Here is a 56510-nt window from a genome sequence, read left to right on the forward strand (position 1 = left end):
GAGCTTGCGCTTGAACTGAAAGCGCCTGCGGCGGATGTGCCCGCCCGCGTGAAAGCCCTGATGGATGAGCGTAAGGCTCTGGCCAACGAAGTGGCGCAGCTGCGCCGCGAGTTGGCGATGTCTGGTGGTTCCAAGGGTGGTGATGCGGCAGAAGCGATTGAGATCAATGGGATAAAGCTCATTGCTCAGGTGCTTTCGGGCGTGTCGGGCAAGGATTTGCCCGCGCTTATTGACGAGTATAAGAGCCGTCTTGGGTCTGGTGCTGTATTGCTGATTGCCGATACGGGCGGCAAGGCCGCTGTGGCAGCTGGTGTGACTGCTGATTTGACAGACAGTCTCTCGGCGGTTGATTTGGTGAAGGCGGCCGTGCCCGAGCTTGGCGGTAAAGGTGGCGGTGGCCGCCCGGATATGGCGCAGGGTGGCGGCGCGGATGTGAACAACGCCGAGGCGGCTATCGCGGCGGTAAAATCAGTATTGGAGGGCTAGATGCCAGCACTTTGGATTGCACATGTGACAGTAACAGACGCGGATGCTTACGCGAAATATGCGGAGCTTGCGGGACCGGCTATTGCTGCTCATGGCGGTGAATTTATTGCCCGTGGCGGACGGTTTGTTCAGCTGGAGGGCAAGGAGCGTCCGCGCAATGTTGTGGCGAAGTTTGCAAGCGTTGATGCGGCTGTGGAGTGTTATCACTCGGCGGCCTATCAGGAAGCTTTGAGCCATGCGAAAGGTGCATCGGAGCGTGAATTGATGGTTGTTGAAACCAGCGAGTGATTCCGAAATACAGAACATAAAAAAAGCCCCGCTCGACTGAGCGGGGCTTTTGTTTTACGAGAGCTGCTTTGACGCGCGTTTGCGCTCATGCGGGTCAAGGTGACGCTTGCGCATACGGATCGAGCTTGGCGTGACTTCGACCAGTTCGTCATCGTTGATGTATGCGATGGCTTCTTCGAGGCTGAGTGTGATCGGCGTTGTCAGGCGCACGGCTTCATCTGTGCCAGAGGCGCGCACGTTGGTGAGCTTTTTGCCTTTGAGCGGGTTGACCTCAAGGTCGTTCTCGCGGCTGTGCTCGCCGATGATCATGCCTTGATAGATCTTGGTTTGCGCACCGATGAACATTTTGCCACGGTCTTCAAGGTTCCAGAGTGCATAGGCCACGGCCTCGCCATCTTCCATCGAGATCAGAACACCTGCGCGGCGACCCGGCATTGCGCCTTTGTGGGGCGCCCAGCCGTGGAATACGCGGTTGAGAACGCCTGTGCCGCGGGTGTCGGTGAGGAACTCGCCGTGATAGCCGATGAGGCCACGTGACGGCACATGTGCGATGATGCGGGTTTTGCCTGCGCCTGCGGGGCGCATTTCAACCAGCTCGCCTTTGCGGCCACCTGTGAGCTTTTCGATGACGACACCCGAGTATTCGTCATCCACGTCGATTGTGGCTTCCTCGATTGGCTCAAGGGTCTTGCCATCTTCTTCGCGCAAAAGAACTTTGGGGCGGGAGATACCCAGCTCAAAACCTTCGCGGCGCATGTTCTCGATAAGAACGCCCATCTGAAGCTCGCCGCGGCCAGCCACTTCAAAGGCTTCGCCGCCTGGAGTGTCTGTCACTTTGATGGCGACGTTGCTTTCGGCTTCTTTCATCAGGCGATCACGGATGACGCGGCTCTGGACTTTCTTGCCTTCGCGGCCAGCCAGCGGGCTGTCGTTGATCCCGAATGTCACGGTGATTGTGGGCGGGTCGATCGGCTGTGCGGGGAGGGCCGTATCAACGGCCAGCGCGCAGATTGTGTCGGCCACTGTGGCTTTGGACATGCCTGCGATGGAGACGATATCGCCGGCTTGGGCTTCTTCGATGTCTTGCTGGGCAAGGCCACGGAAGGCCTGAATTTTGGTGACGCGGAACTGTTCGATCTTCTGGCCGATGCGGCTGAGGGCCTGCACGGTTGCGCCGACTTTGAGCTTGCCGCTTTCAACGCGGCCTGTAAGCACGCGACCGACGAAGGGATCTGCGCCCAGCGTTGTGGCCAGCATGCTGAAATCTTCGTTCTGACGGGCGACCTGTTTGGGCGCTGGCACGTGATTGACGATGAGATCAAAGAGCGCAGAGAGGTCTTTGCGCGGGCCGTCAAGCTCGTGATCGGCCCAGCCGGAGCGGCCTGAGGCATACATATGCGGGAAGTCGAGCTGGTCATCATCGGCATCAAGCGAGGCGAAGAGATCAAAGCACTCGTCAAGCGCGCGGTCCGGCTCGGCATCGGTTTTGTCGACTTTATTGAGAACCACGATGGGGCGAAGGCCGAGGGCGAGCGCCTTGGAGGTTACGAATTTGGTTTGTGGCATCGGGCCTTCTGCGGCGTCCACGAGGAGCACGACACCGTCTACCATCGACAGGATGCGCTCGACCTCGCCGCCGAAGTCGGCGTGGCCGGGGGTGTCAACGATGTTGATGCGTTTGCCTTTCCACTCGACAGAGGTCGGCTTGGCAAAAATGGTGATGCCGCGTTCGCGTTCGATATCGTTGCTGTCCATGGCGCGCTCGGCCACGTCCTGATTGGCCCGAAACGCGCCGGACTGTTTCAGAAGCTCGTCCACGAGAGTTGTTTTGCCGTGGTCAACGTGCGCGATGATTGCGATATTTCGCAGGTCCATGATAATTCCTTGGGTTGTTTGTTGAGGGCCGATATACCGCGCGCAAACGAAATACCAGTAAGAATAAGGGACAGGGAGCATTTATGTCGCGCATTGGGCTATATGAGCAAGTTGATGCCGCAGTTGCGGCAGCTTTGCCGCAAATTTCGGGCGGAGCGGACGGGTCGGCTCCGGCGAAGGATGCACTGCATGGCGATGTCACGGTGACAGCCGCGATGGTGCAGGCGCGCGCCGTGGGTGTTGCGCCGCGTTTGCTTGCACAGGGGCTGGCCGAGGCGCTTGGCGCATTGGCAGGCGTGCGCAGCGCGTGCGTTGCGGGTGGCGGGTTTGTGAACCTGATTTTTGAAGATCGTTTCATTGCCTCTGCATTGACTGTGGATGCCTTGCAGCCCGAGGCGCAGAGCGGACGGGTTGCTGTGTGCACAGGGCTTCGGGCGGGCTTGCGCGCGCGCTGGACAGCTGAAGCCGCGAGCCGTTTGGCGCACGCGTTAGGCTATGAGGTCGAAAGCGGGCGGTTTGCCTCCGTTGGTAAAAGCGCGGGCCTTCAGGCGCTTGTCGGGTCGGAGCGGCGCTTTGGCGATGCGAGCGCGGGGGAGCTTGCTGATCTCGAAGCAGAGTTTGCGATGCTGACGGGGGCGGCCGAGGCGCATGAACAGGTGTTGTTTTTCACCCGTCAAGGCGCGAGGTTTCGCCCCGGGTTATACGAGGCTGCGTTTGAGGCATTGCCTGCTGGGCTGGCATCCACGGCGCTTGGCGCGGCAGATATTCCCTCGGGGCTTACAGAGGGGGCCGAGCAACTGGCGCGGCTTTTTGTGCTGTCGCACCGTGCCGAGCGGGTGCTTGACTTGGGCGACAAGCTGTTTTTGCAGCCCGAACAGGAGAACCCCGCATTTTTGCTTCAATATGCGGCCTCAAAGCTTGGCGGGTTGCGGGCCGCGCATGATGTGTCTGACTGGAGCCCCGAGACCCGCAGGCTGGCGCTGCATCTGGCGTATTTCCCGAGGCTTCTGACGCTCGCGCATGAACTCGCTGCGCCTCAGAGGCTCGGGCTTTTTCTGGTTGAGGCAAGCCGGCTTTTGCTTGAGGCGCAACGGGCGGCGCAAAAGCGTGACGAAAAAACCATTTGTGCGCGGGTTATCGACGCTTGCGAAGTTGTGTTTTCACGCGGATTCGCTATTGTCGGGGCAACGCCGCTGGATGAAATCACCTGAAGAGTGTGCCAGACGGGCCGGACAATAAATTGAGCAGAGACAAGCGCAGCAGATGATTGCGCATAAAAAACGAGGCAAATGATGGCGGAAATCCCATATGGCGGGGCAGGGCAGACGCAGCCTGCTCAGAACTCATACTCAACAATGACGAATTATGCCGGCGCGGTGGTGTCGCTTGGGCTGATCATAGGGATCGGCGTTTGGGGGTACGGTGTTTTGTCACGCGATGTAAGCGGTGTGCCTGTTGTGCGCGCCGCTTCGAGCGAGCCGATGCGCGTGGCGCCTGAAAAGCCGGGTGGGTCAACTGCGGCGCATCAGGGCCTTTCGGTGAACGAGGTTATGGCACAGGGCGGAGCTGAAAAGCCCGCTGACCGGCTTGTTCTTGCGCCTGCTCCGGTAAACCTGATGGAAGAAGACAAACCTTCAACGAGCACGGCGGCGCCGCGCACAGTGCCTGTTGCGGCGCTGGCTGCCGAGGAGGTTGAAGCCGAACCGCTGACGCCGCAGATGGCTTCGATCCGCGCTTTGGCCGAGCAATTGGCCGATGGTGTTGCGCCTTTGTCGGGGCAGAACATGCCACGTGAAGAGGCAACACCTGTTGCAGCAATAACGCCCGAAATGCCCAAAGCATCGGTGAGCACTGCTGCACAATCTGTAGAAACGGCTGAAGAATCTGTTGTTTCTGATGAAGAACCTGCAAAGGTTGTAGAACCAGTGGTTGACGCTGCTGTTGTGCGCTCGTTGCGCCCTAAGCTACGCCCACGGGTTATTAAGGCCAGCGCAACTGTGCCTGTGGCTGTGGCCGCGGCGGTTGCCGAGGCGGCCAGCGTGCCAGCGGGCACACGGCTCGTGCAGCTTGGCGCGTTTGATAGCGCCGAGGTTGCCAACCGCGAATGGACGCGCCTGAGCGGGCGTTTTGAAGAGTATTTCGAGGGCAAAAGCCCTGTTGTGCAGCGCGCCGAAAGTGGCGGTCGGGTGTTTTATCGCCTGCGCGCGCAGGGCTTTGCCGACCTGTCAGATTCGCGCCGTTTCTGTGCCGCGCTTCTGGCCGAGCGGGCTGACTGTATTCCTGTGGTGAGCAAATGAGCCGCTTTGGCGCGACGATCCTTGACGCAGACGGCTTTGAGCTGAGCCGCGAGGAGCGCGCCTTTTTCCGTGATGCGAACCCCTTCGGGTTTATCCTGTTTGCGCGCAATGTGCAGAGCGAGACGCAGCTTGCGCGGCTCTGTGAGCAGATGCGCGATGCGGTGGGGCGTGAAGCGCCTATCACGATTGATCAGGAAGGCGGGCGGGTGCAGCGCTTGCGTGCACCGCTTTGGCGCGAGTGGCTGGCCCCGCTGGAACAGGCTGAACTGGCTGGCGAGAAGGCTGCGCGCAGCTTTTATCTGCGCTTTCGTATGATTGCTGACGAGCTTAAGCGCTGCGGGATTGATAGCAACTGCGCGCCAATGCTGGATATTGCCTTTGAGGAAACTCATCCGTTCTTGAGAAACCGCTGCTATGGAACTGATATTGAATGTATTTCCGAGATTGGCCGTGCAGCTACCCAAGGCATGCTCGATGGCGGCGTGCTGCCTGTGGCCAAGCACATTCCGGGCCACGGCCGCGCACAGGCGGACAGCCATTTCGAGCTTCCAAGTGTTGATATCAGCCGTGAAGAGCTGATTGCCACAGATGGTGCGCCGTTTAAGGCGCTCAACGATGTGCCGATGGGTATGACCGCACATATTCGCTATCCACAGATTGATAGCGAGCCCGCAACGCTGAGCAAGGATGTGATGTCTCTGATCCGTGATGACCTGGGATTTGACGGGCTGATCATGACCGATGACATCTCGATGAAGGCTTTGCAGGGCGACTTGGGTGACTTGAGCCGTAGAGCCATTGCAGCGGGCTGCGATGTGATTTTGCATTGCAACGGCACGTTGGACGAGCGCCGCGCTGTGGCGGAGGCGGCAGGTGAGATGACGGATGCAGCGCAAGCGCGCGCGGAAACGGCGCTGACGATGCGCAAAAGACCAACAGATATTGACATTCTGGCGCTGGAAGCCGAGCTTGAAGCGCTTTTGAATGGGCGCCTGAATGCCAGCTGACGAATTTGAAGAAGACCAGAAGACCCTGAGTGTTGCGGAGCGGCTTGATGCCGAGGCGCTGATTATTGATGTTGACGGTTTTGAGGGGCCGCTTGATGTGTTGCTCACACTCGGGCGCACCCAGAAGGTGGACCTTACCAAAATCAGTATTTTGCAGCTTGCGCGGCAATATCTGGCCTTTGTCGAACGGGCGAAATCGCTTCGGATCGAGCTTGCGGCAGATTATCTGGTGATGGCGGCTTGGCTGGCGTTTCTCAAATCACGGCTGTTGCTGCCTCCTGATCCGACGGAGGACGGGCCGAGCGGTGAGGAACTGGCGGCGCATCTGGCGTTTCAACTTGAGCGGTTGCAGGCGATGCGCGATGTGGCCGCGAGGCTTATGGGACGTGACCGTTTGGGGCGCGACTTTTTCGCGCGCGGTGTGCCTGAGGATGTCACGCGCGTGAAGCGGGTGACTTATACCGCGACGCTTCTGGACCTGATGCAGGGCTATTCACGCCTGCGCACGCGCGACGAGTTTCGCCCGTTTGTTATGGACCGTGATGCGCTTTATACGCTGGAGAATGCGCTGGAGCGGATGCGCGGGCTGATCGGATTTGCGGGGACATGGACCGATATTTCAAGCTATATTCCCGAGGGCTGGAACAAGGACAAGGGGCGTATCCGCTCTGCTACGGCCTCGACATTTGCCGCCTCTCTGGAGCTGGCCAAAGAGGGGCGCGTGGAGCTGCGCCAATCAGAGACATTTGCGCCGATTGAGCTGCGCCGCAGAGATGAAAGCCGTGACGAAACATGAATGACGACATAGAACCTATTGAAGAAAAAGAGGAAAGTCTGTTTGAAGCTCCGCCTATTGCCGAGCAGGAGCGCATGGTTGAGGCGATTTTGTTTGCTTCGGCTGAGACGGTGACTGTAGCCGAACTCAACGCGCGGATGCCGCACGGGAGTGACGCTGCCGAGGCTTTGGTCTATTTGCGTAAGCGCTATGAGGGGCGCGGTGTGCGGGTTGTAAAGGTGGGTGATGCCTGGGCAATGCGCACGGCACCTGACCTGTCGTTTCTGATGCAGAAGGAAACGGTCGAGACCCGCAAGCTCAGCCGCGCCGCTATCGAAACACTGGCGATTATTGCCTATCACCAGCCGATCACCCGCGCCGAGATTGAAGAAATCCGCGGTGTGAGTGTGAGCCGCGGCACTGTGGACCAGTTGCTTGAGATGGAATGGATCCGCTTCGGGCGGCGGAAAATGACACCGGGGCGGCCTGTGACATTTGTTGTCACCCAAGATTTTCTCGATCACTTCGGCCTGGAATCGGCGCGTGATTTGCCGGGATTGAAAGAGCTGCGTGCCTCGGGGCTGCTGGAAAGCCGCTTGCCGCCAAGCAATATGCCGACATTGGGCGAGGGCGACGAGGACATCAACGAGGAAGCGCAAGAGGGCCAGAGCGAGCTGTTTGAAGACTAGGGATGCCTTATTATCCGCACAATGGCTGCCTATATTCAGGTATAAGCAGGCGACAGGAGGCGAGTATGAACGCGAACAGGTTGATCAACATGGCCTTGCGAATGGTCATGCGTAAGATCATGAACGCAGGTGTAAAGCGCGCGGGCGGCGGCAAAAAGGGCGCTGCCAGCCCGACCAAAGGGCTGAATAAAGCGGCCCGTATGGCGCGGCGAGGGAGCAGGTTTTAACTTTTGAAATGCTTTGACAGCTTTAGGCCCTGGCCTTGGTAGTTTGAGGCAATCCGCTCGCCGTAAAGCTCGGAGGGTGTTTCGGACATGCGCTCATAGACGAGGCGGCCGACGATCTGGCCGTGCTCCAGCACAAACGGGCTTTCGTGACAGCGCACTTCGAGTACGCCGCGCGAGCCAGCGCCGCCAGCAGCGGCATAGCCAAACCCCGGATCAAAGAAGCCCGCGTAGTGCACGCGAAATTCGCCGACCATGGCGAGATAGGGGGCCATTTCGGCGGCGTAATCGGGCGGGATACAGACAGCCTCGTTGCTGACGAGGATGTAGAATGCGCCCGGATCAAGAATGATCTGGCCGTTTTTGCTGCGCACATCTTCCCAGAAATCTTCGGGGGCGTAGTGATTTAGATTGTCGAGATCAATCACTCCCGTGTGCGGCTTGGCGCGGTAGCCAACAAGAGTGCCTTCCGAGGGGCGCAGATCAACGGAGAAGCCGAGGCCTTCGTCGATCACCGGCTCCTTGCCATCGACCAGCGGGATTTTGGCGTGAAGGGCGCGCAGCTCTGTATCGCTCAGTGTGGCTTGACCATTGCGGAAGCGGATCTGGTTGAGGCGCATGCCCGGACGCACGAGGACGGAGAAAGACCGCGGACAGATTTCTGCGTAGAGCGGACCGTGGTAGCCTGCTGGCACGCGATCAAACTCTTCGCCGCCGTCTGTGACGGTGCGGGTGAGTAGATCAAGCCGGCCTGTCGAGCTTTTGGCATTGGCGACGGCTTGGATGCCCTTGGGCAGGGCGAGGCTTTCTTGTAGCTCGACAAGATAGACGCAGCCTTTTTCGAGCACCACGCCATTGGTGAGGTCGATCTGGTGCATCTCGAATTCGTGCAGCCGCTCGGCGACAGTGCGGCCAGCGCCCGCGAGGAAAGACGCGCGCACACGCCACGCCCGCGCGCCTAGGCGCAGATCGAGGCTGGCGGGCTGGACTTGCCCTTCGGCATAGTCGGCTTTGGCGATGATCGCGCCTGAGCGGGTCAACTCGTGAATCTGCTGGCTGGCCAGAACGCCTGTCATGCTGTGTCCTTTCAAGGGCAAGTTGGACTGGTTCTAGCAAGTTTCCGGCCAATAGGCAGGCCAAAAATGAAGCTTGCGCCCCGTGAGGCGCAAGTTTTGGGGGGATTGCGCTGAACGACTTTAGAAGATGTCGGTCACGATTGATTTTAACCCTTCGGTGAGGGCCCCGGATTTCTCCTCTCCCTCATCGTCTTCACGATAAGGGCTGTCTTCTTCGCTGCGGTTCATGGCCACGGTCGGGAAACCGAGGTCTGGGTTATCCTGCGCGCCGTAGAAGAGATCAGCCGCCTCGATTTGATCCTCAGTGCAGTAGAGCGCTTCTGCTGCGCGCATATCCTCAACTGTGACGCCTTCCTCCAAAGGACTCCCGCGCCAGGTATTTTCCTCGCCTTCCGGCTCCGGTTCGGGTTCCGGCTCGGGTTCAGGTTCCGGTTCAGGTTCCGGTTCGGGTTCAGGTTCAGGTTCCGGTTCGGGTTCTGGCTCGGGTTCAGGTTCTGGCTCGGGTTCCGGTTCGGGTTCTTGCTCGGGTTCAGGTTCCGGCTCGGGTTCCGGCTCCGGTTCGGGTTCAGGTTCTGGTTCTGGCTCAGGTTCAGGTTCCGGCTCCGGTTCTGGCTCAGGTGTTTCGTCGCCAAAACCGTCCATATAGGCTATTGTTTCGGTTTCGATAAAGTCCAGCACCTCGCCGAAGTTGTCGGCGACTAGCGGATGGATGCTGGCGGGCACTTCAAAATCTGCTGGCACTGGCTCGCCGTTTGTTGCCTGATAGGTGATCATGCTGGCGAGGAAATAGGTTGTGTCTGTTCCATGCGGTGCGTCATCAACAAAGAGATCTGCGGTGTTGAGTTCGCTTAAAGGGCCGCCTTCGGCCAAGAGTCCGGACAGGACAGGGGCCACGGGAATCAGTGTGATGTTGGCGTCGGGGAAGCTTTCGTTCAGGCTTGATGCGTAGTCCAGATACCAGTCGTGGTAGGCGTCTTGATTGTAGTCGTAGTAGCTTTCCATCGCGCTGTCGCTTGGCGGGAAGCTTGAGCTGAACTGGGCGAGATCGCTCCAGCCTTCGTAGATGAAGATATCGGCTGTCGGCTGTGAAGGCAGAACATTGCTGATGATGGTTTCTGTCGCGCTGAGCGGGCTTACCGTGTCGCCAAAGTAATTTGTCGACGGATCGTTTTCTTGAATGAAATTGGCAGGGGTGATGATGATCTGGTTGAATGACGCCTCGTCAAAAGTGGCGATGTCATCGTCCCATTGGCTTTGCACGCCCTCAAAGCCCCACTCATTGTCGGGTTCGTCACCGCGGTCGGCAAACTGGCGCAGGAAACCGAAGCCGCCATTGACAGTGTAGCTGCCGCCTTCGGCAAGGGTGAACTGGTTGAGCCAGTAAGGCACGTTGGCTTGGGCGCTGCCACCTGAGAAATTAACGAGCGAATTGCCAAAGAAAAACTGGCTGCTTTGAATGGGCATAAGAAAATACTCCAAACCCGTGGGGAGAAAGCGGAGAGTTACTGATTAAATGCAGCGGGATTCCCCGAATCTGCGGCTAACTGGCTATGATTTAATACATTACGCTGCGGCTGTCATAAGCAGCGAAATTATATTGGGAATTCCGGCGGAAACAATCTGTTTCCGAATTGCTGATAGCGTTCAGTTGCCGGGGTGGGTTTGAATGGTCGGGCTAGCAGGACTCGAACCTGCGACCTTCCGTCCCCCAGACGGACGCGCTACCAGGCTGCGCTATAGCCCGACTAAGGCAGGTTCATAGCGGTTTTGAGCGGGAGAGCAAGGGTAAAACTGTAGCGTTTGCCGTGCAATTTCAGACTGGCGCAGGTCTTAGGCTGAAAGGGCTTTCAAGTCGGCGCGGGCCTGCACCAGAGTGCGGCGTGTCTCCGTGCTTGCTTCGCTCTTGAAGGCGGCAAGGCGGCTGAGAAGGCCCGCGTCGACATCAAGATCGGAATCGCCCGGATCGGCGGGGAGATCTATAGCGAGCGAAGCCGGCTTTGCTTTGGGTGTGCTGGCAGAAGCTGCTTCTTCGGCTTCGGCCTCAGGGCCGGCCGGCGGCTTGAGGAATGAGGGCAGGCCAGCCGCGCCGCCAGGGCTTGAGCGAAGCGGGGGCTCCTCCGCCTTTTCCATCTGGATGTCATCCACCGGAATTTCGTCTGCGGATTCCGCAGCGGTTTCCTCTGAGGAGCTTATCTCTGTTGAGGCCGCAACGTATTGCGTGTCTTCGGCCACGGGTTCTGGCTCGGAAGGTGGGGGAGTCTCGGTTGTATCGTTTGGGGTGGACCGTTCCGCCTCTGCCGTATCCGGACCGGAAGTTACCGGTTGGGCCTCGGTTGTGTGGTGGGCAAAAGAGATGACTTCAGAGGTTGGCTCCTCAGGAGTGGCCTCTACAAAAGGAGCCTCCTGCGTGGCGTCATAAGGCTTTGTTGTCTTTGCTTCAAACGCGGTGCTTTCGATAGCATCCTCGGGGTCGAGCGGTTGGGAGAGGGCTGATACTTCTTTGACACCGCTTTCGCGCAGCACCTTTTGAGCGCCTTTGATTGTCATTCCGTCATCGTGCAAAAGCTTTTTGATACCGCCCAGAAGCAGCATGTCATTCGGGCGGTAATAGCGCCGCCCGCCCGCGCGCTTGACGGGTTTTACCTGAGTGAACTTGCTTTCCCAGAAGCGCAATACGTGACTGGGCAGTTCGAGCCAATCTGCAACTTCGCTTATGGTCCGAAAGGCTTCGGCGGATTTTGCCATGCTCTGTGACGCTCCTAGCGCTTGTTGCCTGCGGCGACCCTGTCTTTCATGAGGTGAGAGGGCCGAAAGGTGAGCACGCGGCGCGGGTTGATCGGGACCTCTTGACCCGTCTTCGGGTTGCGGCCCACGCGGGCTGTTTTCTGGCGCACCGAAAATGTGCCGAAGGACGAGATTTTGACCTGTTCGCCTGTGACAAGCGCATCGGAGACATGCTGCAGCACGGTTTCGACAAGCTGGGCGCTGTCATTGCGCGAAAGCCCGACTTCGCGAAACACTGCTTCGCTCAGATCCATTCGTGTAAGTGTTTTTTCGGTCATGTTCAGACTCCCCCTATAGAGGGACGTTGGCAGCCCTCTTTCTGGCAGAATAGGCCTGAGAAAGATTCCGAGTCAATATCAATGGCTTGCGGAGTGGCGTTTCATTGCTGGATGAGGTGATTTACCAGCGGATAATCACCGCACCCCACGCCAGACCGCCGCCAATTGCTTCGGTGAGCACAAGATCGCCTTGCTTGATTTTGCCCGAGGCGGCGCCAACAGATAGCGCAAGAGGGATCGAGGCGGCAGAGGTGTTGCCATGATCTTGCACCGTGAGCACCACGCGCTCCATGGGGACATCAAGCTTTTTGGCTGTGCCCTGAATGATGCGGATATTGGCCTGATGCGGCACGATCCAGTCGACATCAGCGTGGGCAAGACCCGCTTTTGTAAGCGCAGCATCGGCTGTTGAGGCCAGTTTCTCAACGGCCTGACGGAAAAGCGCGTTGCCTTGCATACGCAGTTTGCCTGCTGTGCCAGTGGAGGACACGCCGCCATCGACGAAGAGCATGTCTTTGTAGCGCCCGTCTGAATTGAGGTCACTGGAGAGGATACCGCGGTCGTCGTTTGTGCCTGTGCCGCTCTGGGCTTCAAGGATGAGCGCGCCTGCGCCATCGCCAAAGAGCACGCAAGTTCCACGATCGGTCCAGTCCATGATGCGGCTGAAGGTTTCGGCGCCGATGACCAGAACGCGCTTGGCCTGTCCTGAAATGATAAGGCCATTGGCTGTGGACATGGCGAAAACAAACCCTGCGCAAACGGCCTGAACATCAAAGCCGAAACCTTGCTCCATCCCTATTTTTGTCTGAACCATGGTCGCGACAGAGGGAAAGGTGAGATCGGGTGTCGAGGTGGCAACGATGACAGCGTCAAGATCGCTTGCGCTGAGCCCTGCATTGACCAAGGCGGCCTTTGCGGCTTCGGCGGCAAGATCGGATGTGTGCTGGTCATCGGCTGCAAAATGGCGCCGCTCGATGCCCGAGCGGGTGCGAATCCATTCATCGCTTGTATCAAGCGTTGCTTCAAACTCGGCGTTTTCCACCACGCGTTCGGGCAGATAGTGGCCATAGCCGACAACAACGGAGCGGAGGATATCTGTGCGCTGTGTCATGATCTGGCCTTGTCAGTTTGTTCGTCCGTGTCATCGGCGGGGTGCCCCGAGCCGGATTCGCCAGCCAGCATGGTGGCGGCGGAAATGCGCGCGGCAAGCTTTTCATTGAAGCCTGATTGCGCGAGTTGGTGAGCCAGCTTGAGAGCTGCGGCCACGCCTGTGGCATCGGCGGAGCCGTGCGATTTGACGACTGTGCCGTTGAGACCAAGGAACACACCACCGTTCACCTGACGCGGATCAATTCTGCGGCTCAGGCGTTTGAGAGAGGTATAGGAGAGCAGGGCGGCAAGGCGTGATAACGGGGTATACTTGAAGGCTTCACGTAATAGATCACTGATCAGGCTGGCCGTGCCTTCCCCCGTTTTGAGAGCGATGTTGCCTGTGAAGCCGTCGGTCACGATAACATCACATTTTTTGCCCGGAAGGTCGCTGCCTTCGACAAAGCCGACGTAGTCGAACTGCGCGGCCTTGGCATTTTCAGCGATAAGCTCGTTGGCGGCCTGAATTTCGGCGCGGCCCTTGAACTCTTCCGTGCCGACATTGAGCAAGCCCACGCGCGGCATTTTGAGGTTCAACCCGTTTCGAGCATAGGATGCACCCATGAGGGCATATTGCAAAAGGTCACGCTCGTCGGCGCGGATATCGGCACCTGCATCAAGCATCACATTAAAGCCCTGCGGGTTGCGAGAAGGCCATAGCACGGCAATCGCGGGGCGATAGACCCCCGGAACCTTGCGCAGGCGAATGACAGAGAGCGCCATAAGCGCGCCCGTGTTGCCGCAGGAGACACAGACCGTGGCCTTGCCTTCACGCACGCTATCAAGCGCCGACCACATAGAAGTGCCCTTGCCGGACCGCATCACTTGAGCGGGTTTGTCGTCCATCGAGACAATGCCCTCGGCATCGACAATGGTGCAGCGATCGCGCAGGTTTTTCTTGCGCGCGACGAGCTGTTCAAGCTCGGCCGCGCGGCCATGCAGCAGAAAGAAGACGGATTTATTGGCTTTGGCAAAATGTGAACAGCCAGCGACGACTGCCGCTGGCCCTTTGTCACTGCCCATTGCATCAACCGAAAGAACGATACGCTCCGCCTGCGGACTTTTGGAAGCAGGCGAAGGCATAGCTGTCTGGCTCATGTGAAAGCCCCGGCTTAAGCCGCGTCTTCGTCGATCTCGACTTCGTCGGCGACAGCAATCACTTCGCGGTCGGCGTAGTGGCCACAATCGGGGCAAACATGGTGTGGGCGCTTGAGCTCACCACAGTTTGGGCATTCGTTCGGGTTTGCAGCCGTGAGGCTATCGTGGGCGCGGCGGTTGTTGCGGCGCGATTTGGAGACTTTGTTCTGTTGGACAGCCATGTCACAACCTCAATTATCTAGGGGCAAAAGAGCCCAGTTTCGGAAGGGCGAAGCCCTGCGTGTTCGGGTTCAGACCGCTCATAGGCAAAACCGATGAGCCTGTCCAACCCTAAATTCGTTAGAGCGCGCGAAAATAGCTGGAATCACTCAAGTTGCAAGTCGGAAGTTTGGCCTATTTTTCGGGGGGCTGAAGCTTGGCCTTGAGGGCTGCAAGTCCTGCAAAAGGTTTTGTATCTTCATCTTTCAAGGGCGTCGTTCCCTTTTCGGCAAAGACGGCCTCTTCAAGCGCGGCCCCTTCGGCGCGTGGATAGGGCGGCAAGGCCAGCGCAAGGGCTTCGCGAAAGACATCAACCAGATTGATCGTATTGCCCAAAGCTTCAGCGCGTTCGTCGTCAGGCATTTCGACTTCGGCATCGTCATCAAGATCGGAAAAGTCAGGCATGGCGCGCACAAACAGCCGCTCGACTCGCTCTTCTATGCGGGCGGTGACAGGCGCAAGGGTGATCACGCAGGCCTGCTGCACGGTGGCTCCAAGGTGGGCTGTGAGCAGCCAGTCATCCGTTCCATCCGGTTTGAGCGTGCCGGTGAAGTTCGTTTTTTTGAGACTCAGCAGGTCAAGTTCTTCAATGATTGTGGCGCGGTCTTCATGAGTAAGATTCAGTGCAAAATCGTAGGTTTGGTTTGCGGAAAGCCGCGCAACAGGTATCGTGGGGGTGTCTTGAAAATCGTCAGCCACTGGCACGGCTCCTTGAATCGGGGGCATATCCTTAGTAATCGGGATAAAAGGCCAGGACCGCCGACACAAGAGGGCAGACATGAAACCTATCATCGCACCTGTTAGACAGAGCATTGTATTTTTGCTGCTCGGGCTTGTTTTTATGGCGCTAAGCTCCTGCGCAGCCACATACCGAGACCACGGATATGTGCCAACAGACAGTGAAGTTGCCGAAATTGTTGTGGGTGTTGATTCCCGTGAAACTGTCTCGGATGTGGTTGGAGTGCCCTCAACAGCGGGAATTTTGAACGACAGTGGCTATTATTATGTGAAGAGCCGCGTACGCCATTTCGGGGCGATGCGGCCCAAAGAGATCGAGCGCGAAGTGCTGGCGATCAGCTTTAACGAAGCTGGAATTGTCCAGAATATCGAGCGCTTTTCCTTGCAAGATGGCAAGGCTATCACATTGTCGCGCCGCGTGACAGAATCGACCGTGTCGGACAATACTTTCCTGCGACAGTTGATCAGCAGTATCGGACGCTTTGCTCCTGGGCAATTTGACTAAGCCGTAGTTTGTCATCCCGGTGTTACACAGACTGTGCCAGTTTGGGTCTGGGGCGGGTGGTGTGTCATGAGAGGGTGCTATGATGCAGACCTTTGAAAAGGGTGCATACCGTGTGCGAGGTGCGGAATGTGCGGCCGATGTAAAGGCCGCGCAAGCATTGCGCCACAGGGCCTTTTTCGGGTGTGACGGGCTTGAGCAGGACAGTTTTGACGACACATGCCTCCATGTGCTTATCGAGGCCCGAACGGGCGCGCTAGTGGGGTGTTTCAGGCTAATGAGAGTGCCTGAGCCAAGCATGATTGCGCAGAGCTATTCGGCGCAGTTCTATGAGCTTTCAGCGCTCCAGAGTTTTAATGGACCGATGCTTGAGCTCGGCCGCTTTTGCCTTGCTCCCGAGGTGAGCGACCCGGATGTGGTGCGGATCGCTTGGGCTGCGCTGACTCGTTATGTAGATGATAACAATATAAAAATGCTGTTTGGCTGCGCCTCTTTTGCGGGACGCTCGCCTGATCCTTACCTTGATAGCTTTGCTGTTCTCAAAGCCCGCCATCTTGCGCCCGAGCCATTGCAGCCCAAGGTAAAGGCGCCAGAAGTATTCCGCTTTGTGACGGGACTTTGCGGCAGGCCTGATTTGAAGCACGGTATGGCGCAGATGCCGCCTTTGCTGCGCAGTTATCTCGCAATGGGTGGTTGGGTGAGCGACCATGCGGTGATTGATGTTGCGATGGGCACGCTGCATGTGTTTACGGCGCTGGAGGTTGAGGCCATTCCGGCAGCGCGAAAACGGCTTTTGAGGGCCACAGTTGCTTGACAGCGCTTGACGGCGCACGCGGGTAGCGATAGCGCATGCTCCATGGCACGCGCACCCCTTTTACAGCTTAATGATGTCTCTTTGACATTCGGTGGAAACCCCTTGTTTGATGGTCTTTCGGCCACAGTGCAGGCTGGAGACAGGGTTGCGCTTGTGGGGCGCAACGGCTCTGGCAAGTCGACGCTCATGAAAGTCATGGCGGGGCTTGTAGAATCTGACAAGGGTGAGGTTGTAGCCGGACCCGGCGTGCGCGTTGGGTATATGGAGCAAGAACCTGATATGACAGGTTTTTTGACGCTTGGAGATTATGCCTCAAGCGGGCTAGAACCGGGCGAGCTTTACCGTGTGGAGCGGGCTGGCGAGGGGCTGAAGTTTGACCCTGATCGCCCTGTAGACACGGCCTCCGGCGGAGAAAAACGCCGCGCAGCGCTGGCCAAGCTGATGGCCGAAGCACCTGAACTGATGCTCTTGGACGAGCCGACAAACCACCTTGATATCGAGGCGATCCGCTGGCTGGAGAACGAGCTGAAGTCAACGCGCACGGCCTTTGTTTTGATCAGCCACGACCGTGCATTTTTGCGTGAACTTACGCGCGCAACGCTTTGGATTGACAGAGGAAAAGTGAGGCGAAACGAGCAGGGTTTCGAGCATTTTGAAGCTTGGCGCGACAAGCTCTGGGACGAAGAGGACCAAGCGCGCCACAAGCTTGACCGCAAGATCAAAGCCGAGGCCCGCTGGGCCGTGGAAGGCATCAGCGCACGGCGCAAACGCAACCAAGGCCGCGTCAGGGCTTTGGCAGAGTTGCGGGAGGAGCGTTCCAGCCAGATCAGACGGCAGGGGACGGCAGGTATGGCGCTGACTTCGGGTTCGGTTTCTGGTAAGAAGGTCATTGAGGCGGTTGGGATTTCCAAGGCCTATGATGGCAAGCAGATCTTAACAGGTTTTGACCTCACCGTGCAGCGCGGCGACCGAGTCGCTTTTGTCGGTCCGAACGGTGTTGGCAAAACAACGGCCATTAAGCTCTTGATGAAGCTGGAAGAACCCGATTCCGGCACAGTGAAACTCGGGACCAACATTGAAGCGGCGATCTTTGATCAGGCGCGTGCGCAGCTGGACCCCGAGATGAGCCTTTGGGACAGCCTCACTGGCGACCCTGATATGCGGGTTTCGGGCAAGGCCGACCAGATCATGGTGCGCGGAATGCCCCGCCATGTCATTGGATACCTTAAAGATTTCCTGTTTGAGGAAGGGCAGGCGCGGGGGCCTGTGAAGGCGCTTTCGGGCGGTGAGAAGGCGCGGCTTTTGCTGGCGAAACTCATGGCGCGGGAAAGTAATTTGCTGGTGCTCGACGAGCCGACGAACGACCTTGATGTCGAATCGCTGGATCTGTTGCAGGAAATTCTCGATGACTACGATGGAACCGTGCTGCTGGTGAGCCACGACCGCGACTTTCTGGACCGTGTCGCGAACCTGACTGTGGCGATGGAAGGCGATGGCAAAGCGACTGTTTATGCCGGCGGCTGGAGTGACTATCAGGCGCAGAAGCCCGAGAGCGACGACTGGGAAAACCGCCCGAATACAAAAGCTTCACGGGCGAAAGAGAAGCAGGAAAAAGTTAAATCAAAGCCCAAGATGAGCTTCACCGAAGAGCACCGCTTGAAGGAATTGCCGAGTGTTATGGAGCGTCTGAGCGCGGAAATCGGCAAGCTCGAAGAGCTGCTCGCGCAGGCAGATCTGTTCACTAAGGAACCCGTGAAATTCAAGAAAGCCACCGAGGCATTGGTGGAACGCCAGACTTCTTTGGCGAAGGCCGAAGAAGAATGGTTAATGCTTGAAGAAAAGGCCGAACAGGCAGGTTAACGGCGGCAAAATCTCCTGATTCCAGGGGGGTGATAAGCGTGCACAATGCGTGCACCACCCGTGCACCGGCTGAACAGGTTACTTTGGGGCTGTTTTTGTTAAGGTTTGCGTTTGGGATTAGGCCGGTTGTGAGGGGCGATTGGTTGGAGCCTTTTATTGCATACAGCGAAATCCCGCTTTGAGCCCGACCAATATTGCAGGTAAGCCTGTTCAATTTTGCACACGAAATGTGTGAGGGTGTTGAATTGCGCTATGCTGTAGAGTCGCTATCTCTGCCTGGCAAACGAACAAACAACCAAACTAGAACCGGGAAAAGAGATTAAAATGAAAAACTTCCTTCTCACGACGGCGTTGGGCGTAACGCTCGCGACTGCCGCGCAAGCCGAACCAGTGACATATGTGCTTGACTCGTCGCACAGCCAGATCGTCTTCAGCTACGATCACTTGGGTTTTTCCACGACAACAGGCATGTTCTCGGGCTTTGAGGGCACCATCGCACTGGACGCAGAAAACCCAGCGGCATCCAGCGTTGAAGTGTCCTTCCCTGCGCAAAGTCTCATTACAGGCTGGCCAGAACGTGAAGCCCACTTCCTTTCGGACGACTTTTTCGGCGCTGAAGCGAACCCGGTGGTGACCTTCAAATCAACATCAATCGAAGTGACCGGCGAAAACACCGGCTTGATCACTGGCGATCTGACCATGAACGGGATCACAAAAACTGTCGTGCTTGACGCGACAATGAACCAGTTGGCAGACCACCCGATGGCAAAACTGCCTTGGGCCGGATTTGACGCAACCGCAACTTTGTTGCGCTCCGATTTTGACATGGGCCAGTTTGCGCCGTTTGTCGGCGATGAAGTTGCGCTTAACATCTCGATCGAAGCAATGGTTCCTGCTGAGTAATCGAACCCTGTTGTAAGAATTTGAGGGTCGCCAGAGTATTCTGGCGGCCCTCTTTGTTAAACAGCAGCAATTTTACTCTATCAGTGTCGCCGTAAGCTCAATCAAGACCTCCACCGAGAACCCGACAGAGCTTTCGTCAGGGTAGGCCGCGCCAATACCAAAATCCCGGCGATCCAACAGTGTGCCGCCCGAAACGGTCGCTGTGCCGTTTGTCAGTTCGAGATCGAAATCAAGCGTTACAGGAAAGGTTTGCCCGACCAACGTCAGAGTGCCGGTTGCGGTATGTTTGGCTTCATCAATCCGCAGGATGTCCCCCTCGAATACGGCTTGAGCATGGTTTGTGACGTCGAAAAATTCGGGGCCCTTGGCTTGATCTGTCACAGACCCCAACGTGAGGGACGTTGTGTCGATGACCGTTTTAACGGAGCCTGTGCCGGTTTCAGGATCATAAACGATGTCGGCCTGCCAGTTTTCAAAGCCACCCGTGACCTGCGCCCCGATTTGCGTGATTGTGATGGATAGGTTGCCATTCCGCACAACCCAACCTGCAGTCTGTTGTGCCGACCGTTGTGACGTAGCTGCGACGTCATGGGCGGGTGCAAAAACGGTCAAGGCTCCGCCAATCGTAAACGCCCAGATGACCAGTGCAGCAAGTAATGGCGCACTTTTTTTAACGTGTGTAGCCGATCCATTGCCAGCCTCGCGCCCGTTCCACATGCGCGCTAAGGTTCCGTCGCGCTCCAGAACGGCGTGTTTGAGGGCGCCGCTGATATGTGCGGCGATTGTTACTGCCAAAACGATCCCTGATATCCAATGTACGGTGGCGGCTGTCATCGCCAAGCTTTCGGATTTGGGAATGAAGGGCAGATTTTGGGTAAACGGCCACCAAATAGGCGCAAAACCTACTTCGGCCGAATGCATCACCCAGCCCGACAGTGGCAGCACAAAAATGGCTGCATACAACACCCAATGCGCAGCCTCGGCGGCAAAGGTTTCAAAACGGCGTTCGGGGTGAATTGGCACGGGACGCGGTTGTGAAACCGCCCAGATCACGCGCAACACAGCAAGAGACAGAACCGTGACTCCGATTGTCTTGTGGGTGGAATACAACACTTGGAGGAACGCCACGGTATCGCCGGTTCGCGGCGTGAATTTCCCGAGCAATCCAAGTGCTATGTCGGCCAAAACAAGGATCGCAATGGTCCAGTGAAAAAGGCGGGCAACAAGCCCGTAGCGGTTGTCGGTATTCGCAATCATTAGAATCTCACACTCTCAGTTTTCGCTACTGATACAAAATTGCTCCCTCGCGCGCACTCTGCTGCTACACACAGCTTATGTGCGCCTAAAGGGGATTGGACGTGAAAGGTGATCAATTTGGCAGGGCAGTTCAGAACGAACGTCCACGCTCTGGTTCTGGGGTCCGCACAACCAACGGGCCGTTTTTTAACAAACCGCTCGAACTGCCATTGATGAAGCCCGAAAGTCATTCGCCTGGCGGTTATGATGTTTGTCCGGATTCTGCTTGTGCTGTGCAACGGTGAAGACCTGCGGCATGAGCGCGGAATCGACGTCTGCGATGAGATGGTCCGGTTCTGGTAGAAGCCTTTTTATAGATCGTAAGCAGGTGCTCTCTTTTGGTTTTCAGGTTTAATATCCCCTGTGTGTAGAAGAATGCTGTTTCTGGAGGCCATAGACCGAGCAAGCGCGCTGTAGGTAAAGCTGAAACGCACGACATCGGCGACTTGCAGGTCGGGGCGCTCAGTGATGTCCAGGACTGTGTGATCACTGGAATGGCCAATAATTCGCAAGCCTGAAGCAAGAGGGGTAAGGCCCGTGATATCAGTGTCCATGGCGCCGATGCCGAGTAGGGCAAGGCGACGAGTGCCCTGCGACAATTCAAGGAGATCATCGCCAAGTGCGGTTTGGGTGCGGGAGGGCGCACTCACTGTGCCGCGTGTCCAAATTTCCAGTATTCCGACAGAAAGGGTGAAGCAATCTGGGCGGGTACCTGGAAGGGGGCGATGCTCGACGGCATCATGACCGAGAAGCAAACTCTCCCCGAGACGGAACTGATTAATGCGGCGCGGGAGGGCACCGCTTTGCAAAAAGGGCAGGGCTGCGCTGTTTCCGGCGGAGAGGATTTCCATTTTCCTGCCAATCCGGGTTTCGATTTCTTCTGCTGTGGAAATGAACAATCCGAGGTTTTCATGGTTTGGTAGAAGTCCGAGGTGACAGGCGAAGTTAGTGCCCAACCCAACGATGCGCAAACCGTCGAGCTTATCTGCATGGGCCGCGATTGCAGGCAGCTCTGCAGGGGGCGCGCCTTCTCGTAGATCGCCGAGATCAACCATCAACACGACATCCGCCTCTCGGCCGGCGGTGCGGGCCGCGTGCGCAAGTGCCTCAAGGGTTTCCGGGGCTGTAGCGAAGAATGTATCGCAGAGGCGGACGGCTTCGGGCAGTTCGTCGGGCATTGGCGGGCGCAAAAGCTGCACTGGAGCGTTAATCCCTGCCGCGCGCATCCGTCGGATGTTGGCGAGTCGTGCATCTGCTAGCGCGGGAAGGCCCGCAGAGAGCATCGCCCGGACGGCCTCGGGATGCCCGGCCAGCCCTTTGGTGACTCCTACGACTGCAACCCCTTGCTCACTGCAAAGCTTACTTAAAGCGCGGGTGTTTTCTGTCAGTATAGGGCCAGATATTTCAATTCGTGGCAGGGTAAGATGCGCAGCGGTCATGGGCGGGCCTACGCCGGATTGCGGCGGTGCCGCTCGCGTTCAATCATGCCGAAAAGGTCGCGGGGATCGTCGGGGTCAGCAATCAAGTCAAGCCGCTTTCCACCGCCCAGACGCTCCACCTGATCGCGCAACCAGCGCAGAGCAGAGAAGTCTTCAATGGCAAATCCGACTCCATCGAAAAGGGTGATTTGGCGAGCGTCGCGCCGACCTTCTGCTGTACCGCTGAGAACCTCCCAGAGTTCTGTAACCGGAAAATCGGAGGCCATTTGTTGAATTTCACCTTCGATCCGGGTTTGTGGGGGGTATTCCACGAAAACGTTTGCGCGGTTCAGGATGTCGGCCTGGAGCTCGGTTTTTCCAGGGCAATCGCCACCAATCGCATTAATGTGGACTCCCGCGCCGATCATGTTGTCGTGCAGGACAGTGGCCATCTGTTTGTCAGCGGTGCAGGTTGTAATGATGTCGGCATCCATAACCGCCTCTTCGGCGGTTTTGTATGAGGTGATGTCAAGCCCAGACCCGGCAAGATTGGCCATGCATTTTCGGGTTGCTTCTGGATCTGTATCGAACAGACGCAGAGCGGTGATGCCACAAACCTTCTTAAGGGCGAGGGCCTGAAACTCCGATTGCGCACCATTGCCGATCATGGCGACAGTCCGCGAGCCGGGGCGGGCAAGAAGCCGGGTGGCTAGGGCTGAAGTCGCTGCTGTACGAAGGGCGGTGAGGAGTGTCATTTCACTGAGCAGCAGGGGATAGCCACTTTCTACATCAGCGAGTAGCCCGAAAGCTGTAACGGTTTGCAGACCCTTCTTCATGTTGCCGGGATGGCCGTTGACGTATTTAAATGCATACTCCTGACCGTCAGAGGTCGGCATTAGTTCGATGACGCCGTTACTGGAGTGGGCGGCGACACGCGGAGTTTTATCAAACAATGGCCAGCGGCGAAAATCTTCCTCGATATAGTTTGTGAGATCGGCGAGGCAGGTTTCGAGGCCGATGTCGAGTATGAGATGCATCATCTCTTCGACATCAACGAATGGGACATAGGCAAGGTCGGAAGCTGTCATGGGTCGGACTCCTTTAGGTGTAGCGCCGGCGTGAGTGGTTATGTGAGTGGGAATGCGGGACGGCGAACGCGCCGAAAATCGCGGCGGGTCACATCGGGCGAGCATAATCCGCCTGCATCGGTGAGGATGATTTCGGAGGCTATTGGGCGGAAGGCCCCTTTGAAATGGTTCATGGATTTCACGACCAGAACGGATTTTTCTGCGGGCTCAATTCCGACAACGCGGAAAATGTTCTGATCGAGCATTTGCATCCGGTTGGAAACAATCATGATGTCAATTCCCTCTACGCGGAAACAGACGCTGATACCGGTGCAGGCTGCCAGGCCGGTGAACATGGGGCCTTCATAGTTGAAATGACCGTTGCTGATGGCGATGACTTTGCCCGTTGTGTCAAGCGGCCCACCACCCACCTTAGGGTCAATTTTTCCTCCAATGGAAAGCGTGACTTCGGCTCCGGCACCTTTGGCGGCCAGGAGGCTTGCTGCCTCAGGGTCAAGCAAAGCGCCTGCGGCGACATTGGTGATACCAGCGTCGAGCAAGGCTTTGATCAGGGCGGTACAATCGCTATAGGCGCCGGACCCTGGATTGTCGGAGTAATCGGCCACGACAACCGGTGCTTTGCGCATTTCCGGCTCTGCTTGCATTGCCTTGAGGCGGGTGATGCAATCGGAAATTGGAATTGGCCCATTCCAAACGTGACGGCGCTCCCAGATTTCATCGCAGAGCCGCTTGGCGGCTGCCTCGGCCTGGTCGGTGCCGGTCTGCTTTGCATCGTATGTGATGACAACGCTCGGACCGGAAGCCCAGACATCGGCATCGGTGAAACCTGCATTGATTGCGGCGTGGAGAATACCGCGCGCCTGCATTTCACATTCGGCGCTTTCCAGTAGGCGGCACATTGGGCCATCGTCAGTGGTGCGGCCATCGTCGCAACCGACGAGAACAGCCGGTCGGCGAATAGCAAGCTGAGGATCTTTTCGGCCAGCCATGGCATCGTCGAGCAATTTGCAAGATTTTTGGGCGACTTCGCGCATGTCGACGTGTGGATAGGTCTGAAATGAGATGGCGATCTGGACGAGGTCTGCCATTTCGTCAAACACATTGGCGTGGAGATCTAAGGTAATGGCGATAGGAATATCAGGACCGGTTACACTGCGAATTTCACGTAGAAATTGGCTGTCGCCGTCCTGATCCGTTTCGGTGACCATGGCCCCGTGCAGGGCAACAAATATCCCGTCATAAGGGCCGCCTGCGCGCAACTGGCGCAGCGTCTCTTCGGTGATTTCCAGGCGAGTTGCCTCGGAGACCGGCCCGCCGGGTTGAGAATGGGCTGCGATGATATAGTCGGCTTGCCAATTGCAAGCCTCGGCAATGTCTATCGCGCCACCGATTTCCGATCCGGTATCGCGGTAACTCTTCAGGATGTCCGCGCCAATATAGTATTGCGAAGACCGGAAATCTTCCATCTCGGTACGGAGACAGGTGAAGGTGTTGTTTTCGGAGATAAACCCGATGATAGCGACGCGGAAGCTCATATCGTGTCCTTTCATGGCCTTTTTGTTGATGGCGACAGGATGCAAAAAACCTTCCCTTTCCTGTTGAGGACAAAGGGGGAGAGGTCTTGAGCGAAAGAAGTGTGTTAATGGTTGATTATCTGTTGCAAAAAACGTGCCGAACGTTCGTGTGAGGGAGAGGTGAAAAAGGTTTCGGGGTCGGCAATCTCGACGATTTCACCAGCGTCCATGAAAACAACCCGATCAGCGACCTTGCGCGCGAAGCCCATCTCATGGGTGACGCAGATCATGGTCATGCCGCCGATGGCAAGATCGGCCATCACATCGAGCACTTCCGAGATTGATTCAGGGTCGAGGGCGGAGGTGGGCTCGTCGAAGAGCATCACTTCTGGTTGTATGCAGAGGCTGCGGGCGATGGCCACGCGCTGCTGTTGACCGCCGGAAAGCTGTGACGGATATTTTTGGGCAAAACCGTCCATGCGGACACGGGCAAGATACTCCATAGCCCGCTGTTTTGCCTCTTTCGGAGGCATTTTACGGGTGTAGATTAGCGAGAGTGTGCAGTTTTCCAGCGCGGTGAGATGCGGGTAGAGGTTGAAGTGCTGGAAGCACATACCGACACGATCGCGAATTCGCCGCACGGTGGACGGGGTGTTGTTCATCTCGCATTGATCTACGATCAGACGTCCGCTCTGATGGGTTTCCAGCCGGTTAATACAGCGGATCAAAGTCGATTTCCCAGAGCCGGATGGACCACAGATCACGATCCGCTCACCTTTTGCTACCTCAAGGTCGATATCCTTTAGGACATGGAACTTTCCATAATATTTGTTCAGCTTTTCGAAGCTGATTGCAGGGGGGGAGACCATTGCAGGGTTCCTTGTGTTTGGAGGGGGCGTGAAGTGTGAGGGTTGCATAATCAAGCCATCCATTTGAAGCGGGCCTCGACGCGGCGCAAAGTCCATTCGATTGCCAGAACCAGTACGAGATAATGTATGGCCGCCACGTAATAGACGCCTAGATCAAGGGTTTCGGAGAATATGGTTCGGGCTTCGCCCATCAGATCGAAAACGGTGATGATCGCGAGCAGCGAAGTTGCCTTGACCATCAGGATATATTCGTTGCCCAGAGGAGGCAGTGCCTTAGCAAATGCGATGGGGAGCAGTACCCTGCGAAAAGCCGTCCAGCGTGTCAGGTTCAACGCCGCATTGGTTTCGATTACGGATGTGGAGATTGTATTGAGACTGCCACGGATGATTTCGGCCTGATAGGCTGAGGTGTTCAATATCAACGCCAACATGCCGCAGAAATAGGCGTCTCGGAAAAACCACCAGAGTCCCATAGCGCGTAGTTCACTGCTGAATTGTCCAAACCCGTAATAGACGAGGAACATAAGAACCAGCAGCGGCATGCCTCGGAACAGATTGACATAGGCGATCGCGAGCCATGCAAGAGGTCCTTTTGCGCGGGACCGGACAAAGCCGATGGGCAGAGCGACAAGGAAGCCGATTAGTACAGACAATGTACTCATTGACGCGGTGAGCCAAAGACCGTGTGACCAGCGATCAATGTAGTCGAGGTAAAGATCGAACATTTCAAGTCTCCGTGCGGGTAAAGCCGAGATTGACCCGCCGCTCCAACCGCTTCTGTGCTGTTGCAGAGAGCGTAACCAGCAGGACATAGATCACGGCGATCAGACCGTAGAATACGAAGGGCTGGCGGGTGGTGGTGATGGCGAGGCCAGCGACATGGGTCAACTCACTGAGGGCTATGACGGAAACCAGCGAGGTATCTTTCAGAAGAATGATCCATAGGTTGCCAAAGCCAGGAAGGGCATGGCGCCAGAGCTGTGGCAGAATGACCTTGATGAAAGCTATACGTGGTGACAAGCCAAGTGATTGTGCTGCCTCGAATTGCCCGTTTCCCACCGCGCCAAGTGCTGCGCGCACGACTTCGCTGCCATATGCGCTGATGACCAAGCTGAGCGAGATCATTCCAGCCACGAAGGGGCTTATCGAGAAATGTGCGCCAGGAATGACGCTTTGTATCAGCCAGCCGATGATCGCTTGAGCTTGATAGTAGAGGATCAGCAAGGTCAGGATTTCGGGTAAGCTTTTGAACACAGTCGTGTAAAGCATTCCGAAGCTGCGCAATATGCGGTATCGCGAGACCTTGGCCCAGTGGACTAAAAAGGACAGAATTATCGCGAAGGGTAAGGTGCAGATCGCTAAGGCGAGAGTGACGCCGAGCCCTATAAGAAGCTCATCTCCCCATCCGTGATCGCCGAAGGAAAGCAGGCGGAAGTGATCCATGAAAATCTCCGTGAGAGAGGTGTTGCGAAGCTCGGGGCGGGCGGCGAGGTCACTGCCATGCTGTGGATGGCAGTGACCTGATGGTAGAGCTTACTTGTCGAACAACTCGCTGACATAAGGTGGCTTGGTCATGATGTCGAAATCGAAGTATTCGGCGCGGATCGTTTCGTATGTGCCGTTATCCATGATGGTTTTCAGGGCTGCATTGACGCGGTTGCGCAGTTCGTCATCCTGCTTGCGAAAAGCAATGCCTGCGCCGATTGTGCCGTCCATAAGGAAGCTCTCGCCAACGAACTCACAGCAGCCACTGCTGCCGGCAAGCCATTCTCCGGCTGTGAACTGGCTGAAAAGTGCGAGATCAAGGCGGCCGGATTCGAGATCCATGAGGGCTTCGGTCATTTTGGGGTATAGCTTGTGTTCGCTGTCGGGAAAATAGGCATCCAGTACAGGCACAGAAACCGCGCCTTGTTGAGTTCCGACAACCAGTCCCTTGAGTCTCTCGGGCGTGGCTTCTTCGAGGGCGAGTTCTTTCACCGCGAGAAAGCGCATTGCGTTGTAGTAATAGGGGTCAGAAAATGAAACGTTTTCCATACGTGCTTCGGTGATGGCCATGGAGGCGACCATGAAATCGAATTTGTGGGCATTTAGAGCCGGGATTATGCCGCCCCAGTCATGCACGCTCCACTCGCATTCGACCTTCATTTCGGCGCAAATCGCATTGCCGATGTCGATGTCAAAACCTTTGATCTCGCCGTTTTCTGAAACGTAGTTAAAAGGGGCATAGGCGCCTTCTGTGCCGATTTGCAGGGTTTCCGCACTGGCACTTGCGAGCCCGGCGACGACAAGCCCAGTGGCTGCTGCCGCCATTTTGAATAGGGTTTTCATGTATGATATCTCCTTGTTGGAAGGTTCGGTGTCTGCTGCAGAGGGGATTTTTCGACCTATAATCACCAGTTTTTATGGGTAATTGATGATTAGATTTTTCTATCCCCTAAGGTGTTTTGATTTTGTGTTTAGAGTGTTTTTTATCGTATGCTTAGGAAGTTGAAAGCGGCAATGCAAAAGAACTGTTGGCTGGCATGAATAAAAGTAATAGCTCAATGCAGATTAGGGCGGCCCGTCGTGGCCTGCCGGGTTTGAAGGCTTTAAGAGCGTTCGAAGCGGTGGCTTTCCATGGAAGCTTCACTCAGGCTGCTGATGAGTTGGCTGTGAGTCAGGGGGCTGTCAGCCATCAGATCAAGCAAATCGAAGACAACTTGGGTGTGTTACTGTTTCACCGTAGTGCACGAGGTGTTTCGCTGACACCGCAGGGGCTTTTATTGCGCGAAGCTGCGGAACAAGCTTTCGATAAAATTGGTGAGGTGGTTTCTCTTATTCGTGCGGATCGCAAGACACAGATTTTGCGTGTGCGGGCGGGACCATTTTTTGCGATGAAGGTGATCGCGCCTAGCATTTCAGAGTTCATGAAGGCCAATCCAGGGGTGCAGTTGCATCTCAATAATCTACGTGATGGGACTATCATGCCCAGAAGCGACGACGTGTTCATTGAATACGGGGTGAATGCTCCGTCAGGCGTTTTTTCTGTTGTTATCTTGCATGAGGAGTTGGTTCCTGTCTGTAGCCCGTCTTTGCTGGAGAACGATGGTGGCTCCGGAAGGTTGCTGATGGAGGCTTCGATTGCACGATTGAATTACCGCGATCTGGAAGATTGGGAAAAATGGCTTGAGATGGCGGGTTTGGAAGCGGAGGGTGGGCACCCCAATTTGGTGTTTGATGATCAGCATACCATCATTGAGGCCGCTCGGGCCGGGCTTGGAATCGCTCTGGCGGACAGGGCTCTCATTCAGGAAGATGTGGCGCGGGGGCGGATATGTGTGCTTTCAGAGCGCTTCATCCAGCCACGTGCCTGCTATCGGTTGGTTTGCGCGGAAGAGAATGTTGCGACAAAGTCCTGTGTTGCTATGTTTCATGAATGGCTTGTGCAGGAAATCACCAAGATTCAGAAAACGGCAGTGACTGAGCATCGCTAATTATCCGGAGCTGGTTATTTTGATGGTGTTCAGTCCGGATTGAAGCAGGTTTTCGCTTCTTGGTCGGTTGGGCTCACCTATCACGCAATGTCCTTCAAGAAGAGCGGCTTGCGAGCCTTCCTTGCGCGAGTCCCATGAGATTTCGGGTAGCGAAGGAACAGCCATCCGCTTCGCCAGTTGCGCCGCGCGAGAATTTAGTGAACCGGGTTTGCTACATTAATATGTGGGGGGAGAAATCGCGCTGATGATTTTGGCCGTGGTTCTGCCGACGTTTCTAAAACGATGAAAGCTCTGGCTGTCAAAGTAGTAGCCATCACCTCTTTCCAGTATTCGCGTTTCGTGCCCCACAGTCACTTCGATTTGACCAGACATTACATAGCCTGCTTCCTGCGCCACATGGGTGAGCATTTCGCCGCTATCGGCGCCGACAGCATAAGTTTCGTGTAGAAATTGAATGCTGCGATGGGGGTGATTCAAGCCAATGATTTTGTAAGAAATGCTCTCCGGATTTCCGATTTCGGGCATGTCGTCTGCACGATAGAACGGGCTGGAGGCGCCCTCGCTGATGCTGCTGAGGAACTCGGAAAGCCGGCTGCCCAGCGCGTCCAAAACGGCCTGCAACGTGTCGACTGTAGGGCTGATTTTGTCACGCTCTATAAGCGAGATCGTGGAGTGTGATACCCCAGAACGGCTTGCCAGTTCGCGCGTGCTGAGATGACGGCGCAATCTTAATTGTTTTAGGTTGCTTCCTATCTTGGCCAATATAGTACCCATATTTTGCATTATAACTTGAAATACTCTCTATATACTCGCTTCACTTGTAAAGTATAATATACATCACCCTCATCTTAGCTTTTCAAAACGAAAGCTGCTGTTAGTGTCCTCCAACGCCTTCCGTCACGATAGTGCGTTGGAGTGTAGGCGAATAACAAAGTGATGCAGTTCGTCGGGGCGACTTGAGATAGTTGGTTCTGCCGACCAGCTTGGAGGAAAGAAACATGACAATGAAAACCACAGATGCTGGCCGCAGTAGCCTGCGTGCTACCTTGACCGCTTTCGGCGTGAGCGGCTTTATGGCAGTTGCTGCCCCCGTTACCGCCGCCGAAATGACGCTGCAAATCGGCACCATCGAGTCTCCGACCGGTGCGAATTCTCTGGGATGGCAGGCATTCGAGCAATATGTTGAAGCATCGAGCGATATCGACATTGAACTTTTGCACTCAGGTCAGCTTGGCGACACGGAGAAGTTGTTGGAAGGCACGATGCTGGGCATCAATAAAATGGCACAGGGCGATGAGACGTTGACTGGGGCCTATGCGCCGATGATGACGTGGTTCACACCCTATCTGTTTGCCGACGAGTTGGTAATGAAAGAGTTTTTCGCGAGTGATACCTTCGGAGAGCTTAATGACGCTATGGCAGGCGAGTTGGGTGTGCGCGTGCTGGCTGCTTCCCCTTATGGTTTTTATAATTTCATCAACAAAACCCGCCCCATTGAAAAGCTGGAAGATCTGGACGGGTTGAAGCTGCGGACCCTCCCGAGCAGTCAATTGACAATCAAGGCGTGGGAGGGGCTTGGTGCTGCGGCGACACCTGTGTCCTGGGGAGAAATTTACACGTCTATCAAGACTGGCGTAATCGACGGACTGGGCCATACAATCGGCATTATGGTGGATCAGAAGTATTTCGAAGTGGCGAAAAACGTGACGCTGGACAACAGCATTGGTGTCGTTAACTTTTACCTCGTAAACGAAAATTTCTGGCAGTCTCTTGATGCCGAGCAGCAGGCAGTTCTCAAGCGCGGTGCGCAAATTGGTGCTGCGGCTGAGTTTGGTATCGCCTCCTACCGGAACCGTGTTGAGGGATTGGCTACGCTGGCCGAGAACGGTGTTGATGTTCGTCCGATCGCAACTGCCGAGCGAGAGCGCCTTCGCGAAGCGGCACAGGCCAACGTGTTGCCTTGGATGCGTGAAAAGATCGACCCGGCGCTCATTGAAAAGGTTTTTGCTGAGGTTGCCGCGATCGAAGCTCGTTTGGGGCGTTGAGGTTGAACTCAGTTTGGCCGGTCCCAGCGGGGATCGGCCTGAACTTTTTCAGGAAATCTGAAGGTGCGTCGTGAAAACCATATTCAACATTCTTGACAGCGCATTGCGTTACGGAATCGGACTTTGTATGGCCGGAATTATGCTGGCCGTAGGGCTTCAGGTGGTTGCACGCGCTACCATTGGTGCCTTCTCCTGGCCCGAGGAACTTAGCGTGATTTTGATGATCTGGGGGCTGATGCTCGCTGCTGCCTATGTGCTGAACGAGCGTGGGCATGTTGGCATCACAATATTGGTAGATCGCTTGGGCGCACGCACGGGGGCCGCCATTAGCGCGCTGATGCATTTGTTGATCATCATTTTTTCAGCAGCAGTGATTTACGGCGCCTATTTTAAAATCAATTCAGTCTGGAATCTGACTACTGGCGGCCTCGGTATCAGTCGCGCTATTCCCAATCTCGCCATCCCGACCAGCTGCGCGTTGTTTATTCTTGTTTCGGTGCGCCTCATGCTGATCGACCTTGCTCACTGGAAGGCCGCTCGATGACTCTTTTTGCCCTTTGCGCAACATTCCTTGTTCTTCTGGCTCTGGGGATGCCGATTGCCTTCGTTATTGGCATGGCCTGTATGGTGGCCTTGGTGGTCAGCGGAGACAGTCTGATTTTACTGCAACATTTTATGTTCATTGGAATCGATTCCTTTGTGCTGGTTGCCGTGCCGATGTTCGTGCTTGCGGGAGAAATTATGCTCAAAGGCCGCATGACACACGCGCTGACTGATTTTGCGGACATCCTTGTTGGTCGGTTCCGTGGCGGTATGGGGCACACTAACATTGCGGCAAGTGTGTTCTTTGCGGGAATTACGGGGTCTGCCTCGGCGGACACCACAGCACTCGGCTCGGTCTTGATTCCTACGATGGCTGAACGCGGTTACAGCCGTGCCTACGCGACTGCGATTACGATTGCCTCATCGGTGATTGGCCCAATCATTCCGCCCAGCCTAACTTTTGTCATCTACGCAATGGCAGTCGGTGGCGTGTCTATTGGTGAACTGTTTGTTGCAGGGATCATACCTGGCCTGCTGGTGGCGCTGGCTCTTATGGTGATGAATTATCAAATTTCACGTGCCCGGAGTTATGAAAAGCGCACCGAACGCTACTCTTGGAGCTTTATCGGCTCTACGTTCCGGGCGAGCCTTTTGGTTCTGGTCATGCCGCTCTTGATAATTTTTGGTGTCCTGAGCGGCGAATTCACAGCGACAGAGGCCGCAGCAGTGGCTTCAATATACGCTGTTGTAATTTGTATGGCGGTAACACGCACATTACGCTTCACCGATCTTCCGGGGGTGCTGTTCAATACGGCCAAAACAAGCTCGATCATGTTTCTACTTTTGGCCACCAGTTCAGTGCTTAGCTACATACTTGCCACTCAAGGTGTGCCGCGTCTGATCGCGAGCGGGTTCGAGGCGGTGACAGATAACAAATACGTCTTCCTCTTGCTGTTGAATATCATTCTTTTGCTAATTGGTGTCGTGTTGGACCTGTTCCCGGCAATCATCATTTTTGGCCCAATTTTTGCAGCTATTTCACAAAGCTACGGAATTGATCCTGTGCATTTCGGGGTGATCTTTTGTGTTAATCTTCTGTTGGGATTGAATACACCGCCTGTTGGCTCTGGGCTTTTCATCGGAGCGGCAGTTGGGAAAGTCCGGCTTGAGGAGCTGATCCGCGAGGTGCGCCCGTTCATCATGATGGAATTTCTTGTGGTGCTTATCATCACCTACGTTCCGTTCCTCACGACTACCTTGCCACGTACCCTGTCCGCACTGGTCGGTGGCTAGCAACACTTCCGTTTCAAACTCACCAAGACCCGCTTGATAGCCGGTTTCAAAACCAAGAGGTATTCCAATGACCGATACTCCCCACTCTTTCCCGGGCGTTAGCTACGTCAAAACTCCCGGCCGGAGCGCTGTCTCCGACAACGCACCTGTCGAGCAGACTGTATCCGAAGTGCTGGCTGCTGTACGCGAGCGCGGCGATGAAGCTGTGCGCGAATATGCCAAAAAATTTGATAACTCCGCCCTTGATGCTTTCGAAGTCAGTAATGCGGAAAGGCAAGACGCTCTGGACGCGCTGGACCCTCAAAGTCGTGCGGACACTCAGTTTGCCATTGATAACGTGCGTGCTTTTGCCGAAGCTCAGTTGACAACTATTCTTCCGCTTGATGTCGAGCCGTTACCCGGTGTGCATATGGGGCATCGTGTTATTCCGATGGAACGCGTGGGTTGCTATGTGCCGGGTGGGCGTTATCCGCTCCTGTCGGCTCCGGTCATGACAATCGTGCCTGCCAAGGTTGCTGGAGTAGACGAAGTGATCGCCTGCTTACCACCAAATGCGCACCCTGCAATGATCGCGGGTTGCCATCTTTCGGGCGCGGATCGCATTTTCCGCATCGGTGGCGCCCAAGCCATCGCCGCAATGGCCTATGGAACGGAGACAGTGCCACGTTCAGACAAGATTGTTGGACCTGGAAACGCTTTCGTGAACGAGGCCAAGCGGCAGGTTTTCGGTCCTATCGGGATTGATCAACTGGCCGGACCGTCAGAGATTTTCGTGCTAGCGGACAGTACAGGTGATGCTGAAATGATCGCGACCGACATGCTTGCCCAGGCCGAGCACGACGTCCGCACACGAGTCGGGCTGATCACTACGGATGTGGAACTGGCTAAGGCTGTCGACGCCGAGGTTGCTCGGCAGTTGACCGGTCTGTCCACCGCCGAAACTGCTGGCACCGCTTGGCGTGACTATGGCGAGATCGCCGTTTGTGAAGATGAGGCCGCTATGATTGCCTACTCTGATTACATTGCGGCAGAACATTTGCAGGTTCATACCGCTGACCCACATAACTTGTCGCAGAAGCTCCGTAATTACGGTTCGCTCTTCATCGGAGAACTTGCCAGTGTGGTCTATTCCGACAAGTGTTCGGGCACAAATCACACGCTGCCCACGATGGCAGCAGGCCGCTATACTGGCGGCTTGTGGGTTGGCACATACGTCAAGATAGCGACCCATCAGTGGCTTACGGCAGAGGGCGTTAAGCAGGTGGCGCCACCCGCCGCACGCCAAGCTGCGACCGAAGGAATGGAAGGCCACCGCCGCGCCGCTCAAATGCGCTTGGATCGCCTTCAGTCGTAATACATATCCACGCTTTGATGGAATGCAGCCCACTCGAAAACCACTATACTTTTCGGGTGGGCTAAGCTTCCTCGCCGAGATGAAAAATCGTCAGCGAAGCACTAAGACTTCCTGTACCGGGGCTGTTTCAGCACACATCTCGCCCAGTTAGAGATAGTAAACACAGCCCCTAGGGTCCAAGTTATCCGTTTGGCCGCCAAAGAGAAGTCGAGCTCTATCTTCAATGGCCGCTTTGTTGCGCATATCAGACTTTTATGAAGCCCGTGCCAAGGACGGCTATCGGCATAAGAAGCCCGCCCACCTCTCACTGCATGCGCAAGGCTCCGTCGATACGGATCGAGGTTCCGTTGAGGTAGCCTGATTCCACGATGAAGGCGGCGAGCTTTGCGTATTCAACTGGGTCGCCCAAGCGTTGTGGGCAGGTGACGTCTTTGGCGAGGGCATCCTGCACATCTTGCGGGAGGCCTTTGAGCATGGGAGTGGCGAAGATACCCGGGGCGATGGCCATGACGCGGATGCCATCGCGCGCGAGGTCACGGGCCATGGGCAGGACCATGCCGAGGATTCCGCCTTTGGAGGAGGCGTAGGCGACTTGGCCTTTTTGGCCTTCAAAGCCTGCGATGGAGGCGGTGTTGATGATCACGCCGCGCTCGCCTGCTTTGTCGGGTGCGCCTTTGGCCATGGCGGCGGCGGCGAGGCGGGCGACGTTAAAGGAGCCAACCAGGTTGATGTCGATGACAGATTGGTAGAGCGCGAGCGGGTGCGGGCCGTCTTTGCCCAGTGTTTTGGCGGGGGGCGCGATGCCTGCGCAGTTGATGGCGCAGGTGAGGCCGCCCATGGCGCTTACCGCTGTGTCGGTCGCGGCGGATACGCTGGCTTCATCGGTGACGTTTGTTTCGGCGAAATGTGCGCCGATCTCGGCGGCGACGGCTTCGCCACGCTCCACATCACGATCGAGCAGGGTCACTTCGGCGCCAAGTGAGCGGAAGTGCCGTGCGGTGGCCTCTCCGAGGCCTGATGCGCCGCCTGTGATGACGGCTTTTGTGGCTGTGAGGTGCATGGCGGGTCTCCCTTTATGTGTGCGCATTGCGCGAAATGAACAAGTGTTCAATAACCTGTGATGCAGGCGTCAGTCAACTTTTCCGTGAGCATTGAAGAGGCGTTTGGAAACGTAGCCGAGCAGCAGCACGGTGACGATGATGCGAAAGATGTGATGCAGGGTGACAAAGGCGGGGTTTGCCTTGAGCGAAAGTGCCACGAGAGCCATTTCATTAACCCCGCCGGGGGCGAAGGTGATGAAGAGGGTCTTGAAGGGTTGGCCCGTGGGCACAATGAGCAGGGCGGCGAGGGCCGCGCCGAGGAGCGACATGAGCCCGACCGAGACGAGCGAGAGCCAGAGCGAGCGGCGCAGGGTGCGCATTTGCAGGCCGGCGAAACGCATTCCGAGGGAGGCGCCGATGACGAGCTGCGCGAGAAGGATGACCCAGTTTGGCAGGGCGAGGGGCGACCCCATGAGCGCAAAGCCCGCCGAGGCGAGCAGCGCGCCGGTGAGCTGCCATGCTGGCAGACCTATCGCGCGGCCGGCAACGAGGCCGAGCGCGAGGATGGCGGCGGCTTGCGGATACATGACCCAAGTGACGGGCACGGTGTTGAAGCTGAGGCCGCCCGCGCTTCCGACGGGGTAGCCGAGCCAGAGCGAGAGGCCGAGCGGGACAAGGGTGATGACAAGGATAATGCGCAGGAATTGCTGGGCGATGAGGGTGGGCTGGTCTGCTCCCGAGGCTTCGCCCAATGTGATGGATTCGATCAGACCGCCCGGTGCGCCCGAGTAGAAGGCAGTGGGCGCGTCATAGCCGCCAAGGGTACGAAAGACCCAGTAGTTGAGCGCTTGTGCGAAAAGGACGAAGACGATGATGGCGGCCATGGAGGGCAGCAGATCGTGCAGGGAGCTGACGAGCTCGGGTGTGACCTGCGCGCCGATGATGGCCCCGATGAGGGCGATGAACGGCACGCGGATGTTGCTTGGGAACGTGTAACCGAGAGGCAGGCGGCGGCTGGCAAAGATAGCCACCGGGGCAGTGGCGAGGAGCGAGCCGAGGAGAAACGGCAGCGGCAGACCGAGCGCCTGTGCGGTAAGTGCGCCAGCGAGGCCCAGAACCAGAAGGGTCGCTGTCTGGGGGATGTGAGGGGGAAGGCGCACAGGACGTTTCATGGGGGCTTTCGGGCTTGGAGCTTTGTTCAAGTGTTAACGAGCGGTGCTGAGTCTGCAATCGGGTATTTCAGGCGGTTTCTCGCGGATGCGCGCGCCTCTACGGGGTGTTTTCGATTGAACAGGGCTGTGTTTGCACTAGGTTGGAAGCACACCCGATCCTGAAAGGCGGCCCCATGATACGACCCGATTTGCGCCAGTTTGCGCTTCTTCTTTGCACCCTGTTCTTTGGCCTTTCCGGCGCGGGCGCGCAGGCTCAGGCGGACGAGCAAAAGCTTGAGACTTTTCTGGAGGTGACGGGCTTTGATGTCGCCCTTGAAAGCATGCGTGTGGGGGCAACGAACGCGCCGCAGATACTTGGTATGGAAGCAAATGATTTTGGCGTGCGCTGGACCATGCTGGCGGATGAGGTGTTCGAACCTGCTGCGATACGGCGGGATGCGAAGGATCTGCTTGGCAAGGCGCTGAGTGACGAGATGCTGACCCATGCCGCGGATTTTTATGCCTCTGACCTTGGTCAGCGGCTGGTGGCCGTGGAAAACGCGGCCCATGCGGCGGAAGACACGCCCGATGATGTGCTTCGGGGGGAAGCGCTTGTGGCTGAAATGGTCGAAGAGGGCAGTCCGCGGCTTGAGTATTTCAAGCGGATGAACACTGCGATTGACCCCGAGAACATCGGCATTCAGGCGGCGCAGGAAGTGCAGATCCGCTTTTTGCTTGCGGCCTCGGATGCGGGGGTGATCAACCGTATCGACGAAGCCACCCTGCGCAGCCTGATGGAAGAGCAGGCGGCAGAGATGGCGCTTGAGATCAAGGCGGCCTCACTGGCAAACTCGGCGCGGATCTATGAGGCGTTTACGGATGATGACCTTGAGGCCTATGCCGACGCATTGGAGCATCCCGTGATGCAGAAGGTGTATGAGCTTATGAACGGCGTGCAATATGCGCTTATGGCGGATCGCTATGAAAAGCTGGCGCTGCGCATGGCCGAGTTAAGCCCGGGCCAGGAGCTTTGAGGGCTTTTGCTCTTGCTATCGTTTCGGTTTGGGCGCTTGCCGCCGAGGCGGAGCCTGTGGACGATTTGCTGGAGGTGCTCGGCTCTGACGCGCTGATCGAAGTGATCCGCGACGAGCTTCTGGACTATGGCGAGGAGGTTGGAGAGGCCATGCTTTCGGACGGCGGCGGTGCGGCCTGGAGTGATATTCTCGAACGTCTTTATGACACCGAGCTGATGCAGGCACGGTTGCGCAGCACCATGCAGGAGAGCTTCGGTGACACCGAGATTGCGCCGCTGATCGGGTTTTACGAAACCGAGCAGGGTCAGCGCATTGTGCAGGCCGAGCTTGATGCGCGGCGGTATTTGCTGACCGAGGGCGCGCAAGAAGAAGCGGAAGCGGCTTGTCTTGAGCCGCCTGAGCGCAAGGAAGCCTTGCTTGAATTTGCCGAAGTGAATGATATTCTGGAGCGCAATGTTGCGGGCACGCTGAACTCTGATCTGGCGTTTTATCACGGGCTTGTTGACGGTGGTGTCTTCGAGATGAGCGAAGGCGAGGTGCTGGACGAGGTGCAAGGGCGCTTGCCGGAGATACGGGTTTCGCTGGAGAGCTGGCTTTCGGGCTATCTGTGCGCGTCTTTGGGCAGTTTGCCCGAGGGAGACCTTGCGGCCTATACCGCGTTTTCGCAAACGGAGGAGGGTCATGCGCTGAACAATGCCATTTTTGACGGTTTCGGCGCACTCTATGATGACTTGAGCTATGCGATCGGGTTGGCTGTTTCGGTGCAGATGTTGGGCGAAGACCTTTAGTGCCGACTTGAAGGGCGAAAAGCGGCCAGCCGGAGATGTTTCTTTGCCATACGCGCTTGACTTGGGGCTGCGAATTCACGATAAGCGCGCAGCCGGAGGGGGAAACCGCTCCGGATTTATTATTAATGACGCTCCCGAGAGGAGCGCGCTGTTCGAGGCGGTGGGGCGCAAATCCCTGCTAAAACGCTGCAAACGCAGGGCCACAGAATGCGGATGATGAAAAGGAAAGACCCATGTTCGCGGTCCTGAAAACAGGCGGCAAGCAATATAAAGTTCAATCGGGCGATGTGCTCCGTGTTGAGAAACTTGCAGCCGATGCTGGTGAAACAATCCAGTTCAACGAAATTCTGATGCTCGGTGGCGACAAGCCGGTTGTGGGCGCCCCTATGGTTGACGGCGCTGCCGTTCAAGCCGAGGTGATTGACCAGATCAAAGGCAAGAAGGTGATTAACTTCGTTAAGCGCCGTCGTAAGCACTCATCAAAGCGCACTGTCGGTCACCGTCAGAAGCTGACGCTTCTGCGGATCACCGAGATCCTTGAAAAAGGTGGCGACAAGACCGGTGTGAAAGCCGCGATCGGTGCCGGCTCTGTTTCTGGTGCGGCCATTGCTGCTGCCGAAAAGAAGCCCGCCGCCAAGAAAGCCGCGCCCAAGGCTGAAGCGAAAGCCGAAACCAAAAAGGCCGCTCCTGCAAAGGCCGCTAAAGCCGAAGCCGGTGCAGATGATCTTAAAGTGCTGTCAGGCGTAGGCCCGGCCCTTGAGAAAAAACTGCATGAAGCAGGCGTAACAACATTTGCCCAAGTCGCTGCATGGACTGCAGATGACATCGCCGAGATGGACGAGAAGCTGAGCTTCAAAGGCCGTATCGAGCGTGAAGGTTGGGTTGAGCAAGCCAAAGCGCTTGTGAAATAAGTCGGATAAGGAGAACACGATATGGCACATAAAAAAGCTGGCGGTTCATCCCGTAACGGTCGCGACTCAGCGGGTCGCCGCCTTGGCGTAAAAAAATACGGTGGCGAAGTTGTCATCGGTGGCAACATCATCGTGCGTCAGCGCGGCACAAAGTTCTGGCCGGGCGCAGGCGTAGGCATGGGCAAAGATCACACGATCTTCGCAACAGCCAACGGTAATGTGAAATTCCACAAAGGCCTCAAGGGCCGCACCTTTATTTCGGTGCTTCCGGCAGCCGAGGCCGCGGAGTAACCCGACCTTAAGGTTTTAAGTCAAAACAAGGGATCGGTTGTAAAGCCGGTCCCTTTTTTGCGTATTGGAGCTTATGTTTGAGTATTTCTGTTACAGCTTTGGCCTATGTGTCCTGTGATGTATGTGCTCTGTGAGAATGATGTAGATGTCTGACATGAAGATTGATCCTCAAGTTACTGTAAGTGAGAAGAATTTTGACTTGCGACCGCTTAAATTAGCGGATGCGGGGCTGATCGAGCTTTACGCAGGCGATGCACGTGTAGCGACAAACACCAGCCGCATTGCGCACCCTTTGCCGCCCGGGCAAACCGAGGCGTTCATCACGCGGGCGCTGAGCGAGGCGCGGAGCGAGGATATCTGGGCGATTGACGCAAGTAAGGATGGCGGGCCGGAGCTTTCGGGGCTGATCAGCCTGAAGCGGATGGACCGGAGCCAAAGCGAGATCGGATATTGGGTTGCGCCGGCGTTTTGGAATACGGGTGTGGCTTCGGCAGCTGTCGAAGCGCTGATCAAGGCGAACCCGCAGGGCTGTGAGACGATTTTTGCCAGCGTGTTTCAGGACAATCCCGCTTCGGCGCGGGTTCTCACGAAGCTTGGCTTTGAATACATCGGCGATGCCGAAACATTCTGTGTGGCGCGCAATACGACCGTGCCGACATGGACTTATATTTGCAAACTCGGTTGAGCGGCGCTCCGAAACGGAGACCGTAACGGGGCTAAGGAGACGTTATGAAATTTCTTGATCTTGCAAAGGTCTATATTCGCTCTGGCTCGGGCGGGGGCGGGTGTATCAGCTTCCGTCGCGAGAAGTTCATCGAATATGGCGGCCCTGACGGCGGTGACGGCGGGCGAGGTGGTGATGTCTGGATCGAGGTTGTTGACGGGCTTAACACACTGATCGACTTTCGCTATCAGCAGCACTTCTTTGCCAACAACGGTCAGGCCGGTATGGGCAGCCAGCGCACGGGCAAGGACGGTGACGATATTGTATTGCGTGTGCCTGTGGGCACAGAGATTTTGGAAGAAGACGGTGAGACGGTGATTGCCGACCTCACCGAGCTTGGCCAGCGGTTGCGCATTGCCAAGGGTGGCAACGGCGGCTTTGGCAACCTGCATTTCAAGACCTCGACCAATCAGGCGCCACGGCGGGCGAACTCGGGGCAGGAGGGTGTCGAGCGCACGATCTGGCTGCGCCTCAAGCTCATCGCGGATGCAGGTTTGTTGGGCCTTCCGAACGCGGGCAAGAGCACGTTTCTGGCAGCAACAAGCAATGCGCGGCCCAAGATTGCCGATTATCCGTTTACCACGCTGCACCCGAACCTTGGGGTTGTGGGCGTGGACGGGGCGGAATTTGTTATCGCGGATATTCCGGGCCTGATCGAGGGCGCGCATGAGGGCGTTGGCCTCGGGGTGCGTTTTCTGGGCCATGTCGAGCGCTGCGCGGTGCTTTTGCATCTGATTGATGGCACATCGGGTGACCCGGTGGCCGATTATAGAACCATCATTGGTGAGCTTGAAGCCTATGGCGGAGAACTGGCCGAGAAGCCGCGCGTGACTGTGCTGAACAAGATTGATGCGCTGGACGCCGAAGAGCGCGAATTTCTCAAAGACGAGATCGAAGCGGCGACAGGCGTGAAACTTATGCTTATGTCGGGCGTAACGGGCGAGGGTGTGACCGATGTGTTGCGCGCGCTCAGAGCGACGATCAATGCCGGGCGCGCAGCGGAGGCGGCTCTTGGAGAGGAGCCGCAGCCATGGCAACCCTGAACACGGCGCGGCGCGTTGTTGTCAAGATCGGCTCTGCGCTGCTTGTGGATGCGGCGGAGGGCGGGCTGAAGGCAGAGTGGCTTGCGAGTCTGGCTGCAGATGTGGCGCGGATGAAGGCGCGGGGGCAGGATGTTGTGCTCGTGTCTTCAGGCTCGATCGCTTTGGGGCGCGGTGTGTTGGGCTTGCCACGGGTCGAGCTTGCGCTGGAACAGTCGCAGGCGGCGGCGGCAGTGGGCCAAATCCGCCTTGCGCGGGCCTATGAAGAGGTGTTGCAGCCTCACGGAATTATCACAGGACAGGTGCTTGTCACGCTGGAGGACAGTGCCGACAGGCGGCGCTATCTCAACTCACGCGCCACGCTGGAGCAGCTTTTGAGCCTGGGTGTTGTGCCGATTGTGAACGAGAACGACACTGTTGCCACCGACGAGATCCGCTATGGCGACAATGACCGCCTTGCAGCGCAGGTGGCTGTGACTGTTGGCGCGGATTTGCTGGTGTTGCTCAGTGACATTGACGGACTTTACACGGCGAGCCCCGCATTGGACCCGACGGCGACACGGTTTGAGCGTGTCGAGAAGATTACCCCCGAGATTGAAGCCATGGCAGGCGATGCCGGCACAGGGCTGAGCAAAGGCGGGATGAAAACCAAGCTGCTGGCAGCAAAGACAGCCACGGGAGCGGGCTGCGAGATGATTATCGCGCTCGGATCACCTTATAACCCTTTGCTATCTATTGAAAATGGCGCAGCAAACACGCTTTTTGCGGCCGAAGGCGACCCACAGGTGGCGCGCAAGCGCTGGATTGCCTCGATGAAGCCGCAGGGGCGGATTTTACTTGATGACGGTGCGGTGCGCGCCCTGGCGCGGGGCAAGAGCCTCTTGCCAGCTGGGGTGACCGATGTGCGCGGCACATTCGGGCGTGGCGAGCCTGTCGAAATTTGCGATGCCGCATGTAACGTGCTGGGCCACGGGCTGAGCCGTTATACGGCGGAAGAGGCGCGTGCGATCAAGGGGCATAAGAGCGACGAGATTGAAGACATACTGGGCTATATCGGGCGCGCGGCGCTCATTCACCGAGACGATATGGCGCTCACCATCTGAAAGGGCCAAGGCCGATGACTGATATTCCCGAGATGATGCAAGAACTGGGCCAAAAGGCGCGCGCGGCGGCTGCAGAGCTGGCGTTTGCTACATCGGCGCAAAAGCGTGATGCGCTGCTTGCGGCGGCTGAGGCCGTCTGGGACAGGCGCGACGAGATTATCGCGGCCAATGCCAAGGACATGGCATTTGGCGCCGAGAAGGGCCTGAGCCCTGCGATGATGGACCGACTGATGCTTGATGAAGCGAGGGTGGGCAGCATTGTGGATGGGCTGAAAGCTGTGGCAGAACAGGCCGACCCTGTGGGCGAGGTGCTTGAAGAATGGGACCAGCCGAGCGGCATTCATATCCGCCGTGTGCGCACGCCTTTGGGGGTGATCGGCGTTATTTACGAAAGCCGCCCCAATGTGACGGCAGACGCGGGGGCGCTTTGCCTGAAGGCGGGCAACGCCGTGATTTTGCGCGGTGGCTCGGAGGGGTTTCACAGCTCATCTGCGTTGCATGGCTGTCTTGTGGAAGGGCTTGTCTCTGTCGGGCTGCCCGAGGCGAGCATCCAGCTTGTGCCGACGCGCGACCGGACTGCCGTGAGCGAAATGCTGACGATGACCGATTATATCGACGTGATCGTGCCGCGCGGCGGCAAGGGGCTTGTGGGCCTTGTGCAACGTGAGGCGCGGGTGCCTGTTTTTGCACATCTGGAGGGAATTGTGCATATCTACATTGATGCCGAAGCCGACCCTGTGAAGGCGCTCAATGTGATCCTCAATGCCAAGACACGGCGCACCGGTATTTGCGGTGCGGCGGAGTGTCTGCTTGTTCATAAAGATGTGATGAATACGATTGGCCAAGGCGTGATCAAGGCGCTGCTCAAGGCGGGTGTCGAGGTGCGGGGCGATGAGGAAATTGCTAAGATTGAAGGTGTTACGCCTGCAAGCTCATCTGACTGGGGCTGCGAATACCTTGATATGATCATCGCGGCCAAGGTTGTGGACAGCCTAGATGCGGCGATTGCGCATATCCGCGAATTCGGCTCGAACCATACCGATTGCATCATTACCGAGGATGACGCGGCGGCGGAGCGCTTTTTTGAGCGGCTGGACAGTGCAATCCTGATGCGCAACGCTTCGACCCAGTTTGCCGATGGCGGCGAGTTTGGTATGGGCGCCGAGATTGGCATTGCCACGGGCAAGATGCATGCACGCGGGCCTGTGGGCGCTGCGCAGTTGACGAGCTTCAAGTATCTTGTCGAGGGTGACGGGGCTGTGCGCTCTTAGAATCGGATGGTGAGGGCTGTTTCGCTTTCCTCATAGCTCACCTTTCGTTGGAGCTGGCGGGCGCATTCGGGCAGCATTGCAAACTGCACTTCGGAAGGCTGCAAGCCTACGGGCGCAGGCGTGCCTGTTAGGGTGCTCCAGATATCTTGATCAACGCGCAACTGGCCTTGGGCTGAAATAACCCAACCGCTACTCTCATGCGCCACATGCAAAGCGCCGCCTGTGGGCAGGGCGCTGGAAAGGCAGAGGAGCGCGAGCAGCGCCATTTGCACTTCGTCGCGCGGGCTGTCATCCGTTACGGCCCAATTACAGGTGAGGCGGCTGCCGGTGTAGTAAGCTTTGAGGATGCGCGACAGCTCGGGCGCACCGAGTTTTTGCTCTGATGACGACATGCCAAGGGCGATGCGGTAGAACTTGATCCGCGCCGTGGCGCCTGAAACCGAGCTGTTGATCAGCGCGAGTTCAGGGGTATCGGCAGCGCCTGTGAGGGCGACAAGCTCCATTCCGTTGGCTATGGCTCCGACCGGGCTGATGATATCGTGGCAGATGCGGGAGCCGATGAGGCGCGCGATTTGAAGTGTGTCTTGTGTCAACCTGGTTTCTCCCTATACGGTCTCTGCATGTCCGATATGAACGCCATCCTGACACCCGGTATGAGGGTGCGCCACCCGCAAATGCCCGAATGGGGCGTGGGGCAGGTGCAATCCAACATAGGCGGCAAGATTACCGTTAACTTCCCCGAAGCGGGCAAGGTTGTGATTGAGGGCGCTCGTATCGAGCTTGAGCCTGTCTTTGATGCCGAATGATGGTTACCGAAAGGTTAATTTGTCCTTAAGTTTTGCACCTCTTGCGCGAAAGAGGTGTGCAACCTAGAAGAACGCCAGATCCGACCAAGAGCAAAGAGGGACAATGCGCGCGCCGAATTTTACTGTGAGACTTGCGACCAGTGACGCCGATGTTTTGGCGGCGCAGCGCTTACGGTATCGGGTGTTTGTCGAGGAACTCGGCAGTGACGGGCCGCTTGTCGACCACGAGGGCCGCTTCGAGCGCGACCGGTTTGATGCGGTGAGCCATCATCTGGTGCTGATTGACGAGGCGCGCGAGGCGGACGGGCATGAGCATGTTGTTGGCGTATATCGCCTGCTTGATGAGGCCGGGGCGTCTGCGGCAGGACAGTTTTACTCCGAGGGCGAATACGACCTAGGCAAGCTCAAGTCCAGCGGGCGTCGGCTTCTGGAGCTTGGACGCTCGTGTTTGCACCCCGCGTATCGCGGCGGGGCGGGGATGTTTTATCTCTGGAACGCGCTGGCCGAGGTGATCCGCGAGCGCCAGATAGAGGTTTTGTTTGGCGTGGCGAGTTTTCACGGGACCGAAGCTACGAAGCTGGCTGCGCCGCTATCGCTTTTACGTCACCGTCATCTGGCTCCAGAGACGCTGCGTGTGACAGCACGCGAAGAGAACTTCCAGCGGATGGATCTGATTGCGGAAGCCGAACTGGACCGCCGTGCCGCGATGCTGGACGTGCCGGCCCTGATTAAGGCTTACCTGCGGCTTGGCGGTGTTGTGGGTGAGGGGGCGTTTGTGGACCATGCGTTTAACACGACCGATGTATGCCTGATCCTTGATACGCAAGCAATGCCGCCGCGCAGCCGCGCGATTTATGAGGGGCGGATATGAGCTGGGATGCATCGCGTGCGCCGGACGAGACAAATATCACGTTGGCGGGCTGGCTGCGGGTGATTTTGCGTGCAGCGGCGCTGATCGTGCTGGTGTTTGGCGGGCTGCTTGTTTTGCTCGCTCTGAGGCTGTTTGAGCGGCCGCTTTACGGGCTGCACCGGCCTTGGACGCCTTACATCACCCAGTTTGTCTGCCGTATGGCCTTTGTAATTTTGGGAATGAAGCACAGTGCTACAGGCCGGCAGATGAAGGAGGCGGGAGCTGTTGTGGCCAACCATGCTTCATGGCTGGATATTTTCACGCTCAATGCCCGCAAGCGGGTGTATTTTGTCTCAAAATCCGAGGTGGCGAAATGGCCGGGTATCGGCTGGCTGGCGCGTGCTACGGGGACAGTGTTTATCAACCGTGACCGTCGCGAAGCGCGGGCACAGCAGGAGGTGTTTGAAGCGCGGCTTCTGGCGGGGCATAAGCTGTTGTTTTTTCCTGAAGGGACATCGACCGATGGCCTCAGGGTTTTGCCGTTCAAGCCGACGCTGTTTCAGGCATTCTTTGCCGACAGCCTACGCGAGCGATTGTTTGTGCAGCCTGTGAGCGTTGTTTATCGCGCGCCCGCAGGGGCCACAGTGCGGTTTTATGGCTGGTGGGGTGATATGGAGTTCGGCCCGCATCTGTTGAAAACGCTCGCGGCAGGGCACGGTGGAAGCGTGAGTGTGACTTATCATGCCCCCCTGAGGGTGGCTGATTTTGCGGATCGTAAAGCGCTGGCGCGGGCGGCGGAGGACGCTGTGCGCAGTGCGATGCCTGCCGGGTTGATTGCGGCAGGTGAGGCTTATGATGCGGCGCTTGAGGCTTAAGCCATTGCAGCGATCAGGCGGGTGAGTTCTTCTGTGGGATTGTCTTTGGACCAGATTTCACTGCCGATTCCGAAAAAGTCGGTGACGGGAGCGAATTGTGTGATGAGCGCTTCATCGAGGGCGCCTTCGGCCACGACAGGCACTTCGATGACCTGTGACCACCATTCCAGCAAGTCATATTCGGCCTGTGTGCCATCGCCCAGAGCGGTCGCGCCGATGGGCCCGAAGCAGACATAATCGGCACCTGCCTCGCCTGCGGCCATGCCATCGTGGCGTGAATTGCCACAGAAGCTGCCGACGATGGCCTCTTGCCCCAAGGCCTTGCGTGCCTTCGCGACAGAGCGCGCACCATCGGTGAGGTGCACCCCGTCAAGGCCGAGGCGCTCGACAAGAAGGATATGCTTTTCAACCACAAGAGCAACATCGCGCTCGACCGTCACTTCGCGCAAAGCATCGACAGCACGGCTGAGCGTATCTTCATCATGGGTTGCCAGCGCGAGGCGCACACAGGCGACAGCGTGGGTATCTAGCACTTTTGCCAGTTCGGAGGGAAAGCGCCCAAGCTCTATTTCGGGTGGTGTGATCAGATAGATCTGTGGCTTGTCTTCTTCTGCCATGATGGCCTCCCGAGGTGGATTTCAGCCCTTCTAGCGCGGTTTTTCCCATTGGGAAAGGGGGCTTGGCGGGCAGGGTCACTTCCCATAGAAGGGCTGAAACCTCAAAAGGATTTCAAACCATGCCGACAGAAGGCCCGCAGCCACATTTTGTTCTTGTGCGCCCGCAGATGGGCGAAAATATCGGAGCGGCCGCGCGAGCGATGTGGAATTTCGGACTTGACCGTATGCGCGTTGTGGCCCCGCGTGATGGCTGGCCGAGCGAGAAGGCTGTTGTTATGGCCTCCGGCGCGGGGCGATTGCTTGACGAAGCCCAGCTGTGCGGAACTCTGGCTGAGGCGCTGGATGATGCGACCTATGTTTTTGCCACCACGGCGCGCATTCGGGGGCTGACCAAACCTGTGATGAGCCCCGAGCGCGCGATGCAGCTGACCGCCGAGAAGCTGGCAGCGGGCGAAAAAGTGGCGGTGATGTTCGGACCAGAGCGGGCAGGGCTGGAAAACGACGATGTGGCGCGGGCCAATGCGCTTATCACGCTGCCGGTGAACCCTGATTTTCCTTCGCTGAACCTTGCGCAATGTGTTTTGCTGACGGCCTATGAATGGCGACGTGCGCAGGGCGATATTGCCCATGAGCGGATGGAGATTGCGCGTGGTGGCGACCCTGCCACAGGCGGTGATATCGAGGCCTGGGCGGGACATATGGAAGAGCGGCTTGATGAGCGCGGATTCTTCTTTCCGCCCGAGAAAGCGGCAAACATGAAAACCAACCTTCGCAACCTCTGGAGCCGTATGCCTCTCACGCGAGCCGATGTGCAGATGCTCCACGGCGCGCTGCGGCAACTTATCAGGGGTAAAGACGATTAACGGCGCTTGCAGCTCGTGAAGCTGCGCCCTAATTTGAGCAGAAGCGACAGGACAAGAGGTATCTTATGGCCGAGAAACGCGCGATTTTTGAGGATGTGAACAGCGAGAAAGGGGCCAAGCCCCTCGCACCCAAGGGCGGGATGATTGACAAGGGGCAAGGCGGCGCACGGCTGGCCATTCGCGCCTGGATCATCCTTTTGGGCATCCTGGTGTTTGCAATGATCGTTGTGGGCGGGCTGACGCGCCTTACGGATTCCGGCCTTTCGATCACGGAATGGCGGCCCCTGACGGGGGCCATGCCGCCGATGAACGAGGCGGACTGGCAATCGGAGTTTGCCAAATATCAGGAGATTCCGCAGTTCCAGATTGAAAACAAGTGGATGGATCTGTCTGATTTCAAATCTATTTACTGGTGGGAATGGGGCCATCGCCAGCTTGGCCGCGTGGTCGGGCTTGTCTGGGCGCTTGGCTTTGCGTGGTTTGCGCTGCGTCGCCAGATCCCGAAGGGTTGGACTGGTCGTTTGCTGCTGATTGGCGGGCTTGGCGGGCTGCAAGGCTTTATCGGTTGGTGGATGGTTTCCTCTGGCCTCACCGGCTCGATGACCAGTGTGGCGAGCTACCGTCTGGCGACGCATCTGGGCCTTGCTTTTGTGATTATCGGCTTCATCACATGGTATGCGTTACTGCTGTCGCGGCCCGAGCGTGACCTGATGCAAGCGCGCCGTTTGCGCGAGGCCAAGCTGTTTTCACTTGGCACGGGCTGGATGCATTTTGCCTTCCTGCAAATCCTGTTGGGCGCTTTGGTAGCGGGCATTGATGCGGGGCGCTCCTATACCGATTGGCCTCTTATGGGCGGGCAGATTATTCCGCCTGATCCGATGATGATCGAGCCTCTATGGCGCAACTTTTTTGAAAACCCGGGGCTTGTGCAGTTTGTTCACCGTGTCACCGGATATCTGCTGCTTGGCTTCACGATCATGATCTTTTTCAAGGGTCGCAGATCGGCGAACCGGAGCACCAAGGCTGCATTTTCTGTGGCAGCTTATGCGCTGTTTTTCCAGATTGTTCTGGGGATATTCACGGTTGTCACTGCCGCACCTTGGCATATTGCGATTGTCCATCAGGCCATTGCGGCGCTGCTTTGGGTTCTGATCATTCGTGCGCGCTTTATGGCGCAATATCCGCGCGCGTCCTCAATCCGTGAAGGGTAAGCTATGTCTGCATATGATGAACTGATGGCGTTTCAGCGCCAGACCGAGGCATTGGGGCAGGTCGCGGGGCGGCTTGGCTGGGATCAGGAAACCGTGATGCCTGAAGGGGCTGCAGGCCAGCGCGCCGAGGAGTTTGCTGCGATGGAAAGCGTGCTGCACGCACGACGCACGGATGCGCGAATTGGCGAGTGGCTTGGCAAGATCGACGCGGACAAGCTTGATGCTGTCGGCGCGGCCAATATCCGCCACATCACTCGCAGTTACGAGCGTAGCCAGCGTGTGCCTGCAAAGCTCGCCGAAGCGATTGCAAAGCTTTCCTCAAGCGCGCAGCGGATCTGGAGCGAGGCGCGTGCCAAGGAAGATGTGGCGGCGTTTTTACCTGCTTTGAAAGAGATGATTTCGCTGAAACGTGAAGAAGCGGCTGCGCTGGCCAATGGTGGCACGGCGTATGACGCCCTTCTGGATGATTATGAGCCAGACACCAGCGGCGATGATGTGGCCAAGACTTTTGCCGCGATGCGGCCCCGATTGGTGGCGCTGCGGGACAAGGTGATGGGGGGCGAGCAGCCACCTGAGCTTGCGCATGAGTTTGACGAGCAAAAGCAGATGCGACTTGCGCGCGCGCTGGCCAAGACCTTTGGCTATGACATGCGGCACGGGCGGTTGGACAAGGCGGTGCATCCTTTTTCATCAGGCTCGGGGCAGGATGTGAGGATCACCACGCGCACGGCGCTGACCGATCCGTTCAACAGCATTTACTCGACCATCCACGAGACGGGCCATGCGACTTACGAACAAAACATTGCGCCCGAGCACTTGCTGACCCCTCTGGGAGAGGGAGTTTCGCTTGGCGTGCATGAAAGCCAGAGCCGGATTTACGAGAATCAGCTGGGCCGTTCACGTGCTTTTACGGGCTGGCTTTTCGGGCAGATGAAAGATGCGTTCGGGAACTTCGGGATAACCGATGAGGACGTATTTTTCCGCACGGTGAACCGCTTGGGCAAAGGCTACATCCGCACCGAAGCCGATGAGGTGCAGTATAATCTGCACATCATGCTGCGCTTTGATCTGGAGCGCGATGTGATTGCGGGCAAGCTTGAGGCGCGGAATTTGGAAGAGGCGTGGAACGCGCGCTTTGAGGCCGATTTCGGCTATGCAGTTGATCTGCCCTCGAACGGGCTTTTGCAGGATGTGCATTGGTCCTGCGGGCTTTGGGGGTATTTTCCCACCTATGCTTTGGGCAATGTCTATGCTGGCTGTCTTTATGAGGCGTTACGGCTTGCGCGGCCAAATCTGGACGACGAACTGGCGGCGGGTGATGTCTCGGGCGCGACGGGTTGGTTGCGCGACGCGGTGCAGGTGCATGGCGGACTCTATCGGCCCCGTGATCTGATTGAACGCGCTTCGGGGCACGTACCGAATGAGGAACCATTGCTGAGCTATCTCGAAGGCAAATTCGGCTGACGCCGACCCGCTGGGGGGGCCAGCCCCCCCAGCCCCCCCGGGATATTTCCAGCAAGAAAAAAGAGCGGGGCAGTTGAAATGGCTGCAAGCGCTTCGGCTATGGAAAAAGCGCTCACGTATGGTGAGCGCTTTCAAGCTTTTGCGTTGCGCTTAGCTTTCGGGCTGTGGTGCGTCTGCTTCGTCCTCATCGCCCTGATCGGCGATCCAGGCGACGGAAACGACCTCTTCACCTTTGCCTGTGTTGAAAACCTTGACGCCGCCTGCGCTGCGCGAGCGGAAGGAGATGCCTTCAACAGGCACGCGGATCGACTGGCCCTTGGAAGTGGCCAGCATGATCTGGTCCTCCATCTCGACAGGGAAGCACGCGACGATTTCGCCGCCACGCATGGCTTTGTCCATCGCCGTGACACCCATGCCGCCGCGTCCGCGCACGGGGTAATCATGGCTGGAGGAGAGCTTGCCTGCGCCGCCGGTGGTGAGCGTGAGGATAAGGTTTTCTTGTGCGGACATTTCGACGTAACGCTCTTGGCTGATGCTGGCGTTTGCATCACCTTCATCGTCGATACCCTCGGCGTCATCGGCGAGGCCCGCCATGGCGCGGCGCATCTTGAGGTAGGCGGCGCGCTCGTCTGATGTGGCGTCGAAATGGCGGATGATCGACATGGAAACAACGCGCTGTTTGGGCTGAAGCCGCACACCGCGCACACCGGTTGAGGCGCGCGAATTGAACACGCGGACATCGGTTGTGGGGAAGCGGATGGCGCGGCCACCGTTGGTGACCAGCATGACATCGTCCTGATCGGAACAGATGCGCGCGTTAACCAGTTGCACAGAGCCGTCTTCGGGCAGTTTCATGGCGATCTTGCCGTTGCGCATGACATTGGTGAAGTCGGACAGGCGGTTCTGGCGCACATCACCCGCCGAGGTGGCGAACATGATTTGCAGATCGTCCCAGTCTTTTTCATCCCGATCAATCGGCAGGATCGCCGCGACGGAAACACCGGGCGGGATGGGCAGGATGTTGACGATTGCCTTGCCTTTGGATGTGCGCGAGCCCTGAGGCAGGCGCCATGTCTTGAGCTTGTAGACCATGCCCTCGGTGGTGAAGAACAAAAGCTGCGTGTGTGTATTGGCCACGAAGAGTGTGGTGATCACGTCTTCTTCTTTGGTCTGCATACCGGATACACCCTTGCCGCCACGCTTCTGGGCGCGGAAATCGGCCAGCGGGGTGCGCTTGATATAGCCGCCCGATGTAACGGTGACGACCATATCTTCACGCTCGATCAGGTCTTCGTCTTCCATATCGCCGGACCAGTCGACGATCTCGGTGCGACGGGGCACGGCGAAGAGCTCGCGCACCTCTGAAAGCTCGTCAGAGATGATCCCCATGATGCGCTCGCGAGAACCGAGAATCTCCAGGTATTCCTTGATCTTACCGGCCAGCTCTTCAAGTTCGTCGGTGACTTCCTTGACGCCGATCTGGGTGAGGCGCTGGAGGCGCAAGTCAAGGATGGCGCGGGCCTGGATTTCGCTCAGGTTGTAGGTTCCGTCATCGTTAACGGGATGGAGCGGGTCGTCGATGAGCTTGAGGTAGCCAACGATTTCACCAGCGGGCCAGCGGCGTTCCATAAGTTTGAAGCGCGCCTCGGCGGCGTCGCGGGAGGCGCGGATGGTTGCGACAACTTCATCGACGTTGGAAACGGCCACGGCGAGGCCACAGAGGATGTGACTCCGCTCACGCGCTTTTCGCAGTTCGAAAGCGGTGCGGCGCGCAACAACTTCCTCGCGGAAGTCTATGAAATATGTGAGGAAATTGCGAAGTGTGAGCTGCTCGGGGCGGCCGCCGTTGAGGGCCAGCATGTTGCAACCGAAGTAGGTTTGCATCGGAGTGAAGCGGAAGAGTTGGTTGAGCACCACTTCTGCGGTGGCATCTCTTTTCAATTCGATAACGACGCGGACACCGTTGCGGTCGGATTCGTCCTGGACGTGGCTGATGCCTTCGATCTTTTTGTCGCGGGCGGCCTCGGCGATGCGTTCGATCATTGTGGCCTTGTTGACCTGATAGGGAATCTCGTCGATGATGATCGCCCAGCGGTCCTTGCGAATTTCTTCCACCCGCGTTTTGGCGCGGATGATGACGCTGCCGCGGCCCTCGAGGTAGGCTTTGCGTGCGCCTGTGCGGCCCAGCATGATGCCGCCCGTGGGGAAGTCGGGGCCGGGGACGTATTCGATCAGTTGCTCGGAGCTGAGATCGGGCTGCTCGATGAGCGCGAGGCAGGCGTCAACGACTTCGCCCAGATTATGGGGCGGAATGTTGGTGGCCATACCGACAGCAATACCGCCGGCACCATTGACCAGCATATTGGGAAAACGGGCGGGCAGAACCGTTGGTTCACGGTCTTTGCCGTCATAATTGTCTTGAAAATCAACGGTGTCTTTGTCGATGTCGGCCAGCACATAGGCGGCGGGCTTGTCCATACGCACCTCGGTGTAGCGCATGGCAGCGGCGTTGTCGCCGTCCATCGAGCCGAAGTTGCCCTGACCGTCGAGCAGCGGCAGGGACATGGAGAAATCCTGCGCCATACGCACAAGGGCGTCATAGATCGCGCTGTCACCGTGAGGGTGGTATTTACCCATGACATCGCCCACAGCGCGGGCTGATTTGCGGTAGGGTTTGTCGTGTGTGTTGCCAGCCTCATACATCGCATAGAGGATGCGGCGGTGCACAGGTTTCAGGCCATCGCGCAGATCGGGAATCGCGCGGGACACGATCACGCTCATGGCGTAATCGAGGTAGGATGTTTTCATCTCGTCGATAATCGAGATTTGCGGACCATCATAGACGTAACGTGCCGGCACATTTTCGTCATTGTTTTCAGGTGTTTCGGGCGTGTCGCTCACGTGATTTTCTCGCCTGTCCTGTGGATCTATATATTGTTGGCACTTGTATATCAGAGCCATCATATGGGGTGCAATGGGGGCAGGGAGGCTCATTTGGATCAGGGGTGAAATACGGGGTTAAGGTGCTGATATATAGCGCTTTTTAGTTTCTCTCCGCGTGAGCTAAAAAAGACCTGCTCGCAACGGCTTAAAAAGGGACAATCGTTACAGCTGCGCACGGCCTGGTTAACGGTGCCTTCGAGCGCTGATTCCAGGGGGGTGATATGCGTGCACCCTGCGTGCACACCCCGTGCACCGCCGAAACGAGGTTTGGTTAACGGGAATTAAGTTAATGGGGCGTGCAGCGGGCTTTGAGCGGGAGGCATATTGCGCGCGCCGCGCATGAGGCTGCTTCTGGATCTGGATATTTATGGCAATAAGAAAGGGAGGGTGCATGTCATTGGATCGCGACCGTCGCTGACAGTTTCAGAAACGGCGGGTTTGCGAAGGGAGTGGGCTTTCGTTTCTTTTGGGTGAATGACTGCTCCCAGCCAGAAGCGGACCCAAGGCCCTTGGCGCGAGTTTACGATAGCTGACCTTCACCACGAGGGTTATGAAGGGGTAAGATGCGGACTTTGCAGACACTGGCGTTTCTTCATCCAATGGCTGCTTTCGCGTCGTCAGGTGTTTAGCAAAGAATCCACCTTTGTTTGCGGAACCTGACGCCCAACTGTCAATGCATTGACCGATTGCACAATTGAGTCTCGGTCGAGGCGGAAGTGCTTGTAGAGGTCGGAAATGGATCCAGTCTGACCAAAGTGTTCGACGCCATGAGCGATTGTTTTGTGACCTGCGACAGATCCAAGCCACGACAGTGTCGCGGGATGCCCGTCGATTACGGTAACGATACTGCAGATGCTGGGCAGTTCGTTCAGCAGGCTTTCAACATGACTGGAGGCTTCGAGATTTCCGCGGGCGCGGTCACGTTGTGCAGCGCTCCACCCGGCGTTCAGCCTATCAGCTGAGGTGACGGCAAGAACGCCCACGTCACGCCGATGCTCTCCAATCATGCCCGCCGCTGCGATTGCCTCGGGTGCAACGGCGCCCTGATAGGCGATCACGACAGAGCAGTTCGGCCCTGGCTTTCGCAGCCAATAGGCGCCGTCTATAGCACCCTGACGAAAGGCATCATCCCCGCGCTTGCCGGGTTGTTCGATTGGGTTGGTCGTCAGACGCAAATAGACGGAGCCTCCTGTTTCATCCCGCAACCACGTGCGCTCGTCCGGGTCCCCATCACCGTCGCGCTGCATATAGTCAAACGCCCACTCCATAATGACCGCCAACTCATCCACAAAAGCCGGCTCAAACGAGGCAAGCCCGTCTTGTGACATGCCGATAAGGGGAGACCCGATGGATTGATGCGCGCCGCCTTCTGGAGCCAGTGTCACGCCAGAAGGCGTTCCTACGATCATGAAGCGGGCATCCTGATAGCAGGCGTAATTGAGCGCATCCAAACCGCGGGCGATGAACGGGTCATAGACCGTACCGATGGGCAACAATCGCTTGCCGAACAACGAATGCGACAGGCCCGCGGCCCCCAACAGCAAGAACAGGTTCATCTCTGCGATGCCGAGTTCAATATGCTGACCTTCCGGGGCAAACTCCCATTTCGCTGTCGAGGGGATGTTGTGGTCTTTGAAGGTATCCGCCTGCTCGGTGCGCGCGAACAATTTGCGCCGATTGACCCATGGGCCAAGGTTGGTCGTGCCCGTCACATCTGGGGAGGTCGTCACAATCCGGCTGGCCAGCTCACTGTCGCCCTTGGACAAGGTGTCGAGGATCTTGCCAAAGCCCATCTGGGTCGAGATTTCGCGATCACTGGTCATTTCAATCGCGGGAACCATCATCACGCTATCCGTGCGCCTGCGCGTGCCATCGGCAAAGAAGGCGGTGTCATTCAGGAAGGCCTTGAACGCTTCGGGGTTTTCGACTGTGGCGAACGGTTCCCATTCTTGGCCTTCAGCCACGCCCATATGTGCCTGCCAGTCGGCCATTTGGGTCTTGTTCATCAGGCCGCCGTGGTTGTCTTTGTGGCCGGCAATCTGTGTTCCCCAGCCCTTAATCGTATAAGCGAGAAAGCAAACAGGGCGATCGTGGTCGATTGCTGCAAAGGTTTCGGCCATCGACTGCACACAGTTACCGCCGAGGTTTTCCATCAGCTCTGCCAACTCATCATCGGATCGCCGTTCAAGCAGGGCCGTGACATCGCCCTGATCGCCCAGATCATCCATCAAGTGTTTGCGCCAGACAGCCCCGCCCATAAAGGTCAGCGCCGAGTAAAGCTGGTTGGGGCATGCATCAATCCAGTCGCGCAATGTCTCGCCGCCCGGTTCGGAAAAGGCCGCGCGTTGCAGATGCCCGTATTTGATCCGCACAACATCCCAACCAAAGGCATCAAAAATCTTTTCGGTGCGGGCAAACAGCCCCTCGCGCACGATCCCGTCCAAAGATTGGCGGTTGTAGTCGATAATCCACCACGTGTTGCGCAGATCGTTCTTCCACCCTTCTTGAAGACACTCATAGATGTTGCCTTCGTCCAATTCAGCATCACCCATCAACGAAACCATTCGGCCAAGCGGGATTTCTTTGCCCCAGCTTTTGGCTTGCACGTAGTCTTGGATCATTGATGCAAAAGAGGTGATCGCAACGCCAAGGCCGACCGACCCCGTTGAGAAATCCACATCATCTACGTCTTTGGTGCGGCTAGGATAGCTTTGCACGCCTCCATAGCCGCGGAAATTCTCCATCTTCTCGCGGGTCATGTTGCCCATCAGGTATTGCATCGCATGAAACACCGGTGAGGCATGGGGCTTCACGGCCACCCGATCTTCAGGCCTGAGCACAGAGAAATACAGCGCCGTAATGATCGACACCATGGAGGCTGACGAGGCTTGATGCCCGCCAACCTTGATCCCGTCCGCTTTGGGGCGGATGTGATTGGCGTTGTGGATCATCCAGTGGGACAACCACAAGAGGCGCTGTTCAACGGCCTTCAGGTGTTCGGTTGAGCGGGTCATGGCTTGTCTCCTGTTGTCAGGCTTATGCGGCAGAGCGGATCGGGGGGCGTGGCAAGGCCTGCTCGAGATCGTCCAGCACGTCATCCACCCCTTCAAGGCCAATTGACAGACGCACCAAACCTTCGCTGATGCCATGCTCCGCCCGTTCTTCGGGGGTATAAGTCGAATGGGTCATGCTCGCGGGGTGCTGCACCAGCGTCTCGGCGTCCCCCAGTGACACCGCCCGCGTGATCAGGTTCAGCCGGTTCATCGTCTCGATCCCCGCTTGCATACCACCTTTGAGTTCAAATGCGATCATACCACCGAATTGCGACATCTGTCGTTTTGCCAAGTCATGCTGGGCAAAGCTTGGCAGGCCCGGATAGAATACTTCTGACACCGCATCCGACTGCGCGAGCAGTTCCGCGACCTGCAAGGCGCTCGAACAGTGGCGATCCATCCGAAGTTCCAATGTCTTGATGCCACGCAAGATCAGCATCGCATTGAAAGGAGCCATCACGGCTCCGGTCATGTCCTTCAT

Annotated in this window: 56 protein-coding genes, 1 tRNA gene and 1 pseudogene (2 of these 58 only partly in view); 32 read left to right on the top strand and 26 right to left on the bottom strand. The window is 57.2% G+C overall.

Annotated features, from left to right (window positions below; all coding sequences use genetic code 11):
• A protein-coding gene (gene alaS / locus OE750_RS02575; RefSeq protein ID WP_263761034.1) for an alanine--tRNA ligase crosses the window boundary here: on the top strand, positions 1-486 show its end. The gene continues 2190 nt to the left of window position 1, outside the view; the window shows 486 of its 2676 coding nt (coding positions 2191-2676); its start codon lies beyond the left edge, outside the window; its stop codon occupies positions 484-486.
• Complete coding sequence (locus tag OE750_RS02580; protein WP_263761036.1) at positions 487-774, top strand: DUF1330 domain-containing protein; 288 nt, start codon at positions 487-489, stop codon at positions 772-774.
• Positions 775-828: 54 nt separating this feature from the next.
• Here OE750_RS02580 and typA read toward each other — a convergent pair whose 3' ends face one another.
• A complete protein-coding gene (gene typA, locus OE750_RS02585; protein ID WP_263761038.1) occupies positions 829-2649 on the bottom strand; it encodes a translational GTPase TypA in 1821 nt (606 codons plus the stop codon).
• An 83-nt stretch (positions 2650-2732) separates the two neighbouring features.
• Between typA and OE750_RS02590 the strand changes: the two genes are divergently transcribed.
• The 6 genes from OE750_RS02590 (at position 2733) to OE750_RS02615 (ending at position 7644) form a co-directional block, all read left to right on the top strand.
• A complete protein-coding gene (locus OE750_RS02590; protein WP_263761040.1) occupies positions 2733-3860 on the top strand; it encodes a hypothetical protein in 1128 nt (375 codons plus the stop codon).
• 144 nt (positions 3861-4004) lie between these two features.
• Positions 4005-4946 carry an SPOR domain-containing protein gene (locus OE750_RS02595; RefSeq protein ID WP_263761042.1) on the top strand — a complete coding sequence of 314 codons (942 nt, stop codon included), beginning with the start codon at positions 4005-4007 and terminating at the stop codon, positions 4944-4946.
• The gene (gene nagZ, locus OE750_RS02600) at positions 4943-5953 is read left to right on the top strand and encodes a beta-N-acetylhexosaminidase (protein WP_263761044.1); all 1011 of its coding nucleotides are present in this window, start codon (positions 4943-4945) and stop codon (positions 5951-5953) included. Before OE750_RS02595 ends, nagZ begins: the two co-directional genes overlap by 4 nt.
• Positions 5943-6749, top strand: coding sequence for a segregation and condensation protein A (locus tag OE750_RS02605; RefSeq protein WP_263761046.1), 807 nt, complete (start codon positions 5943-5945; stop codon positions 6747-6749). The genes nagZ and OE750_RS02605 overlap by 11 nt, the downstream gene beginning before the upstream one ends.
• Positions 6746-7417, top strand: coding sequence for an SMC-Scp complex subunit ScpB (gene scpB, locus OE750_RS02610; protein ID WP_263761048.1), 672 nt, complete (start codon positions 6746-6748; stop codon positions 7415-7417). The genes OE750_RS02605 and scpB overlap by 4 nt, the downstream gene beginning before the upstream one ends.
• Positions 7418-7482: 65 nt before the next feature.
• Complete coding sequence (locus OE750_RS02615) at positions 7483-7644, top strand: hypothetical protein (protein ID WP_263761050.1); 162 nt, start codon at positions 7483-7485, stop codon at positions 7642-7644.
• Here the strand turns inward: OE750_RS02615 and OE750_RS02620 are convergent.
• The 9 genes from OE750_RS02620 to OE750_RS02660 all read right to left on the bottom strand — a co-directional run bounded on the left by OE750_RS02620 (position 7641) and on the right by OE750_RS02660 (position 14983).
• Positions 7641-8717 (bottom strand): 2'-deoxycytidine 5'-triphosphate deaminase, encoded by a 1077-nt coding sequence (locus OE750_RS02620; RefSeq protein WP_263761052.1) that lies wholly within the window; start codon positions 8715-8717, stop codon positions 7641-7643. The genes OE750_RS02615 and OE750_RS02620 overlap by 4 nt on opposite strands.
• Positions 8718-8837: 120 nt before the next feature.
• The gene (locus OE750_RS02625) at positions 8838-10181 is read right to left on the bottom strand and encodes a hypothetical protein (RefSeq protein WP_263761055.1); all 1344 of its coding nucleotides are present in this window, start codon (positions 10179-10181) and stop codon (positions 8838-8840) included.
• A 203-nt stretch (positions 10182-10384) separates the two neighbouring features.
• Positions 10385-10461 (bottom strand) — tRNA-Pro (locus OE750_RS02630).
• A gap of 86 nt (positions 10462-10547) precedes the next feature.
• Entirely contained in the window at positions 10548-11462 is a 915-nt protein-coding gene (locus tag OE750_RS02635) for a MerR family transcriptional regulator (RefSeq protein WP_263761057.1), read from the bottom strand.
• 14 nt (positions 11463-11476) lie between these two features.
• Positions 11477-11779, bottom strand: coding sequence for an integration host factor subunit alpha (ihfA, locus tag OE750_RS02640; RefSeq protein ID WP_263761059.1), 303 nt, complete (start codon positions 11777-11779; stop codon positions 11477-11479).
• Between the two features lie 121 nt (positions 11780-11900).
• A complete protein-coding gene (locus OE750_RS02645; RefSeq protein ID WP_263761061.1) occupies positions 11901-12890 on the bottom strand; it encodes a beta-ketoacyl-ACP synthase III in 990 nt (329 codons plus the stop codon).
• On the bottom strand, positions 12887-14026 hold the full coding sequence (gene plsX, locus OE750_RS02650; protein ID WP_263761063.1) for a phosphate acyltransferase PlsX: 1140 nt from the start codon (positions 14024-14026) through the stop codon (positions 12887-12889). Before plsX ends, OE750_RS02645 begins: the two co-directional genes overlap by 4 nt.
• Positions 14027-14040: 14 nt before the next feature.
• Positions 14041-14247, bottom strand: coding sequence for a 50S ribosomal protein L32 (gene rpmF / locus OE750_RS02655; protein ID WP_089888470.1), 207 nt, complete (start codon positions 14245-14247; stop codon positions 14041-14043).
• Positions 14248-14419: 172 nt separating this feature from the next.
• Positions 14420-14983, bottom strand: coding sequence for a YceD family protein (locus OE750_RS02660; RefSeq protein ID WP_263761067.1), 564 nt, complete (start codon positions 14981-14983; stop codon positions 14420-14422).
• A gap of 79 nt (positions 14984-15062) precedes the next feature.
• Here OE750_RS02660 and OE750_RS02665 point away from each other — a divergent pair, with 79 nt between their 5' ends.
• From OE750_RS02665 to OE750_RS02680, 4 genes are all read left to right on the top strand, one after another.
• Positions 15063-15527 (top strand): outer membrane protein assembly factor BamE, encoded by a 465-nt coding sequence (locus OE750_RS02665; protein WP_263761069.1) that lies wholly within the window; start codon positions 15063-15065, stop codon positions 15525-15527.
• Between the two features lie 79 nt (positions 15528-15606).
• Positions 15607-16338: a GNAT family N-acetyltransferase gene (locus OE750_RS02670; protein ID WP_318527963.1), complete on the top strand. Its 732-nt coding sequence runs from the start codon at positions 15607-15609 to the stop codon at positions 16336-16338.
• A gap of 42 nt (positions 16339-16380) precedes the next feature.
• Complete coding sequence (locus OE750_RS02675; protein ID WP_263761071.1) at positions 16381-18198, top strand: ABC-F family ATP-binding cassette domain-containing protein; 1818 nt, start codon at positions 16381-16383, stop codon at positions 18196-18198.
• Between the two features lie 324 nt (positions 18199-18522).
• Complete coding sequence (locus tag OE750_RS02680) at positions 18523-19101, top strand: YceI family protein (RefSeq protein WP_263761073.1); 579 nt, start codon at positions 18523-18525, stop codon at positions 19099-19101.
• A gap of 72 nt (positions 19102-19173) precedes the next feature.
• Here OE750_RS02680 and OE750_RS02685 read toward each other — a convergent pair whose 3' ends face one another.
• Positions 19174-20358: a cytochrome b/b6 domain-containing protein gene (locus OE750_RS02685; protein WP_263761075.1), complete on the bottom strand. Its 1185-nt coding sequence runs from the start codon at positions 20356-20358 to the stop codon at positions 19174-19176.
• Positions 20359-20586: 228 nt separating this feature from the next.
• Between OE750_RS02685 and OE750_RS02690 the strand changes: the two are divergent.
• Positions 20587-20697: pseudogene (locus OE750_RS02690) on the top strand (IS6 family transposase); the annotation flags it as partial.
• Positions 20698-20708: 11 nt separating this feature from the next.
• Here the strand turns inward: OE750_RS02690 and OE750_RS02695 are convergent.
• The 7 genes from OE750_RS02695 to OE750_RS02725 form a co-directional block, all read right to left on the bottom strand.
• Positions 20709-21836, bottom strand: coding sequence for an alanine racemase (locus OE750_RS02695; RefSeq protein WP_263761077.1), 1128 nt, complete (start codon positions 21834-21836; stop codon positions 20709-20711).
• A gap of 8 nt (positions 21837-21844) precedes the next feature.
• Positions 21845-22903 carry an ornithine cyclodeaminase gene (locus OE750_RS02700; RefSeq protein WP_263761079.1) on the bottom strand — a complete coding sequence of 353 codons (1059 nt, stop codon included), beginning with the start codon at positions 22901-22903 and terminating at the stop codon, positions 21845-21847.
• 38 nt (positions 22904-22941) lie between these two features.
• Positions 22942-24438 (bottom strand): M81 family metallopeptidase, encoded by a 1497-nt coding sequence (locus OE750_RS02705; protein ID WP_263761081.1) that lies wholly within the window; start codon positions 24436-24438, stop codon positions 22942-22944.
• Positions 24439-24542: 104 nt separating this feature from the next.
• Positions 24543-25286: an amino acid ABC transporter ATP-binding protein gene (locus OE750_RS02710; protein ID WP_263761083.1), complete on the bottom strand. Its 744-nt coding sequence runs from the start codon at positions 25284-25286 to the stop codon at positions 24543-24545.
• A gap of 50 nt (positions 25287-25336) precedes the next feature.
• Complete coding sequence (locus OE750_RS02715; RefSeq protein ID WP_263761084.1) at positions 25337-26011, bottom strand: ABC transporter permease subunit; 675 nt, start codon at positions 26009-26011, stop codon at positions 25337-25339.
• Between the two features lies 1 nt (position 26012).
• Complete coding sequence (locus OE750_RS02720; RefSeq protein ID WP_263761086.1) at positions 26013-26729, bottom strand: ABC transporter permease; 717 nt, start codon at positions 26727-26729, stop codon at positions 26013-26015.
• A gap of 90 nt (positions 26730-26819) precedes the next feature.
• Positions 26820-27614 carry a transporter substrate-binding domain-containing protein gene (locus OE750_RS02725; protein ID WP_263761088.1) on the bottom strand — a complete coding sequence of 265 codons (795 nt, stop codon included), beginning with the start codon at positions 27612-27614 and terminating at the stop codon, positions 26820-26822.
• Between the two features lie 194 nt (positions 27615-27808).
• On the opposite strand from OE750_RS02725, the gene OE750_RS02730 reads away from it, so the two are divergent.
• The gene (locus tag OE750_RS02730) at positions 27809-28759 is read left to right on the top strand and encodes a LysR family transcriptional regulator (RefSeq protein WP_263761090.1); all 951 of its coding nucleotides are present in this window, start codon (positions 27809-27811) and stop codon (positions 28757-28759) included.
• Positions 28760-28975: 216 nt separating this feature from the next.
• On the opposite strand, the gene OE750_RS02735 is transcribed toward OE750_RS02730, so the two are convergent.
• Positions 28976-29542, bottom strand: a complete 567-nt coding sequence (locus OE750_RS02735) for a cupin domain-containing protein (RefSeq protein ID WP_318527964.1) — start codon at positions 29540-29542, stop codon at positions 28976-28978.
• 215 nt (positions 29543-29757) lie between these two features.
• On the opposite strand from OE750_RS02735, the gene OE750_RS02740 reads away from it, so the two are divergent.
• The 4 genes from OE750_RS02740 to hisD all read left to right on the top strand — a co-directional run bounded on the left by OE750_RS02740 (position 29758) and on the right by hisD (position 33994).
• On the top strand, positions 29758-30804 hold the full coding sequence (locus OE750_RS02740; protein WP_263761093.1) for a TRAP transporter substrate-binding protein: 1047 nt from the start codon (positions 29758-29760) through the stop codon (positions 30802-30804).
• 127 nt (positions 30805-30931) lie between these two features.
• Entirely contained in the window at positions 30932-31348 is a 417-nt protein-coding gene (locus OE750_RS02745) for a TRAP transporter small permease (RefSeq protein ID WP_263761095.1), read from the top strand.
• A complete protein-coding gene (locus tag OE750_RS02750) occupies positions 31345-32640 on the top strand; it encodes a TRAP transporter large permease (protein ID WP_263761097.1) in 1296 nt (431 codons plus the stop codon). The genes OE750_RS02745 and OE750_RS02750 overlap by 4 nt, the downstream gene beginning before the upstream one ends.
• Before the next feature lie 67 nt (positions 32641-32707).
• Complete coding sequence (gene hisD / locus OE750_RS02755; RefSeq protein ID WP_263761099.1) at positions 32708-33994, top strand: histidinol dehydrogenase; 1287 nt, start codon at positions 32708-32710, stop codon at positions 33992-33994.
• A 304-nt stretch (positions 33995-34298) separates the two neighbouring features.
• Here hisD and OE750_RS02760 read toward each other — a convergent pair whose 3' ends face one another.
• Positions 34299-35054, bottom strand: coding sequence for an SDR family NAD(P)-dependent oxidoreductase (locus OE750_RS02760; RefSeq protein ID WP_263761101.1), 756 nt, complete (start codon positions 35052-35054; stop codon positions 34299-34301).
• A 69-nt stretch (positions 35055-35123) separates the two neighbouring features.
• Positions 35124-36206 (bottom strand): AbrB family transcriptional regulator, encoded by a 1083-nt coding sequence (locus OE750_RS02765; RefSeq protein WP_263761103.1) that lies wholly within the window; start codon positions 36204-36206, stop codon positions 35124-35126.
• Positions 36207-36379: 173 nt separating this feature from the next.
• Here OE750_RS02765 and OE750_RS02770 point away from each other — a divergent pair, with 173 nt between their 5' ends.
• From OE750_RS02770 to OE750_RS02805, 8 genes are all read left to right on the top strand, one after another.
• Positions 36380-37219, top strand: coding sequence for a DUF2059 domain-containing protein (locus OE750_RS02770; protein ID WP_263761106.1), 840 nt, complete (start codon positions 36380-36382; stop codon positions 37217-37219).
• Positions 37216-38007 (top strand): DUF2059 domain-containing protein, encoded by a 792-nt coding sequence (locus OE750_RS02775; protein WP_263761109.1) that lies wholly within the window; start codon positions 37216-37218, stop codon positions 38005-38007. The genes OE750_RS02770 and OE750_RS02775 overlap by 4 nt, the downstream gene beginning before the upstream one ends.
• A 233-nt stretch (positions 38008-38240) precedes the next feature.
• Positions 38241-38918: a 50S ribosomal protein L21 gene (locus OE750_RS02780; protein WP_263761111.1), complete on the top strand. Its 678-nt coding sequence runs from the start codon at positions 38241-38243 to the stop codon at positions 38916-38918.
• 21 nt (positions 38919-38939) lie between these two features.
• Positions 38940-39209, top strand: coding sequence for a 50S ribosomal protein L27 (rpmA, locus tag OE750_RS02785; protein WP_263761113.1), 270 nt, complete (start codon positions 38940-38942; stop codon positions 39207-39209).
• 145 nt (positions 39210-39354) lie between these two features.
• Entirely contained in the window at positions 39355-39894 is a 540-nt protein-coding gene (locus OE750_RS02790) for a GNAT family N-acetyltransferase (protein ID WP_412176186.1), read from the top strand.
• Positions 39895-39938: 44 nt separating this feature from the next.
• Entirely contained in the window at positions 39939-40976 is a 1038-nt protein-coding gene (gene obgE / locus OE750_RS02795; protein WP_263761116.1) for a GTPase ObgE, read from the top strand.
• A complete protein-coding gene (gene proB, locus OE750_RS02800) occupies positions 40964-42076 on the top strand; it encodes a glutamate 5-kinase (protein ID WP_263761119.1) in 1113 nt (370 codons plus the stop codon). The genes obgE and proB overlap by 13 nt, the downstream gene beginning before the upstream one ends.
• A 14-nt stretch (positions 42077-42090) precedes the next feature.
• Positions 42091-43347 carry a glutamate-5-semialdehyde dehydrogenase gene (locus tag OE750_RS02805; protein ID WP_263761122.1) on the top strand — a complete coding sequence of 419 codons (1257 nt, stop codon included), beginning with the start codon at positions 42091-42093 and terminating at the stop codon, positions 43345-43347.
• Here OE750_RS02805 and OE750_RS02810 read toward each other — a convergent pair.
• A complete protein-coding gene (locus tag OE750_RS02810) occupies positions 43344-43940 on the bottom strand; it encodes a histidine phosphotransferase family protein (protein ID WP_263761124.1) in 597 nt (198 codons plus the stop codon). The two genes, OE750_RS02805 and OE750_RS02810, sit on opposite strands and share 4 nt — an antisense overlap.
• A 27-nt stretch (positions 43941-43967) precedes the next feature.
• On the opposite strand from OE750_RS02810, the gene OE750_RS02815 reads away from it, so the two are divergent.
• The 3 genes from OE750_RS02815 (at position 43968) to OE750_RS02825 (ending at position 45878) form a co-directional block, all read left to right on the top strand.
• Positions 43968-44153 carry a DUF3553 domain-containing protein gene (locus OE750_RS02815; protein WP_263761126.1) on the top strand — a complete coding sequence of 62 codons (186 nt, stop codon included), beginning with the start codon at positions 43968-43970 and terminating at the stop codon, positions 44151-44153.
• 103 nt (positions 44154-44256) lie between these two features.
• Positions 44257-45024, top strand: a complete 768-nt coding sequence (locus tag OE750_RS02820; RefSeq protein ID WP_263761128.1) for a GNAT family N-acetyltransferase — start codon at positions 44257-44259, stop codon at positions 45022-45024.
• Positions 45021-45878 (top strand): lysophospholipid acyltransferase family protein, encoded by an 858-nt coding sequence (locus OE750_RS02825; protein ID WP_263761130.1) that lies wholly within the window; start codon positions 45021-45023, stop codon positions 45876-45878. Before OE750_RS02820 ends, OE750_RS02825 begins: the two co-directional genes overlap by 4 nt.
• Here OE750_RS02825 and OE750_RS02830 read toward each other — a convergent pair.
• Positions 45875-46495 carry a thiamine phosphate synthase gene (locus OE750_RS02830; protein ID WP_263761132.1) on the bottom strand — a complete coding sequence of 207 codons (621 nt, stop codon included), beginning with the start codon at positions 46493-46495 and terminating at the stop codon, positions 45875-45877. The genes OE750_RS02825 and OE750_RS02830 overlap by 4 nt on opposite strands.
• Positions 46496-46614: 119 nt before the next feature.
• On the opposite strand from OE750_RS02830, the gene OE750_RS02835 reads away from it, so the two are divergent.
• From OE750_RS02835 to OE750_RS02845, 3 genes are all read left to right on the top strand, one after another.
• Positions 46615-47358: an RNA methyltransferase gene (locus tag OE750_RS02835; RefSeq protein ID WP_263761134.1), complete on the top strand. Its 744-nt coding sequence runs from the start codon at positions 46615-46617 to the stop codon at positions 47356-47358.
• A 65-nt stretch (positions 47359-47423) separates the two neighbouring features.
• Positions 47424-48569 (top strand): heme A synthase, encoded by a 1146-nt coding sequence (gene ctaA / locus OE750_RS02840; protein ID WP_263761135.1) that lies wholly within the window; start codon positions 47424-47426, stop codon positions 48567-48569.
• Positions 48570-48572: 3 nt separating this feature from the next.
• On the top strand, positions 48573-50033 hold the full coding sequence (locus OE750_RS02845) for a carboxypeptidase M32 (protein ID WP_263761137.1): 1461 nt from the start codon (positions 48573-48575) through the stop codon (positions 50031-50033).
• A 150-nt stretch (positions 50034-50183) separates the two neighbouring features.
• Here OE750_RS02845 and gyrA read toward each other — a convergent pair whose 3' ends face one another.
• From gyrA to OE750_RS02860, 3 genes are all read right to left on the bottom strand, one after another.
• Complete coding sequence (gyrA, locus tag OE750_RS02850; RefSeq protein ID WP_263761139.1) at positions 50184-52934, bottom strand: DNA gyrase subunit A; 2751 nt, start codon at positions 52932-52934, stop codon at positions 50184-50186.
• Positions 52935-53593: 659 nt separating this feature from the next.
• Positions 53594-55990 (bottom strand): transketolase, encoded by a 2397-nt coding sequence (locus OE750_RS02855; RefSeq protein ID WP_263761141.1) that lies wholly within the window; start codon positions 55988-55990, stop codon positions 53594-53596.
• 22 nt (positions 55991-56012) lie between these two features.
• Positions 56013-56510, bottom strand: partial view of a methionine gamma-lyase gene (locus OE750_RS02860; RefSeq protein WP_263761143.1) — the 3' portion only. 708 nt of this gene lie beyond the right edge of the window; only the last 498 of its 1206 coding nucleotides appear in the window; its start codon lies off the right edge, out of view — the gene reads right to left on this strand; it ends in the stop codon at positions 56013-56015.

Source organism: Lentibacter sp. XHP0401 (assembly GCF_025751535.1).
GTDB lineage: Bacteria > Pseudomonadota > Alphaproteobacteria > Rhodobacterales > Rhodobacteraceae > Lentibacter.

Bases quoted from the DNA above. Each gene is read 5' to 3' on its own strand.
- OE750_RS02580 (WP_263761036.1), top strand. From the start codon at position 487: ATGCCAGCACTTTGGATTGCACATGTGACAGTAACAGACGCGGATGCT.
- typA (WP_263761038.1), bottom strand. From the start codon at position 2,649: ATGGACCTGCGAAATATCGCAATCATCGCGCACGTTGACCACGGCAAA.
- OE750_RS02590 (WP_263761040.1), top strand. From the start codon at position 2,733: ATGTCGCGCATTGGGCTATATGAGCAAGTTGATGCCGCAGTTGCGGCA.
- OE750_RS02595 (WP_263761042.1), top strand. From the start codon at position 4,005: ATGACGAATTATGCCGGCGCGGTGGTGTCGCTTGGGCTGATCATAGGG.
- nagZ (WP_263761044.1), top strand. From the start codon at position 4,943: ATGAGCCGCTTTGGCGCGACGATCCTTGACGCAGACGGCTTTGAGCTG.
- OE750_RS02605 (WP_263761046.1), top strand. From the start codon at position 5,943: ATGCCAGCTGACGAATTTGAAGAAGACCAGAAGACCCTGAGTGTTGCG.
- scpB (WP_263761048.1), top strand. From the start codon at position 6,746: ATGAATGACGACATAGAACCTATTGAAGAAAAAGAGGAAAGTCTGTTT.
- OE750_RS02615 (WP_263761050.1), top strand. From the start codon at position 7,483: ATGAACGCGAACAGGTTGATCAACATGGCCTTGCGAATGGTCATGCGT.
- OE750_RS02620 (WP_263761052.1), bottom strand. From the start codon at position 8,717: ATGACAGGCGTTCTGGCCAGCCAGCAGATTCACGAGTTGACCCGCTCA.
- OE750_RS02625 (WP_263761055.1), bottom strand. From the start codon at position 10,181: ATGCCCATTCAAAGCAGCCAGTTTTTCTTTGGCAATTCGCTCGTTAAT.
- OE750_RS02635 (WP_263761057.1), bottom strand. From the start codon at position 11,462: ATGGCAAAATCCGCCGAAGCCTTTCGGACCATAAGCGAAGTTGCAGAT.
- ihfA (WP_263761059.1), bottom strand. From the start codon at position 11,779: ATGACCGAAAAAACACTTACACGAATGGATCTGAGCGAAGCAGTGTTT.
- OE750_RS02645 (WP_263761061.1), bottom strand. From the start codon at position 12,890: ATGACACAGCGCACAGATATCCTCCGCTCCGTTGTTGTCGGCTATGGC.
- plsX (WP_263761063.1), bottom strand. From the start codon at position 14,026: ATGAGCCAGACAGCTATGCCTTCGCCTGCTTCCAAAAGTCCGCAGGCG.
- rpmF (WP_089888470.1), bottom strand. From the start codon at position 14,247: ATGGCTGTCCAACAGAACAAAGTCTCCAAATCGCGCCGCAACAACCGC.
- OE750_RS02665 (WP_263761069.1), top strand. From the start codon at position 15,063: ATGAAACCTATCATCGCACCTGTTAGACAGAGCATTGTATTTTTGCTG.
- OE750_RS02670 (WP_318527963.1), top strand. From the start codon at position 15,607: ATGATGCAGACCTTTGAAAAGGGTGCATACCGTGTGCGAGGTGCGGAA.
- OE750_RS02675 (WP_263761071.1), top strand. From the start codon at position 16,381: ATGGCACGCGCACCCCTTTTACAGCTTAATGATGTCTCTTTGACATTC.
- OE750_RS02680 (WP_263761073.1), top strand. From the start codon at position 18,523: ATGAAAAACTTCCTTCTCACGACGGCGTTGGGCGTAACGCTCGCGACT.
- OE750_RS02685 (WP_263761075.1), bottom strand. From the start codon at position 20,358: ATGATTGCGAATACCGACAACCGCTACGGGCTTGTTGCCCGCCTTTTT.
- OE750_RS02695 (WP_263761077.1), bottom strand. From the start codon at position 21,836: ATGACCGCTGCGCATCTTACCCTGCCACGAATTGAAATATCTGGCCCT.
- OE750_RS02700 (WP_263761079.1), bottom strand. From the start codon at position 22,903: ATGACAGCTTCCGACCTTGCCTATGTCCCATTCGTTGATGTCGAAGAG.
- OE750_RS02705 (WP_263761081.1), bottom strand. From the start codon at position 24,438: ATGAGCTTCCGCGTCGCTATCATCGGGTTTATCTCCGAAAACAACACC.
- OE750_RS02710 (WP_263761083.1), bottom strand. From the start codon at position 25,286: ATGGTCTCCCCCCCTGCAATCAGCTTCGAAAAGCTGAACAAATATTAT.
- OE750_RS02715 (WP_263761084.1), bottom strand. From the start codon at position 26,011: ATGTTCGATCTTTACCTCGACTACATTGATCGCTGGTCACACGGTCTT.
- OE750_RS02720 (WP_263761086.1), bottom strand. From the start codon at position 26,729: ATGGATCACTTCCGCCTGCTTTCCTTCGGCGATCACGGATGGGGAGAT.
- OE750_RS02725 (WP_263761088.1), bottom strand. From the start codon at position 27,614: ATGAAAACCCTATTCAAAATGGCGGCAGCAGCCACTGGGCTTGTCGTC.
- OE750_RS02730 (WP_263761090.1), top strand. From the start codon at position 27,809: ATGAATAAAAGTAATAGCTCAATGCAGATTAGGGCGGCCCGTCGTGGC.
- OE750_RS02735 (WP_318527964.1), bottom strand. From the start codon at position 29,542: ATGCAAAATATGGGTACTATATTGGCCAAGATAGGAAGCAACCTAAAA.
- OE750_RS02740 (WP_263761093.1), top strand. From the start codon at position 29,758: ATGACAATGAAAACCACAGATGCTGGCCGCAGTAGCCTGCGTGCTACC.
- OE750_RS02745 (WP_263761095.1), top strand. From the start codon at position 30,932: ATGGCCGGAATTATGCTGGCCGTAGGGCTTCAGGTGGTTGCACGCGCT.
- OE750_RS02750 (WP_263761097.1), top strand. From the start codon at position 31,345: ATGACTCTTTTTGCCCTTTGCGCAACATTCCTTGTTCTTCTGGCTCTG.
- hisD (WP_263761099.1), top strand. From the start codon at position 32,708: ATGACCGATACTCCCCACTCTTTCCCGGGCGTTAGCTACGTCAAAACT.
- OE750_RS02760 (WP_263761101.1), bottom strand. From the start codon at position 35,054: ATGCACCTCACAGCCACAAAAGCCGTCATCACAGGCGGCGCATCAGGC.
- OE750_RS02765 (WP_263761103.1), bottom strand. From the start codon at position 36,206: ATGAAACGTCCTGTGCGCCTTCCCCCTCACATCCCCCAGACAGCGACC.
- OE750_RS02770 (WP_263761106.1), top strand. From the start codon at position 36,380: ATGATACGACCCGATTTGCGCCAGTTTGCGCTTCTTCTTTGCACCCTG.
- OE750_RS02780 (WP_263761111.1), top strand. From the start codon at position 38,241: ATGTTCGCGGTCCTGAAAACAGGCGGCAAGCAATATAAAGTTCAATCG.
- rpmA (WP_263761113.1), top strand. From the start codon at position 38,940: ATGGCACATAAAAAAGCTGGCGGTTCATCCCGTAACGGTCGCGACTCA.
- OE750_RS02790 (WP_412176186.1), top strand. From the start codon at position 39,355: ATGTCTGACATGAAGATTGATCCTCAAGTTACTGTAAGTGAGAAGAAT.
- obgE (WP_263761116.1), top strand. From the start codon at position 39,939: ATGAAATTTCTTGATCTTGCAAAGGTCTATATTCGCTCTGGCTCGGGC.
- proB (WP_263761119.1), top strand. From the start codon at position 40,964: ATGGCAACCCTGAACACGGCGCGGCGCGTTGTTGTCAAGATCGGCTCT.
- OE750_RS02805 (WP_263761122.1), top strand. From the start codon at position 42,091: ATGACTGATATTCCCGAGATGATGCAAGAACTGGGCCAAAAGGCGCGC.
- OE750_RS02815 (WP_263761126.1), top strand. From the start codon at position 43,968: ATGTCCGATATGAACGCCATCCTGACACCCGGTATGAGGGTGCGCCAC.
- OE750_RS02820 (WP_263761128.1), top strand. From the start codon at position 44,257: ATGCGCGCGCCGAATTTTACTGTGAGACTTGCGACCAGTGACGCCGAT.
- OE750_RS02825 (WP_263761130.1), top strand. From the start codon at position 45,021: ATGAGCTGGGATGCATCGCGTGCGCCGGACGAGACAAATATCACGTTG.
- OE750_RS02830 (WP_263761132.1), bottom strand. From the start codon at position 46,495: ATGGCAGAAGAAGACAAGCCACAGATCTATCTGATCACACCACCCGAA.
- OE750_RS02835 (WP_263761134.1), top strand. From the start codon at position 46,615: ATGCCGACAGAAGGCCCGCAGCCACATTTTGTTCTTGTGCGCCCGCAG.
- ctaA (WP_263761135.1), top strand. From the start codon at position 47,424: ATGGCCGAGAAACGCGCGATTTTTGAGGATGTGAACAGCGAGAAAGGG.
- OE750_RS02845 (WP_263761137.1), top strand. From the start codon at position 48,573: ATGTCTGCATATGATGAACTGATGGCGTTTCAGCGCCAGACCGAGGCA.
- OE750_RS02855 (WP_263761141.1), bottom strand. From the start codon at position 55,990: ATGACCCGCTCAACCGAACACCTGAAGGCCGTTGAACAGCGCCTCTTG.